We start from the raw sequence: 55,673 nt of genomic DNA, 5'->3' as shown, positions 1-55,673 counted from the left end.
CGCGCGTGGTCACTTCGCCTTCGGGCTTGTTGTAGATCAGCACGCGCGAGGGCTCCGTCAGCGCGCTGGCGACGAAACTACGGCCGTCCAGCTCGATCTTGTCGCCGCTGCGCACCGACATGCCGGTCTGCGCGACGGCGCCATTGACCTTGATCAGGCCATCGGCAATGCGCTGTTCCAGCGCGCGGCGCGACCCCAGGCCGGCCTGGGCCAGCACCTTGTGCAGGCGCTCTTCCAGCTTGGGCGCTTCGGGCGCGCTGTCGCGCTTGAGGGAGAGTTTGTTCAACGACAGCTTGCGGGGGGTGTCACTCATGTGTCTGGCTCCGGCCGACGCGTTGCGGGTCGGCCTCTGGGTCGGAATCGGCTTCGTCAACAGCCACGGTCGTCGTCGCGACGGCGTTGTCTTCGTCTTCGTTCACTGCATCCGCGCGCGTGCCCGGCGCGGTGTCGGGGGCGCCCTCACGGGCGTCGTCTGGGTCCAACGTGTTCTGGTCCTGCGCCGAGGCCTGCTCGGCGTGTTGCGGTGTTGCGTCGATCGGGTCTTCGGCATCGGCAGCGTTGTCTGCATCGCCGGCCTCGTGTGTTTCTTCATCCAATTCGGCATCGGTGCTGTCGCCCTCTGAGTCCGCGTCAGCCGCATCGGCATCCATCTCACCCAGCGCTGCATCCATCGCCACCGATGCCGGCACTGCGCCATCCAGCTGACCATCGCGGTCCAGCGGCAGCTGCGGTTCCAGCTCGGCGATGTCCTTCAACTCAGACAATGGCGGCAGCTCGTCCAATCGCTTGAGCCCGAAGTAGTCCAGAAACCCCTTGGTGGTACCGAACAGGGCCGGCTTGCCGGGCACGTCGCGGTGACCCACCACGCGGATCCATTCGCGTTCTTCCAGGGCCTGGATAATGTTGCTGCTGACCGCCACGCCGCGCACCTGCTCGATCTCGCCGCGGGTGATCGGTTGGCGGTAGGCGATCAGCGCCAGGGTTTCCAGCGTGGCGCGGGTGTACTTGGTGCGGCGCTCGGTCCACAGCCGGGCAACCCAGCCATGCACGTCGGCCTTGACCTGGAAGCGGAAGCCCGAGGCCACCTCGACCAGTTCCACCCCGCGGTCGGCGCAGCCCTCGCGCAACAGTTCCAGCGCGCGCTCGACGCTGCCGGGCGGCGCCGGCTCTTCTTCGGGAAACAAGCCCTGCAGCTGCGCCAGCGTCAGCGGCTGGCTGCTCGCCAACAGGGCGGCTTCGATAATGCGGGTGATCAGCGCTTGATCCATTCGGTGATCGGCTTCAGATAGGTTCGTTGGCGGCATCGCTGTCGTCGAATTCGCTGGAGAATTGCAACGGCGCATTGGTATTGCCCAACGCCAACGACTTCACGTAGATCGGCGCCAGCGGCGCTTCCTGCACGATGTCCAGCAACTGCTCCTTGGCCAATTCGAGCAGCGCCAGGAAGGTGACCAGCACGCCGAGCTTGCCTTCTTCGGCAGTGAACAGCGATTCGAAACGGTAAAACTTGCCATCGTCCAGACGGCTCAGCACATCGCCCATGCGCTGGCGCACACTCAGCGCCTCGCGCTTGATCGCATGGCCGGTGAACAGCTCGGCGCGCTTGAGCACGTCGTACAGCGCCATCAGCATTTCTTTCAGTTCCACCGGCGGCGGCAGCTTGACCGCTGCGCGCTCGGGCAGATGCGCCTGTACCGGCGCACTGTCGCGGCCCATGCGGGGCAGGGTGTCCAGATCTTCGGCGGCCTGTTTGAAGCGTTCGTATTCCTGCAACCGGCGTACCAACTCGGCACGCGGATCATTCTCTTCGCCTTCCTGGCTGGGCGGGCGCGGTAACAGCATGCGCGATTTGATCTCGGCCAGGATCGCGGCCATCACCAGATACTCGGCCGCCAGTTCGAAGCGCAGCTCCTGCATCACATTGATGTAGTCCACGTACTGCCGGGTGATCTCGGCGACGGGGATATCCAGAATGTCCAGATTCTGGCGGCGGATCAGATACAGCAGCAGATCCAGCGGACCTTCGAAGGCATCCAGGATGACTTCCAGCGCGTCCGGCGGAATATACAGATCCTGCGGGATCTGCAACACCGGTTGCCCATGCACCACCGCCAGCGGCATTTCCTGCTGCTGTGGCGGCGCGCTTGTGGCTGGCGGATTCGCGTCGTGCGCGAGTTCGGAATTCATCAGGTCGACATCGGGTGTTACGGTCGCTGGCCGCGGTCTGAGCCGCGCCTGCAGGGCTTTGCCTTGAGTAATTGCAATCTAATGTCGCACCTGTGCCGGCACGATCCCACAAATCCACATACGCCAATCCACATGAAAACAGGCGCCACGTGGCATGCGGCGACGGAACAGCGAGGAGGTCGTCTACACGGGCCGGTGGTAGGCAGCGAACCGGTCGTCGAGTGAGGCGTGGGGCCTGGGCCGACGGGCCGCTGTGTCCGGTTGCGTGTGCAGTGGTGCCAAGGGTAATGCGTGCGCGGGGGCGGTGTCCAGCGCTGACACGGCTAGAATCTCCGGCAGTGATCTTCAAGTCTTTGGCGAGGTGGCGTGTGTGGTACGTAATCGAAGGGTATGACCAGGCCGAGGCGCTGGCGGCGCGGCAGCAGGCGCGACCGGCGCATCTGGCACGTTTGCAGGCGCTTGCGGCGTCCGGCCGCTTGCTGGTGGCGGGCCCATGCCCGGCCATCGATGCCGAGGATCCGGGCCCGGCCGGTTTCAGCGGCAGCGTGGTCATTGCCGAATTCGAATCGCTGGAACAGGCGCGCGTCTGGGCCGATGCCGATCCGTATGTAGCGGCGGGCGTCTATGTGCGCACCGAGGTCCGCCCGTTCCGGCGGGTGCTGCCATGAGCCGGGTCGAGCGGATCCGCACCGCGTTGCAGACGGCCCTGGCGCCGAGCGAGCTGGAGGTGGTGGACGACAGCCATCGCCACGCCGGGCATGCCGGTGCGCGCGATGGGCGCGGGCATTTCAATGTGCGCGTGGTCAGTGCCGCGTTCGTTGGAAAGGCGCCGCTGGCGCGCCACCGGGCGGTGTACGCCGCAGTCGGCGAGATGATGCAGACCGATATCCATGCCTTGTCGATCGAGGCGTTTGCGCCGGGCGAGGCGGGGTAACCAGGTCAGCCTTCGTAGGAGCGCACCTGGGCGCGACAGGGGTTATCGGTGAGGCCCGTCGCGCCCAGGTGCGCTCCTACGGGGTCGACTGTCCCCTGACATGGCGGAACAAACTACCCCAACCGTGATCCACGTTGTGCTTCGCTGGTGGACACGACAGGGCGGGATTGTTGCGACGCAGCACAATCTTTCACCTATTCATCACCTGCAGCTATTTGATCTGTAAGCGTTTTCATTGATGTGAAGATGGGGGTTTACGCCCTCATATGAAAACGCTTACAGTCCGCGCCAGTTTCGGGAACTCGGTCGCGGAGGGCGACACGAATGGCCAATGGTGCGGTCACCATCAAAGATGTCGCTCGGGAAGCACAGGTCTCCGTCGCAACGGTGTCGCGTGCGCTCAATGGGCACGATAACGTCGCCGGGCCGGTGCGCCAGTTGGTGCAGGAAGTCGCCGCGCGGTTGCGCTACAGCCCGCATGCGGCGGCGCGCAGCCTCAGCAGCCGACGCACACAGACCTTGGGCGTGGTGCTGCCGGATCTGTACGGCGAATTCTTTTCCGAACTGATCCGCGGCATCGATGGTGCGGCGCGCGCCGCCGGCCAGCATTTGCTGGTGTCCAGCTATCACGGCGACCCGGAAGCGCAGGGCAGGGCGTTGCAGTCCATGCGCGGACGCGTGGACGGCTTGCTGGTGCTGTCTCCCTACGCCGAGCAGCCGGGTTTTCTCACCGACAACCTGCCGCAGGCGCTGCCGACGGTGTTGATCAATGCGCATCTGCCCGGTGCCGATTATCCGGTACTGAGCATCGACGACCATGCCGGCGCCATGGCGATGACCGAGCATCTACTGCGCGCCGGCCATCGGCGCATCGCCTTCATCGGCGGTCCGGCGCTTAATTTCGATGCGCGCGAACGCCTGCGCGGGTTCCGCGATGCGATCGCCGCGCATGGCGATCAAGCACAGGGTCTGGAATATCCGGGCGACTTCGACGAGGCCTCCGGTCACCGCGCCGGGTTGGCGATGCTGGCCGACGGCACGTTGCCGGATGCGGTGTTCGCCGCCAACGACATGACCGCGCTGGGGTGCCTGTACGCATTCGCGCAGGCCGATGTCTCGGTGCCCGGCGATGTGGCCCTGGCGGGCTTCGACGATATTCCGCTGGCCCGTTTCGTCCATCCGGCACTGACCACGATGCGGGTCAGCATCGCGCACCTGGGCGGGCAGGCGATGACCCGGCTGATGCGGCTGGTCGACCAGACCGGCGACGACGACGGCATCCGCCAGTTGCTGACGCCAGAGCTGGTGATCCGCGCCTCCTGCGGTGCCGGCGAGCCCGGCCTCTGACTCCATTCGCTGCTGATCCATTCGGCCCTGACCTTGTCTGGTTGTCTGGCCACTGACCTCTTCGCGGACGTTCTGTCCGCTCCCGCTGCCCCCGCAGCGGTCGTTCCTGCAAGACCGCAACGCCACAACAACACTCTGTACCGATCCCTGGAGGGACCAATGCACCACCACAACCCCCATTCCGCCAGTCCGGCGCGCAAGCTGCTCAGCTGCGCCCTGGCCAGTTGCCTGCTGCTGGGCGCCGCACCGGCCTTTGCGCAGAGTGCTGCCGCGACCATCCGCGGCCAGGTCACCGTCGACTCCGCACCTGCCACCCAGGCCCAGGTCACCGCCACCAACCTCGCCACCGGCCTGACTCGCACCGTACAGGTCAGCAATGGCGGCTATTCGCTCGGCGGCCTGCCGCCGGGTTCGTACCGCCTGGACGTCACCGCCAACGGCCAGACCACCTCGCAGAACGTCACCGTGCAGGTCGGCCAGACCGCCACGTTGAACCTGGGCGTCGGCGGCGAACCTTCCACGGCCGACGGTGGTAACGCCACCACGCTGGATGCGGTGCAGGTGAAGGCGCCGCCGGTCTTGGTGGAAACCCGCACCTCCGAGAACGCCACCTATATTTCCAACGTGCAGATCCAGAACCTGCCGCGTGCCACGCGCAACTTCCTGGAACTGGCCGACACCGTGCCGAACGTGCAGTTCACCCGCGATGCCAACGGCACCACCAAGGTCCGTTCGGGCGCCACCTCGGCCGAAGGCACCAACGTCTACATCGACGGCGTGAGCCAGAAGAACTACGTGCTGACCGGCGGCGTCAGTGGCCAGGATTCCAGCCGCGGCAATCCGTTCCCGCAGTCGGCGATCGGTGAGTACAAGGTCATCACTTCGAACTACAAGGCCGAGTTCGACCAGGTCAGCGGCGCGGCCATCGTGGCCTCGTCCAAGTCCGGTACCAACGATTTCCACGGCAGCTTCTTCTGGGACACCAGCAACGACGGCTGGCGCGAAGAGAGCCCGCTGGAAAAGCGCGCCGGCGTGCGCGACGACTTCGAAGAGACCCAGTACGGCGCCACATTCAGCGGCCCGATCCTCAAGGACAAGGCGCACTTCTTCATCGCCTATGAAGCCAAGGAATACACCACCCCGAATGTGGTGATCCCCGGTTCGATCTATTCCGACCGCGTCGATCAGCTGCCCACGCAGCTGCAGCCGCTGGTGGTCACGTCCAGCACGCCGTTCAAGGAAGACCTGTATTTCGCCAAGATCGACTGGACCATCGGCGAGAACAACCTGTTCGAACTGAGCGGCAAGTACCGCAAGGAAGACGAGCTCAACGACGTCGGCGGTACCTCGACCTACGGGCACGGCAGCATCAACGGCCAGGAAGAAAAGCGCGCCAATCTGCGCTGGCAGTACAGCGGTGCCAACTTCCTCAACGAAGCCAACCTCAGCTACGAGAGCGCGTTCTGGAACCAGGCGCCGATCAACAACGGCAACGGTTACATCCTGAGTTATGCCCCGGTGCGCGGCATCGAAGACGAAGTGCTCTCGGCAGGTGCCGGCAGCAGCTTCCAGCGCAAGGGTCAGAAGGGCTGGACCTTCCAGGACGACCTGACCTTGAACAGCCTGGAATGGCATGGCGCGCACACCGTCAAGATGGGCGTGAAGTTCAAGAGCATCGATCTGGATTCCACCCAGTTCAACCCGGCCAATCCGCAGTACTACTACAACATCCTCACCGACGTCGAAACGCCGTACCGGGTGCGCTTCGGTGCACCGCTGGTGGAAGGTGGCGGTTCGGTGGTGTCCAAGAACAAGCAATACGGCATTTATCTGCAGGACGACTGGGAGGTCAACGAGCACTGGACCTTGAACCTGGGCGTGCGCTACGACTACGAAGAAACCCCGGCATTCCTGGACTTCGTCACCCCGTCCGGCGTTGCCGGTGCGCTGCAGAACTGGCCCAACCTGCAAAACGCCAACTACAACATCAACGACTTCATCAGCACCGGCAACAACCGCAAGGCGTTCAAGAATGCCTGGCAGCCACGCCTGGGTGCCTCGTACGATCTGTTCGGCGATCAGGCGCATGTGATCTACGGCGGTGCCGGCCGTGCGTACGATCGCAACATCTTCGATTACCTGGCGTTGGAACAGCTCAACAACTCCTTCAATTCGTATAGCTACTACTTCACCAGCGCCAACAACCAGGCGTGTCTGGGTGACCCGTGCACCGCATGGAATCCATCCTTCAACACCCAGGAAGGCCTGGATGCGCTGGCGGCGACCAATGCCGGCGGTGGCGGCGGTCGCGAGGTCTATCTGATCGACAACAACATCAAGACCCCGTACTCGGACCAGTACAGCATCGGCATGCGCAACATGGTGCCGCTGTGGGGCCAGGACTGGTACACCGATGTGACCTTGAGCCGTATCGAAAGTCATGACGGCTTCGCGTTCGTGCGCGGCAACCGTCTGCCGGACGGCTCGTTCTTCCAGCCGGGCACTACCTCCGGCTCGCCGAACGATGGTCCCGATGGCTACAGCGCCATCGTGCTGGGCACCAATGGGGTGGAAACCCGCAACAACCAGCTCGCCTTGCAGGTCGAAAAGCCCTATGACGAGGAATCCGGCTGGGGCCTGACCGTGGCCTACACCTTTTCCGATGCCAAGGAAAACCGCCAGTTCGGCGAGCATTACGCACTGGATCGCGAACGCGTCGAAGACTACGGCTGGCGTGAGGCCGGCGGTATCGCCAAGAACCGTCTGGTGGTCACCGGCATCTACGAGCTGCCGTACGAAATCAAGCTGTCCGGCAAGCTGTCGCTGGCCAGCCAGACCGCGCGCTATGGCCAGAACTGCGTAGCCGGTAACGACCAGTGCTACATCGTCCAGTTCAAGCCGGACGGCACGCTGGGCTACAAGGAGTTCAGCATCGCGGCCAATAAAGAATGGGATACCGGTGGTGGTGTCAAATTCAACGTGCGTGCGGATATCCTCAACGTGTTCAATTGGGTGAACTACGCCAACTTCAACGGCGAAACCGGGACACTTGGAGACTTGAACACGGCTTACGGCACCCCGACCGGTGTGCTGGCGTCGCCGATGCGTACCTTCCGTCTGGCCTTTGGCCTGAACTGGTGAGGTGCTCGACCGCCCTGGCAATGTCAGGGCGGTCGAACTCGGCGCCTGGATAGGGTAGGTTGGCGTGCGAGATGTAATCGATTACACGAGTGGGGGGCGGATGAACAGGGGCAACACTTCGTATTGGTTGACGATTCCACTATTACTGGGCGCGCTGGTGCTGGCGTCCTGCAAACAGGCCGAGGAACCCAAGGTGGCCGAAAAGAAGGCACCGGTGAAAGTCATTCTGGTGGAAGCGCAGCTGCCACCCAAACCGGTCAAACCGCCGTTGCCGCCGCTGTTCTCGGACATCGAGCGTCGCACCTTCCAGTTTTTCTGGGACACCACCAACGAACTCAACGGACTGGCACCGGATCGGTTTCCGTCGCGCCCGTTCGCCAGTATCGCGTCGGTCGGGTTTGCGCTGACCGCGTATCCGATCGGGATCGAGAATGGGTGGATCAGCCGCAATCAGGCGATCGACCGCACCTTGACCACACTGAAATTCTTCCGCGATGCGCCAATGGGGCCGCAGCGGACCGGTAGGGCCGGTTACAAGGGCTTCTACTACCACTTTCTGGACATGCAGCAGGGCAACCGGTACGACAGCTGGGTCGAGCTGTCGAGCGTGGACACCGCGCTGCTGATGATGGGCGTGTTGTTCACCCAGTCGTATTACGACGGCGAGGACCCGCGCGAAAAAGAAATCCGCCAGATCGCCGACACGCTGTACAAGCGTGTGGACTGGCGCTGGCTGCAGCAGCGTGCACCGCTGATCTCGATGGGCTGGTTCCCCGAGAGCGGCTTCATCGACCACGACTGGATGGGCTACAACGAAGCGATGATGCTGTACATCCTCGCGCTCGGCTCGCCCACCCACGGCGTCGATGCTGAGGCGTGGACCAGCTGGACCCGCACCTACAACAACGACTGGGGCGTCTACCAGGGTCAGGAATATCTGTCCTTCGGCCCGCTGTTCGGTCATCAATACAGCCATGTCTGGATCGACTTCCGCGATATCCAGGACCAGTACATGCGCGAGCGCGGCATCGACTACTTCCTCAACAGCCGCCGCGCCACGCTGGCGCAGCGCGACTACGCCATCGACAATCCGATGAAGTGGAAGGACTACGGCGAGAACGTCTGGGGCCTGACCGCCGGCGACGGCCCGCAGAACACCAGCCAGGAATACCGTGGCGAGCAGCGTCAGTTCCGCCATTACTCCTCGCGCGGCGCCGGCCTGCGCGAGAACTTCGACGACGGCACCATCGTGCCATCGGCGGCGATCTCCTCGATCGTGTTCGCGCCCGAGGTGGTGATTCCGGCGGCCGAAGAAATGCACAAGCGCTACGGCGACTTCCTGTATTCCAGCTACGGCTTTCTGGATTCGTTCAACCCCAGCTTCAACTACGACATCCCGCTCAAGACCGGGCGCATGGTGCCGGACCGCGGCTGGGTGGCCAGCGACTACATTGCCATCGACCAGGGCCCGATCCTGGCGATGATCGCCAACTACCAGAACGAATTCGTCTGGACGGTGATGAAGAAGAACCCTTACATCCGCGCGGGTCTGGAACGGGCCGGCTTCACCGGTGGTTGGCTCACCCCCGAAGGCGAGCCGCAGCCGTTGCCCAAGAAGGACGAGCAGGCAGCCGCTGCACGCTCGCTGGGCATGGCCGAGTCGCGCGCCGCCGCCGCCCAGGCCCAGCAGGACCCATCGCAGCGGCAAAACTCCACGCAACGCCCCAAACCCGAGTAATCCGTGCGCCTTTTGAAATTGTTGATACTGGCTGCCGCCCTGTGTGCAGGTGCGGCGGGATGCAACCGCGCCGACCCGGCCAAGACCACCGTGCGCTTCTGGGCCATGGGCAAGGAGGCCGAGGTGGTCGCCGAGTTGGTGACCGAGTTCGAGAAGCAGAACCCGGACATCCGGGTGGATGTGCAGAACATTCCGATGACGGCGGCGCACGAAAAACTGCTCACCGCCTTCGCTGCGGATGGCTTGCCGGACGTGTGCCAGCTCGGCAACACCTGGCTGCCGGAGTTCGCCTTGCTCGACACGCTGGAACCGATGCAGCCGTACGTGGCGCGCTCCAGGATCGTCGACCCGCAGGATTACTTCCCGGGCGTGTGGGACACCAATCTGGTCGACGGCACCTTGTATGGGGTGCCGTGGTATGTGGACACCCGGCTGCTGTTCTATCGCAAGGATCTGCTGCGCGAAGCCGGCTACAGCGAAATGCCCAAGACCTGGGCCGGGATGGAACAGGTGATGGCGGCGATCAAGCGCAAAGTCGGCCCGGACCGCTACGCCATCCTGATGCCGCTCAACGAATTCGAGCAGCAGCTGTCGTTCGCGCTGCAGCAGGACGACCGCCTGCTGCGCGACCACGACAACTACGGCAACTTCCGTGGCGAAGGCTTCCGCAAGGCGCTGGGCTTCTACGACAACATGTATCAGAAAGGCTGGGCGCCAAAGGTCTCCGAGACCCAGGTCTCCAATGTCTGGTACGAATTCTTCAACGGCTACTACGCGTTCTATCTATCCGGCCCGTGGAACGTGCGCGAGTTCAAGCTGCGCCAGCCGCCGGGCATGGAAGGCAAGTGGGGCACCGCGCCGCTGCCGGGTCCGAACGGGTTGGGCGCGGGTATCGCCGGCGGCTCCAGCCTGGTGATCTTCAAGTCGTCCCAGCACAAGGACGCCAGCTGGAAGCTGATCGAATACTTGTCGCAGCCGCAGGTGCAGGCGCGCTTCCACGCCATCATCGGCGACCTGCCGCCGCGTCGCAGCACCTGGAAGTTGCCCTCGCTGGCCAACGACGAACTGGCGCATGCCTTCGGCGACCAGCTGGAGCGGGTCAAGGCCACACCCAAAGTGCTGGAGTGGGAGCGCATCGTGCAGGAAATGCGCCTGGTGACCGAGCGCGTGGTACGTGGCGGCCAATCGCACGAGGCCGCCGTGCAGGAACTGGATAAACGCGTGGACGACATTCTGGCCAAGCGCCGCTGGATCTTCGAGCAGGAAGGCGGGCATGTCGGTCCGGCAGGCGAGTCGGCCCAGCCTGCTGCTGCCCCGGTCGCAGCGCCCGTTGTGACGCCGGCCGCCGCGCCAGCTGCAGCAGCGGACAAGGAGGCAGCACGATGATGAAGCGTAATTCCGTCGCCGGCTGGGTGTTTGCCGCACCCTCGATCCTGGTGCTGGGCATGTTCTTCGGCGTGCCGGTGTTCGCCGCGCTGGTGCTCAGCGTCACCGACTTCGACCTGTACGCGCTGGCCGACAGCAGCCATCTGCGCTTCGTCGGCCTGGGCAATTACATCGAACTGCTGCAGACGCCGCTGTTCTGGAAATCGTTGTGGAACACCACGTATTTCGTGCTGCTGGGCGTGCCGATGTCGATCGGCGTGTCGCTGGGTGCGGCCTTGTTGCTCAACGCCAAGGCCTCGCGCTTCAAGGCGGTGTTCCGCACCGCATTGTTCGCCCCGGTGGTGACCACGCTGGTGGCTGTGGCAGTGATCTGGCGCTACCTGTTCCACATCAAGTACGGCCTGGTGAACTTCGGCCTGAGCCATCTGGGCATCGCCCCGATCGACTGGCTGGGCGACCCGCGCTGGGCGATGCCGACCATCATGCTGTTCGCGGTGTGGAAGAACTTCGGCTACAACATGGTGATCTTCCTGGCCGGCCTGCAGGCGATTCCGCAGGACCTGTATGAAGCCGCGCGCATCGATGGCGCCTCGCGCTGGAAGCAGTTCCTGCACATCACCTTGCCGATGCTCGGCCCGGTGCTGATGGTGGTCGGGGTGATCACCATCTCCGGCTATTTTCAGCTGTTCGCCGAGCCCTACGTGATGACCCGCGGCGACCCACTGCAAAGCACCGTGAGCGTGCTGTATTTCATGTTCGAAGAAGGCTTCAAGTGGTGGAACCTGGGCCGCGCGTCGGCGGTGGCATTCCTGCTGTTCCTGATCATCCTGGCGGTGACCACCGTGATGCTGCGCTTTGGCCGCAAGAGAGATTTGATATGAGTCGTGATGTCGGCCAATCGCGCTGGAATGCCGTGCTGATCAACGGCGGTTTGCTGGTGCTGGCCCTGGTCAGCCTGGCGCCGCTGCTGTGGATGCTGTCGGTGTCGTTCATGCCCACCGGCGAGGCCAGCCGCTTCCCGCCGCCGATGCTGCCTTCGGCGTTCACGCTGGCCAATTACCACGAGCTGTTCGCGCGCACCGGCATGGCGCGCAACTTCGCCAACAGCCTGATGGTGTCCGGGCTGATCACGCTTGGTTCGCTGCTGATCAACACCATGGCCGGTTATGCGTTTGCCAAGCTGCAGTTCGTCGGCCGCGAGCGCATCTTCAAGATCCTGATGGCCGCGCTGGTGATCCCGGCGCAGGTGGCGATGTTGCCGTTGTTCCTGTTGATGAAGCAGCTGCATCTGGTCAACAACATCGGCGGAGTGGTGGTGCCGGCGTTGGCGACGGTGTTCGGCATTTTTCTGGTGCGCCAATACGCGCGCAGCATTCCCGATGAGCTGATCGAAGCCGCGCGCATCGATGGCGCCAGCGAGATGCGGATCTTCTTCCAGATCGTGCTGCCGATGCTCAAGCCGGTGCTGGTCACCTTGACCATCTTCACCTTCATGGGCTCGTGGAACGACTTCATGTGGCCGCTGATCGTGCTGACCGACCAGGAGCAGTACACCTTGCCGGTGGCGTTGGCGGCGTTGTCGCGCGAGCACATCATGGACGTGGAACTGATGATGGCCGGCGCGGTGGTGACGGTGATTCCGGTGCTGCTATTGTTCATCGCGCTGCAGCGCTACTACATCCAAGGTCTTCTGCTGGGGAGTGTGAAGGGGTGAAGTTACTAATCCTGCGACTGTTTGCCATGACCGCTGTTGCCACTTCTGCGGGCGCGGCGCAGGCGCAGGAGCGCGTGCTCGACGGCTTCAACGACATCGGCGCCTGGCGCCTGGTGGTCTCCAATCAGGTCAGCGGTTCGCTGCGGCCGGTGGCCACCACATCCGGCGGGCATGCGCTGTGCCTGGACTACAACTTCAACGGCGTGTCCGGCTATGTCGGCATCCGTCGCAACCTGCCGATCGAGTATCCGGACAACTACCGCCTCGGCTTTGCGCTGCGCGGTGAATCGCCGTCCAACGATCTGCAGGTCAAGCTGATCGATGCCAGCGGCGACAACGTATGGTGGGTCAACCGGCCGGGCTTCAACTTTCCGAAGAACTGGACCACCTTCAGCTACCGCAAGCGCAACATCGAAAAGGCCTGGGGCCCTGGTGCGGACAAACAGCTGCGCAGCAGCGCGGATGTGGAATTCACCGTCTACAACAAGGTCGGTGGCAAGGGCTCGGTGTGCTTCGATCGGCTGACCCTCACACCGCTGCCGCCGGAAGACACCTCGCCGTTGAAGGCCGAGGCCATCACCGACACCGCGCCCGCTCTGGAACAACGCCTGGCCGACGGCAAGCCGGAGACCTTCTGGCTGAGCGGTGCGGTCAAGCAACAAACCGTGACGCTGGATCTGGGCAAGGTGCGCGAATTCGGCGGCGCGGTGGTGCAGTGGGTGCCCGGCCTGCAGGCCTCGCAATATGTGGTACGCGCCTCCAGCGACGGGCGTGGCTGGCGCGATCTGCGCACCGTCACCGCCGGTGCCGGCGGCACCGATTGGCTGGCACTGCCGGACACCGAGGCGCGCTATTTGCGTTTCGATCTCAAGGATGGCCCCAACTGGCGTTACGGCATCAAGGAAGTGCAGTTGCAGCCGTTGGCCTTCGCCGCAACGCCCAATGACTTCATCAAGTCGCTGGCCGCGCAGATGCCGCGTGGCAGCTATCCGCGTGGTTTCTCCGGCGAGCAGCCGTACTGGACAATCCTGGGCCTGGATGGCGGCACCGAGCAGGGCCTGATCGGCGAAGACGGCGCGGTAGAAGTGAGCAAGGGCGGTTTCAGCATCGAGCCGTTCGTGGTCACCGGCGGCAAGCTGCTGCATTGGTCCGACGTCAGCAGCGAGCAGAGCCTGCAGGACGATTACCTGCCGATTCCCAGCGTCGACTGGCACCACGACCTGATGAATCTGCGCGTCACCGCCTTCGTGCAGGGCACACCGGATCAGGCGCAGCTGGTCGCACGCTACCAACTGCACAACACCGGCAAGGAAGCGCGCGACTTCACCCTGGCATTGGCGGTGCGTCCGTTCCAGGTCAACCCGCCGGCGCAGTTCCTCAACACCCTGGGCGGCGTCAGCCGGATCGAGCAACTGGCCGTGGACGGCGCGCAGGTCAGCGTCAACGGCAAGCCGCGCGTATTCGCCGCGCAGCGTCCGGATGCCGGCTTTGCCAGCGCTTTCGACAGCGGCATGGACGTCAGCCATCTCACCGCTGCCACACCGCCGACGATCACCCAGGTGAAGGACGAGACCGGTCTGGCCTCGGGTGTGTTGTTGTATCGCTGGAAGCTGGAGCCTGGCCAACGGCGCGAAGTGGCGTTGGTGATTCCGCAAACCGGCACCGCGCAGTTGCCGGCCCGCTTCGATGCCGACAAGGCGCAACAGCAGGTTGCCCAGCAGTGGCGCAGCAAGCTCGATCGCGTACGCATCAGCGTGCCGGCCGAAGGCAAGCCGGTGGTCGATACCTTGCGCACCGCGCTGGCGCATATGTTGATCTCGCGTATCGGCCCGCGCCTGCAGCCGGGGACGCGTTCGTACTCGCGTAGCTGGATCCGCGATGGCGCAATGATTTCCGAAGGCCTGTTGCGGCTCGGTCGCGAAGACGTGGTGCGCGAGTACGTCGACTGGTTCGCGCCGTATCAGTTCGACAACGGCATGGTGCCATGCTGCGTGGACGACCGCGGCAGCGACCCGGTGCCGGAGAACGACAGCCATGGCGAGCTGATCTTCAACATCGCCGAGTACTACCGCTATACCGGCGACAAGGCGTTCCTGGAAAAGATGTGGCCGCACGTCACCGGTGCCTACGACTACATGGAAACGCTGCGCGCCAGCGAGCGCACCGAAGACAACTTCATGCGCAATCCGGCCTTCTACGGAATGATGCCGGTGTCGATCAGCCACGAAGGTTACTCGGCCAAGCCGGTGCATTCGTACTGGGACAACTTCTGGGCGCTGCGCGGCTACAAGGATGCGGTGATGCTGGCCGGCGCGCTCGACAAGCCCGACGAGGTCGCCCGCTTCAGCACCGCCCGTGACGAATTCAGCGGCGACCTGATCGCCTCGCTGGGTGCGGCGGTGCGCCAGCACAATCTCGATTTCCTGCCTGGCTCGGCCGAGCTCGGCGACTTCGATGCGACCTCGACCACCATCGCGCTGGCACCGGGTGGCGAGCAGCAACGCCTGCCGCAGGATCTGCTGACCAATACCTTCGAGCGCTACTGGAAGGAGTTCTCCGATCGCCGCGACAGCAAGCGCGAATGGAAGGACTACACGCCGTACGAATGGCGCAACGTGGCCGCGTTCGTGCGCCTGGGCTGGCGCGACCGCGCCTGGGACGCCACCGCGTTCTTCTTCAAGGACCGCGCGCCGCAACCGTGGAATCAATGGGCCGAAGTGGTCTCGCGCACGCCACGCACGCCGTTCTTCGTCGGCGATCTGCCGCATGCCTGGGTCGCCTCGGACTTCGTGCGCTCGGTACTGGACATGTTTGCCTACGGCCGCGAATCCGATGCCAGCCTGGTGATTGCGGCCGGCGCGCCCACGCGCTGGTTCGAAGGCAAGGGAATCGGGATTGCCGAACTGCGCACGCCATACGGGCGCCTCAACTACACCCTGCAACGCACCGACAAGCAACTGGTGCTGCAACTGCAGCCCGGCCTGATTTTGCCGCCGGGCGGGGTGGTGTTGCCGTGGCCGTACCAGGGCACACCGGGCAAGGCCAGCATCAACGGCGAATCGGCCGAATGGCAGAACGGTGAACTGCGCATCCAGCAACTGCCGGCCAATGTGCAGATCGATGTGCCCAGCGCGGTGCGGCGCGCCGAGCGCGCTACGCAATGAATGACGCACGCAGGCCTACCCGGGCAGCGCCGGCGCGGCGACGTGCCGGATGGCCGGTCGCGTTGGCTGCGCTGCTGTGCTCTGTTGCTGTCCATGCCACGCAGGCCACCCACGCCGTGCAGGCCGTGCAGGCCGTGCAACCCGCACAGTTGGACAAGACCGATCACATAGCACGCGCATCCCGGGCAGTGCAGTCTCCGGGCGCGGTACAGCGCGAAATGACCCTGGTCACGCTCAATCTGCATCACGACCGCGAAGACTGGCCCGCACGTCGCGCCTATATCGCCAAACAGCTCAAGCAACTGGCGCCGGATGTGATTGCGCTGCAGGAAGTGATCGAACGCCGTGGCAGCGTGGAAAACCAGGCTGCCTGGCTGGCACGCAAGCTCGGGTACGAGTACACCTTCGCCTCGGTCGATCCGGTCGGCGCGGCCAAGCGCTACGGCAATGCGTTGTTGAGCCGGCGCAACGTGCTGGCCATGCATCAGCGCCTGTTGCAGCCCTTGGACGATTACCGCGTCGCCGCGCATCTGCAGGTCGATGTCGACGGCCAGCCGGTCAACGTCTACGTCACCCATCTCAACGAACGCGCCGACGCACGCGGCACCGCCACGCGCACGCGTCAGGTGGCCGATCTGCTGGACTTCATTGCCTCTAACAGCGATCAAGCCCCCGTCGTGATTGCTGGCGATTTCAACACCGCCGCCGATGCCCTCGATCTGGAAGCGCTACGCAAAGGCTACGGCGACAGCTACGGCAGCGTGCATCGCAACAGCGACGCCACGGTCAGCACCTTGAACCTGCACGTGTTCGACAAGCCGGCGCGGATCGACCACGTGTTCTTCCAGCAGAACCGCCTGCTGGCCCGCGAAGCACGCATCCTGTTCGACGCGCCGTACGCAGAAGGTCGCTGGGCCTCGGACCACTACGGCGTGTGGGTGCGTTTGCAGCTCGCGCCAGGCGCACCTGCCGCCCCGTAACCTGGCGCGTGCTCCAGCTCTCGTAGGAGCGCCCCTGGGCGCGATGAGGCTTGACCGGTAAACCCCATCGCGCCCAAGGGCGCTCCTACGAAAGGCAACGGATGTTTCGCGGATTGCGGCGCAACGCATCGCCGCCGCAATCACCCATGCAGACGATTGAAGATCTGCACACCCGCCAACCACACACCGGCCATGCTGCCGACGTTGGTCAGCAGGAACGTCAGCACCACACGCGAGACGCGATTGCGGTACCAGCCGCGCAAGGTCTGCGCATCGTCGCGCAGCGTCAGGAAATCGCCATAGGCCGGCTTGCGCATATGCACCTCGACCAACGCGGCGAATGCACCGGTCGGTACGCTCAACCGGAACGGCTTGAACGGCGCGACCACCGCAGCGGTCAAAATGCTCAACGGATGACTGCCGGCCAGCAGACAACCCAACGCCGCCATACCGCCGGTGTACATCGCCCATTGCAACAACAAATCGGCGCCCATGCTCAGGCCGCCGCGCCAGAAACCGATCCCGATGCCAACGATGATGACCGCCAGCACGCCCAGCGTGATCCACGGAACGCGCTTGCGCTGCTGCACGTATTCCAGCGACTCGCGCAGCGGGCCGGGTGCATCGGTGTCCTGTTCCAGATGCCGCGCAAGACCGGCCAGATGTCCCGCGCCGACCACCGCCAGCACCTCGTGCTGACCGGCGTTGGCTTCCTCGCGCAGACGCGCAGCCATGTACTGATCGCGCTCGGCAATCACGGTCTCGTACAACTCCGGGCTTTCGCTGGCGAAATCGCCGAAGCTCGCCTCCAGCATGTCGCCTTGCTTGAGTTTTTCGATTTCCTCTTCGCCCACCTCATCGGCGGCGAACAGGCCGCTCAGCAGGCCGCCGGCCAGCTTCATCTTGCCGAAGAATCCCAGCCGCCCGGAGGCGCGCTTGAAGGTCAGGCCGACCTCGCGATCGATCAGATGCACCGGCAGGCCCTGCGCGCGCGCCAGGTTCACCGCTTCCTTCAATTCCGCACCCGGCTCGATGCCGAGCTGCTTGGCCAGGCGGCGCTGATAAGCCGCCAATGCCAGATTCGCTGCGAACAAGGCCACGCGGCCCTTGCGGATCACCTGCACCAGGTCCAGGCGGGCGAGGGCGTCCGGGTCGCTGAGCGCCTGCAGGCGCTGTGCATCCAGTTCCACCGCCACCGCGTCGTAGCGACCGCTGCCGATCGCCCGCTGCACCGCGGCCACGCTGGCCAGCGAGACATGCGCAGTGCCGAGCAAGGTATAGCGCACGCCGTCGCGTTCGACGATGCGGTGCGGCTGGCCGGACAGCGCATCGTCCAGAACGTGGGTGGTCTGCTCAGTCATGGGGTCATTCATCAGAAGGAGGGGCGGTGTCACCGGGGCCGAGCGGGCGTTGCATCTGCAAACCGTCCAACCAGCGGCCATGTTTGCGGCCGATTCCGGTGAACACTCCGACCGTGCGAAAACCAAAACGTTCATGCAGCCGTCGCGATGCCTGATTCTCGGCATCGCCGATCACCGCAATCATCTGTCGATAGCCGCGTTGTTCGCAGCGTGCGATCAGCTCGCCCAACAAGGCCTTGCCGATGCCACGTCCTTGCATGTCGCTGGCAAGGTAGATCGAATTCTCCACGGTCCAGCGATACCCCGCACGTGCGCGGTACGCGCCAGCATAGGCATAACCGACCACTGCAGCATCGCGTTCGGCGACCAGATACGGATACCCGGCATCCACGGTGGCGCGCACCCGCGTGCGCATCTCGTCGCTCGACGGCGCGCTGTATTCGTAGCTGTTGACCCCGGCGACCTGCTCCGCATAGATCGCGGTGATCGCCGGGATGTCCGCCTCGCAGACCTCGCGTACCTCGACAGGCATGCGGTCAGTCGATGTAACGCTTGAGCAGATCGCCATACGCATCGATGCGGCGATCGCGCAGGAACGGCCAGATGCGCCGCACATGCTCGCTGCGCTGCAGATCGACATCGCACACCAGCACCGTCGGATCCTGTCCAGCCTCGGCGATGAACTCGCCCTGCGGCCCCAGCACATGGCTGTTGCCCCAGAACTGGATGCCCGACGCGCCCATCGGCGAGGGCTCATGCCCCACGCGGTTGCACGACAGTACCGGCACACCGTTGGCCACTGCATGGCCACGATGGCTCAGGATCCACGCATCGCGCTGACGCTCCTGTTCGGGTCGCTCATCGTCCGGATCCCAGCCGATCGCGGTGGGGTAGAGCAGCAGCTCCGCACCGGCCAGCGCCATCAGGCGCGCAGCCTCGGGGTACCACTGATCCCAGCACACCAGCACGCCGAGACGACCCACCGAGGTATCGATCGGCGTGAAGCCCAGATCGCCCGGCGTGAAATAGAACTTCTCGTAGAAACCCGGGTCGTCGGGGATATGCATCTTGCGGTACTTGCCGAGCAGGCGGCCGTCCTTTTCGAACACCACCGCCGTGTTGTGATACAGCCCGGCAGCGCGGCGCTCGAACAACGAGGCCACCAGCACCACGCCATGTTGCTTGGCCAGCGCGCCGAGGCGCTCGGTGCTGGGGCCGGGAATCGGCTCGGCCAGATCGAATTCGTCCACCGACTCGTGCTGGCAGAAGTACGCGCCGTTATGCAGTTCCTGCAGCAGCACCAGCTTGGCGCCCTGCGCAGCAGCTTCGGCCACGCGCGACTCGATGATGGCCAGATTGGCCGCGGCGTCGCCGTGGTTGCGCTCCTGGATCAGCGCGACGGGAAGGAGATGACGGGTCATGGCAGCATCCAACTAGGTGGCGCACAGGGTAGCGCGCCATGGCGTAACACCGGCCTGCCGGCCGGAACAGGAATGAGACTCAGGCGGCCAACAGACCGGCGGGCAGTTGCATGGTCAGACAGTGCAGGCTGCCGTTCTGCCAGATCAGCGCCCGACACGGAACCGGCACGATTTCATGCTGCGGGAATGCTTCAGCCAGCACTGCCTGCGCAGTTGCATCGGCCTTGTCGCCATAGGCGGGCATCAGTACCGCACCGTTGACGATCAGGAAATTGGCATACGAGGCCGCAAGACGGCGGCCGTGGTCGAGAATCGGCTCGGCCCACGGCAACACGAACAGGCGATACGGCTGCCCATCGGCCTTGCGCAGTGCAGCCAGTTCGGCGCCCATCGCCTGCAGTTCGGTGTAATGCGAATCGGTGGCTACATCGCAGCCCTGGTAGACGATCGCATCCGGGCCGGCAAAGCGCGCCAGCGTATCGATATGCGCGTCGGTGTCGTCGCCTTCCAGATAGCCGTGATCCAGCCACAGCACACGCTCCTGCGACAGCCATGCGGCCATGTCGGTGCTCAACGATTCGCGCGTGCGCTGCGGGTGCCGCTCATGCAGGCACTTCCAGGTGGTCAGCAAGGTGCCCGCACCGTCGGTCTCGATCGCACCGCCTTCCAGCGCAAAGTCCACGGTTTGCACCTGCGATGGCACGAACACCTGCGCGGCATCCAGCGAGGTCACCAACTGATCGTCCAGGCTGGCCTCGAACTTGCCGCCCCAACCGGTGAAACGGAAATCCATCAGCCGGAAACCGCCATCCTGGCGCAACGTGATCGGGCCCGAATCACGCAGCCAGGTGTCATTGTAGGCGGCGATCACAAAGCGCACCCCTGCCATGTCCACCCGCGCCGAACGCAGCCGCGCTTCGGCATAAATCTGCAGGTCGTCATCGGCCACGCAGACGATCACCGGCTCGAAACGGGAAATCGCCGTCACCAGCGCGATATAGGTCTCTTCCACTTCGGCCAGACGCTCGGCCCAATCGGTGCCCGCATGCGGCCACGCGATCAATACGGCGGATTGAGGTTCCCACTCGGCAGGAAAGCGAACGCTATCGGTCATACCTGAAAATTACCTATCGATACCCAAGCGAGCCCAGGCTGTTAATTCAATCCCCGCACATGGATGTGCGGGCTCTTGCGAGGGACTCGCATCAAAGAGGTTTGGGCCCGATCTCGTTCGCATCGGCCTGATTGGCCACCACGTCGATCACCCGGCTCTTTTCGAAATACACGGTAAAAGCCGGATACACCCAGCGATGGATGGTCGGCCACTGACGCTTCTGACCACCGCGCGGATCCAACTTTTCCTGCGGCGCGCCGTAACGGCCTTCGACCTGGCTCATGCTGTCGCCACGCAAGGGCAGGGCGGCGGCGGGCTTTTGCTTTGCACGATCGACCAACAGTGTGTCGGCCGAGGCAACGGCACTGATCCCCATCAGCACGATTGCCAGCATGATCGGCGGCATCACAAACAAACGGTTGCGCATGTCATCTACTCCCCAGTGGACAAGACTTCGAATGGTGATTACAGCAAAAAACCAGGTCAGGCGTTGGTGCCAGTGCTGGGCCCGATGACGACGCGCAGGTTCCGGCACGCTGCGCCGGGACGTCCTCGACCGCCGCACCCAGGCGCATCACGGTGTCCCTCTAGACGATGCCGTGAAGTCTCCATCGGCCAGGAAACATCGGCCAAGAAAAAACCGCCCGAAGGCGGCTTTCTCGGGTCTTGCACGCGCGGCAAAGGCTTAGCGCTGACGCGCCTTGAAACGCGGGTTCGACTTGCAGATCACGAACACCTTGCCACGGCGGCGGACCACCTTGCAGTCGCGGTGACGGGTCTTCGCAGACTTCAGGGAGGACAGGACTTTCATGGCACACCTCGGCGTAAACGGTTGGATTCGATGGAAGAGTGCCCGCTATCGAGGGTGCACCCGGAATTAAGCCGGCAATTCTAACCGGCTTTTCGTCGTGCTTTCAAGTGGTTGCATCCGAATTGCTGCGAGCGGCGCTACACTGGCGCCTTATCACCTTCCGGAAACCTGAATGACCGACCTTTCGCCCGTCCTCACCATCGACGGCCCCTCCGGTGCCGGCAAAGGCACCGTGAGCCGGATCGTGGCCTCCCGGCTGGGCTGGCACTACCTCGATTCGGGCGCACTGTACCGCGCCGTTGGTGTTGCAGCGAGCTGGGCCGATCTGGACGTGTCCGACCCGGCGGCGCTGGTGCGTTGCACCTTCGACACCAAGGTCGAATTCGATGACGCAGGCGAGGCGGGGCTGCGGGTGCTGGTCAATGGCGTGGACGCCACCAGCGAGTTGCGCCTGGAAACGACTGGTGCGCTGGCCTCTGCGATTGCGGCCATTCCCGAGGTGCGCAGTGCCCTGAAAGAGCGCCAACGCGCATTCAGGCGAGCGCCCGGCCTGGTTGCCGATGGGCGCGATATGGGCACGGTGATCTTCCCCGATGCGGCATTCAAGGTCTTTCTGACCGCCAGTGCCGAGGAACGTGCGGGCCGTCGCCATAAACAGTTGATGGAAAAGGGTGTTTCGGTTATCTTTGACGACCTGCTGCGCGAGATCATGGCTCGCGATGCGCGTGATGCGCAGCGGGTGGTGGCGCCATTACGGCCGGCCGAAGACGCCGTGCTGATCGATACCAGCGGGATGGGAATCGAAGATGTCGTCCAGCGTGTGGTCGGGTTGTTAGCCGCTCGCACGTCGTCGTAAGCGTTCCGCAAGCGGGCACGTCCCGCCGACCGTAAGGCGTTCCAAGGCTCTGCCGCACATCCCGTGTGGCGGTTCTATGACTACTTAACCGACTCGCTGTCCGGAGTCGACCAACAGGCTGGGCGGCTCGTATCTGTCGCAATCCGACGATCAACGCCCGTGTGTTCAACTGAGTAAAATTCAAATGACAGAATCTTTTGCTGAACTGTTCGAAGCCAGTCAAGCCAATCTGGCGAAGCTGAAGCCGGGCTCGATCGTCACCGGTACCGTCGTGGAAGTGCGCGGCGACGTGGTGGTGATCAACGCTGGCTTGAAGTCCGAAGGCATCGTGCCGATCGAGCAGTTCCGTAATGACGCTGGCGAGATCGATGTCGGCGTAGGCGACCAGGTCAAGGTTGCCCTCGATTCCATCGAGAACGGCTTCGGTGAGACCGTGCTGTCGCGCGAGAAGGCCAAGCGCGCAATGGTGTGGGACGAGCTGGAAGAGGCGTTGGAAAAGAACGAAACCATCACCGGTCGCATCAGCGGCAAGGTCAAGGGTGGTTTCACCGTGGACATCAAGGATGTTCGCGCGTTCCTGCCTGGTTCGCTGGTGGATGTGCGCCCGGTGCGCGACCCGGCCTACCTGGAAGGCAAGGAACTCGAGTTCAAGCTGATCAAGCTGGACCGCAAGCGCAACAACGTGGTGGTTTCGCGTCGTGCAGTGGTCGAGAGCGAGCACTCGGAAGAGCGCGAGCAGCTGATGGACAAGCTGCAGGAAGGCGCGATCCTGAAGGGTGTCGTCAAGAACCTGACCGATTACGGCGCATTCGTGGACCTGGGCGGTATCGACGGCCTGCTGCACATCACCGACATGGCCTGGAAGCGCGTGCGCCATCCGTCCGAAGTCGTCAATGTCGGCGACGAGCTCGACGTGCGCGTGCTGAAGTTCGATCGCGAGCGTAATCGCGTCAGCCTCGGCCTGAAGCAGCTGGGCGAAGATCCGTGGGACAACATCGCCCGTCGTTATCCGGCCAACAGCCGCGTGTTCGGCAAGGTCTCCAACGTCACCGATTACGGCGCATTCGTCGAGATCGAGCCGGGCGTCGAAGGTCTGGTGCACGTCTCCGAGATGGATTGGACCAACAAGAACGTCAACCCGTCCAAGGTTGTGCAGGTTGGTGACGAAGTCGAAGTGATGGTGCTGGATGTCGACGAGGAGCGTCGCCGCATCTCGCTGGGCATGAAGCAGGTTGCCGCCAATCCGTGGGAAACCTTCGCTGCCACCCACAAGAAGAACGACAAGGTGTCCGGTCAGATCAAGTCGATCACCGACTTCGGCATCTTCATCGGTCTGGACGGCGGCATCGACGGTCTGGTGCACCTGTCCGACATCAGCTGGAACACCACCGGCGAAGATGTCGTGCGCAACTACAAGAAGGGCGACACGCTGGAAGCAGTTGTGCTGGCAGTGGACCCGGAACGTGAGCGCATCAGCCTGGGCGTCAAGCAGCTGGAGCAGGACCCGTTCGGCCAGTACATGGCGTCCAACCCGAAGGGTTCGAAGGTCGAAGGCGTGGTGCGTGAAGTGGACGCCAAGGGCGCCACCATCGACCTGGCCGATGGCATCGAAGGCTACGTCGCTGCACGCGACATCGCCAACGAGCGTGTGGACGACGCGACCCAGCACCTGAAGGTCGGCGACAAGATCGAAGCCAAGTTCGTGGGCATGGACCGTAAGGGCCGCACCCTGCAGCTGTCGATCAAGGCCAAGGACGATGCCGAAATGCGCGAAACGATGGAGGAATACCAGTCCTCTTCCGCAGCGTCGGGCGGCATGACTCAGCTGGGCGCGCTGCTGCGTGCACAGTTGAACAGCAACAAGTCCGAGTAAGCGCGTAGCGCTCGCAAGAGCGTGATGGATCGGCCCGGGCTTGCCCCGGGCCGATTCCGATGTGTCAGTCGAAAAAAGCAAGTCTTCCCATGACCAAGTCCGAATTGATTGAAATCCTGGCGCAACGCCAAGCGCATCTGAAGTCGGACGACGTGGATCTGGCAGTCAAATCGCTGCTGGAAATGATGGGGCAAGCGCTCTCCGATGGTGATCGGATCGAAATCCGCGGGTTCGGCAGTTTTTCGCTGCATTACCGTCCGCCACGTCTGGGGCGTAATCCCAAGACCGGCGAATCGGTTGCACTGCCGGGCAAGCATGTTCCGCACTTCAAGCCGGGCAAGGAATTACGTGAGCGTGTCAGCTCCGTGGTGCCCGTCGATCTGGCCGATACGGCAGATTGAAGATCGTTCTACCGCTGTGTTTATGTCGGCTCGGTTAAGCTAGGCCCCTTCCCGACGGAGTCTGTCCATGAAGGTGTTTCGCTTGCTGGTGATGTTGGCCTTCCTGCTGGCCGGTCTTATCATCGGTGCGGTCAATTCCCAGGATGTCACTCTCGATTTCCTGTTCTCAAGTGTGCACACGACCTCCGGGGTCGCGATCATCGTCGCGCTGCTGGTCGGTGTGTTGATCGGTGCCGGCATGGTGCTGGTCAGTGTGGTCATTCCCCTCTATTCCAGATTGCGCCAGGCCAACAAGGCTGTTGCGGTCAGTCGCGTCGACGCTGGGCCCGTTGCGCCTGCCGCAGTCCAGACGCGCCCCATCGATGGACTGTAAGTACGTATGGAATTTCTGACCGAGTGGATCTGGTTCTTCCTGTTTGTGCCGCTGGCAGCACTGGGCGGGTGGATCGTCGGCCGTCGTGGCGGTCAGCGCCACGGCGATACGCAGGTCAGTCGTCTTTCCAGTACCTATTTTCGCGGTCTGAACTATCTGCTCAACGAGCAGCCGGACAAGGCGATCGAGCTGTTTCTGCACATCGCCGAACTGGACAAGGAAACCTTCGAAACGCAGGTCGCGCTGGGGCATCTGTTCCGTCGTCGTGGTGAAGTCGATCGTGCGATTCGTTTGCATCAGGGGCTGGTGCAGCGCGCCGATCTGACCGATCAGCAGCGTGTGCAGGCCTTGCTGGCGCTGGGCGAGGACTACATGAAGTCCGGTCTGCTGGATCGTGCCGAAACAGTCTTCACCGAGTTGGCGCAGCTGGATCAACGCGCGCCACAGGCATTGCGGCACCTGATTGGCATCTATCAGGCCGAGCGCGATTGGGAAAAAGCGATCGACAACGCCACCCGCTACGAAGAAGTCACCGGCGAGCCGATGGGCAAGCTGATTTCCCAATTCGAGTGTGAGCTGGCCGATCGCTACCGCGGTTCGAGCAAGACCGACGAGGCGCTGCAGGCCGTCGCCCGTGCCTACCAGGCTGACGGCACGTCCGTGCGTGCGGGCATTCTGGAAGGCCGCATCGAAGCCGAGCGCGGTCATGACGAAGCGGCGGTACGCGCGTTCGAACGAGCGGCGCGGCATGATCCGGAATACCTGCCGGAAATCATTCCAGCGTTGATGGCCGCGTATCGCCGTGTCGGCGACATTGCTGGCGCGCGCAACTTCCTGTCGGAGATGACCGAGCACTATCGCGGCATCGCACCGGTATTGGCGCTGACCCAGTTGATGGAAGCGCAGGATGGGGTGGCGCCTGCGTTGGCGTACCTGGGCCGTCAGCTCAAGGATCGGCCCTCGGTACGCGGCGAGTCGGCGTTGATCGATCTCACCCTGGCCGAAGGCAGCGACCCGGTTGGCACGCTGCAGGATCTCAAGCACATCACCGACCAGTTGCTGGTACGTAACCCAAGCTACCGCTGCACGCGTTGCGGCTTCGGCGCCAAGACGCATCACTGGCAATGCCCGAGCTGCAAGGAATGGGGCACGGTCAAACCGCTGTTGAACTACGCGGTCGTCTAATGCCGCAGGTCTGGCTGTGGTGCCTGTCGCACTTGGTGGTCGCAGCGCTGGGAACCTGGCTGTTGCGCCGTTATGCCTTGCATCGCCGCCTGCTCGACCAGCCGGGCGAGCGCCGCAGCCATGTCGTCGCCACCCCGCGTGGCGGTGGCATGGCGATCGTGGCGGCAATCCTGCTGGGTTGCATCGCTGCCACGGTGTTCTGGCCGGCTGCTCGCCTGGTCATTGGCTGGTTCGCCGTCGGGCTGGTACTGGTGGCAGGCGTGGGTTGGTGGGACGACCATCGTCCGCTGTCGGCCAGGCTGCGTTTTGCGATCCATCTGACGGCATCGGCGTCGTTGGGAGTCTTGGTCAGTCACTCCACTGGCAATGTCTGGGATGGCGTGCTCAGCGCAGTTGCGTCTGTCGTGTTGATCAACGTCTGGAATTTCATGGACGGCATCAACGGTCTGGCTTCCAGCCAGGCGGCCTTGGCGGCGTTGGCATTTGCGTTTGTCCTGCCCGGCGCATGGGCATGGGCGGGTCTTGCAGTTGCGGCGTCCTGCCTGGGGTTCTTGCCGTTCAATTTTCCGCGCGCGCGCATTTTTCTGGGCGATGGCGGCAGTGGCGCGCTGGGATATGTGCTGGCCGCGTTGCTGGCACTCACGGTAGCGACGGGGCAGGTGAGCTGGTGGATGGGTTGGCTGCCATTGACCGCATTTCTCGTAGACGCAGGCTTCACGTTGCTGTCTCGCATGCTCGCCGGGCAACGTTGGTGGGAGCCGCATGCTCAGCACGTCTATCAACGACTTGCACGCCAGCGTGAGACGCACGTTCCGGTAACGGGTGTTTATTTCGCTTTCAGCATCGCTGCGTTCTGCTTGTATGTGTTAACTCGTCATGATCCGGTTTGGATGCAGGTAGTCGGTGGCCTGACCTGGGCTGCGGGTGCTACCGCGATCTGGCACTTTCTGCGCGATGGACTGCGCAATTCCTGAGTAATGGACTTTTATGATTTCCTGGCGTGACCGTTTGACCAAAGTGTTGCCGCAAGCGGCAGTCGTACTGCACGACCTGTTGATGGTGTGGGTGTGCTGGCAACTGCTGCATGCCGGCCGCTACTCCATGCTGCGCGACGCGCCCGACCTTCCACTGTGGGATTGGCGCACTGCGGTGGTGCTGGTCGCGCAGGGGCTGGTGTTCTGGAAGATGGGGTTGTATCGCGGCCTGTGGCGATTCGCCTCGGTGCCGGACCTGTGGAATATCTTCAAGTCCAGTTTCCTTGGTCTGGTCGCGATCGTGCTGGCGCTGTCTTACGATCGCCTGGACGGGGTGCCGCTGTCGGTGCTGGTGGTCTATCCGTTCGCGCTGTCGGCATTGCTGGGGACGCCGCGGCTGCTGTATCGCGCCTGGAAGGATTATCAGATCGCGCACTCCGGCGATGCCGCGCAGCGCGTGTTGATCCTGGGCGCCGGTCGCGCTGCCGAGGGGCTGGTGCGCGATCTTCGTCGTAGCGGCACGTTCGTACCGGTCGGGTATCTGGACGACGCCAGCAATCTGCATGGCGCCAAGATCCAGGGCCTCAACGTGCTGGGTAACCTGGATCAGGCCGCATCGATCGCCAAGGAGACAGCGGCCAAGCTGCTGGTGATCGCGATCCCGTCGCTGGATGCCTCGGGGATGCAGCGCGTGGTGGCGATCTGCGAAAGCACCGGCCTGCCGTTCCGCATGGTGCCCAAGCTGATCAATGTGCTGGAAGGGCGCTCTTTGCCTGGCGAATTGAAGGAGGTCGCGATCGAGGACCTGCTCAATCGCAAGCCGGTTACGCCCGATTGGCGCCTGATCCGCGATTGGCTGACCAACAAGACGGTGATGGTCACCGGCGCCGGCGGTTCGATCGGCTCGGAAGTCTGCCGCCAGTGCGCGCGGCATGGTGCGCGTCGGATTGTGCTGCTGGAAATCGATGAGTTGGCGTTGCTGACCATCGATTCGGATCTGCGCCGGCTGTTCCCCGATATCGAAGTGGTGCGTGTGCTCGGCGATTGCGGCGACCCGGCCGTGGTCGCTTATGCGCTGAACACTGCGACTCCGGATGCGGTGTTCCATGCCGCCGCCTACAAGCAGGTGCCGTTGCTGGAAGAGCAGTTGCGCGAAGCGGTGCGCAACAACGTGCTGGCAACCGAGAACGTGGCGCGCGCCTGTCAGCGTGCGCGTATCGAGACCTTCGTCTTCATCTCTACCGACAAGGCCGTCGAGCCGGTCAATGTGCTGGGTGCGAGCAAGCGCTATGCGGAGATGATCTGCCAGAGTCTTGACGCACGCGATGCGCCGACGCGCTTCATCACCGTGCGCTTCGGCAACGTGCTGGATTCGGCCGGCAGCGTGGTGCCGTTGTTCCGTGAGCAGATCCGTCAGGGCGGGCCGGTCACGGTGACGCACCCGGATGTGACGCGGTACTTCATGACCATTCCCGAAGCCTGCCAGTTGGTGGTGCAGGCCGCTGCCTCCGCTTCGCATGGTGCGATCTACACATTGGACATGGGCGAGCCGGTGCCGATCCGCTTGCTGGCCGAGCAGATGATTCGGCTTGCCGGCAAGCAGCCGGGCAAGGATGTGGCGATTCTCTATACCGGCTTGCGTCCGGGCGAGAAGCTGCATGAAACGCTGTTCTATTCGGACGAAGACTATCGCCCCACCGCGCATCCCAAGATTCTGGAAGCCGGTGTGCGCGAGTTCTCGCACGAGCAGGTGTTGCAGCTGGTGACGCGCTTGCGTGAGGCGGTTAACCGCTATGACATCAAGGCAATGGAGACTGTGTTGGGCAGTCTGATGCCGGATTTTGCGGCTGCTCGACGGAAAGTCGACACGCGATCTGATACGGTCGTTCCATTCCCCGCACGTGAGGTCAGAAGACTTTAATGAGCAAGCGTATTCGCAAGGCCGTATTCCCCGTCGCAGGTCTTGGGACCCGCTTTCTTCCGGCAACCAAGACGGTGCCGAAAGAAATGCTGCCAATCATCGACAAACCGTTGATCCAGTACGCCGTCGACGAGGCCATCCAGGCCGGTTGCGATACGCTGATCTTCGTGACCAATCGCTACAAGCACTCGATCGCCGACTACTTCGACAAGGCTTACGAGCTTGAGCAGAAGCTCGAGCGTGCCGGCAAGCTCGAACAGCTGGAGCTGGTGCGTCATGCATTGCCGGAAGGCGTGCGCGCCATTTTCGTGACGCAGGCCGAGGCACTGGGCCTGGGTCATGCGGTGCTGTGCGCCAAGGCCGTGGTCGGCGACGAGCCGTTCGCGGTGTTGTTGCCTGACGATCTCATCTGGAACCGCGGCGCTGGTGCGCTGACCCAGATGGCCGATGTGGCCGAGGCGTCCGGCGGCAGCGTCATTGCCGTTGAGGACGTGCCGCACGACAAGACCGCCAGTTACGGCATCGTGGCCACCGATGCATTCGATGGTCGCAAGGGGCGTATCAACGCCATCGTCGAAAAGCCCAAGCCGGAAGTTGCACCGAGCAATCTGGCGGTGGTCGGTCGTTACGTGCTCAGCCCGAAGATCTTCGAACTGCTCGAAGAAACCGGTGCAGGCGCAGGCGGCGAAATTCAGCTGACCGATGCGATTGCCGGGCTGCTGCAGCAGGAAACAGTCGATGCGTATCGCTTCGAAGGCCGTCGTTTCGATTGCGGCGCGCACATCGGCCTGATCGAGGCCACGGTGCATTTCGCGCTCGAGCACGAGAAGCATGGTGGGCCGGCCAAGGAAATCCTGCGTGCTGCGCTGGCCGAGGCCGACGCGCGCGGCTGATTGCCCGGTCATTGCCTGCCTCCGCGAACGACGCCATCTGGCGTCGTTCGTCATTTGGGTTGTCGCAGATCCAGATCAACGTGCTGATCGAGATCGATGTGGAAGCGCTGGCTGATCGACTGATGCGCACGCAGGTGCAGGGCAGCGCCAAGCCTGTGCCGCTAGAATCCTTGGGATGAGCCAAGCAGCCGAATCCAGTGACCTGATCAATGTCGTCGTCCTGCTCGGCGCTGCCGTCGTTGCGATCCCGTTATTCCGTCGTCTCGGCCTGGGCTCGGTGCTGGGTTACCTGGCCGCGGGATTGGCGATTGGTCCGTTCGGCCTGGGGCTGTTCGATGAGCCGCAGGCGATCCTGCATGTGGCCGAGTTGGGCGTGGTGATGTTCCTGTTCGTGATCGGGCTGGAAATGCGGCCGCCCCACCTGTGGAGTCTACGCAAGGAGATCTTCGGTCTTGGGACCGCGCAGATTGCGGTCTGCACGCTGGTACTGACCGGCATCGGCATGTTGCTCGGCTTTGCGCCGCCGGTGGCGTTTGTCGCCGCGTCCGGCTTCGTGCTGACCTCCACGGCGGTGGTGATGCAATTGCTGGCCGAGCGTGGCGATGTCGCCTTGCCGCCGGGTCAAAAGATCGTGGCGATTCTGCTGTTCGAAGATCTGTTGATCGTGCCGCTGCTGGCGATCGTGGCCTGGATGGGGTCCAACGGCGATCCGCAGACGGCGTCGCAGCGTTGGCAGGACATCGGCATCGGTCTGGCCTGCATCGTCGGGTTATTGGTGGCAGGGCGCTGGCTGCTCAATCCCTTGTTCCGGATCCTGGCTGCGTCCAAGGCACGCGAGGTGATGACGGCGGCTGCCTTGCTGGTGGTACTGGGCGCGGCGCTGTTGATGCAGGTGGGTGGGTTGTCGATGGCGATGGGGGCGTTTCTGGCCGGTGTGCTGCTGTCCGAATCCACCTTCCGCCATCAGATCGAAGCGGACATCGAGCCGTTTCGCGGGATTCTGCTGGGGCTGTTCTTCCTCGGCGTCGGCATGAGCCTGGACCTGCACGTGGTTGCGGCGGATTGGCGGCTGATCGTTGCCGGCGTGCTGGCCTTGATGGTGGGCAAGGGCGTGTGCATCTACGCGGTGGCGCGGCTGATGCGCAGCGACCATCGCCAGGCGCTGGACCGTGGCGTGCTGATGGCGCAGGGCGGCGAGTTCGCGTTCGTGCTGTTCGCTGCGGCATCGGCTTCCGGGGTCATCGATGCACAGGTCAACGCCAGCCTGACCGCGATCGTGGTGGTGTCGATGGCGCTGACGCCGTTGTTCGTGCTGCTGCAGCGTCGGCTGACGCCAGCCGCCAAGCCGTCGCTGGAGGGAGTGGAAGCAGTCAATGGCCAGACCGGCAGCGTGCTGATCATCGGGTTTGGGCGCTTCGGTCAAGTCGCCAGCCAGTCGCTGCTGGCGCGCGATGTGGACGTGACCATCATCGACAACGACATCGAGATGATCCAGAGCGCAGAACAGTTCGGTTTCAAGATCTACTACGGCGACGGCACCCGGCTGGATGTATTGCATGCGTCCGGTGCGCACAGCGCACGCGCGATTGCGGTGTGCGTCGACAGCCGCGAGGCGGCCAATCGCATCGTGGAGCTGGCAACGCGCGAGTTCCCGCACGCCCGATTGTTGGTGCGCTCATATGATCGTGAGCATGCGTTGCAGTTGGTCGCTGCCGGCGTGGATTACCAGATCCGCGAGACCTTCGAGTCGGCGGTGGCGTTCGGTCAGGCGGCCCTGGTCGAGCTGGGCGTGGACGAGGACGAGGCCGTCACCATCGCGCGCGCGATCCGGCGTCGCGATGCCGAGCGTTTCGAATTGGAGATTGCGGCCGGCAACACGCGTGCCGGTGCTGTTTCAGGGCTGATGTACGGCAATATCACGCCGACCGTGCCCAAGCCCACGCCATTTACCCCGCCGCGGCGCGAGAGCCGCACGCTGAATCCCGATGCGGTGCCGAAGGCCAATCAGGTAGAAGAAGCGACCGGCGACTAAGTCGGGTGTGGCTGGTGAGCGCCGAAGCAGGTTCGGCGCTGCGGTGCGGTTTCCTTGGCTGGTCGAGAAAACACGTCGGGTAACGAACGGCCGGCGAAGACGCCAGCCGCAGGTCGCAAGCCGATCGACTCAGCCGTGCGTACGTTGAGCGGCAGCAAAGGCTTCCAACTGCTCGGGCGTGGCGTCTTTCTGGTGCTGCTGTTTCCAGTCGGCAAACGGCATGCCGTACACCGCTTCGCGCGCCTGGTCCTTGCTCATCGGTAGGCCGTGCGCTTCGGCGGCCTCGCGGTACCAGTCGCCCAGGCAATTGCGGCAGAAGCCGGCCAGGATCATCAGATCGATGTTCTGCACATCGAGCCGGTCCTGGTTGAGATGCTGCAACAGGCGGCGAAATGCGGCCGCTTCGATGGATGTGGTGATGGAATCGGGCGTCGAGGTGGTGTCGGTCATGACGGAATCGGGGACAATAGACGGCCTTCGACTCTACACCTGACGCCCCATGACCGTTTCCGCGCCAGCTGCCTCTGCTCCGGCCCGCCTCCTCGATGGCCGCCGCATTGCCGAGGACCTGCTCGACGGATTGAAGCTGCGGGTGGATGCGCGCGTGGCGGCCGGCAAGGCGCGCCCCGGGTTGGCCGTGGTGCTGGTCGGCGGCGACCCGGCCTCGTCGGTGTATGTGCGCAACAAGCGGCGCGCGGCGGAGAAGGTCGGTATCTCGGCCTTCGATTACGACTTGCCGCAAGGCACCAGCGAGGCCGAGCTGGCGACATTGATCGACCGGCTCAACGCCGATCCCAAGATCCACGGCATCCTGATCCAGTTGCCGCTGCCGGGCATCCCCGATGCCAATCGCCTGATCCAGCGCATCGACCCAAGCAAGGACGTGGATGGTTTCCATCCGCAGAATGCGGGGCATCTGGCGTTGCGCGAATTCGGCCTGCGCCCGTGCACGCCGCGCGGCATCGTGACCTTGCTCGCGCATACCGACCAACCGGTGCGCGGGCGCAATGCGACCATCGTGGGCGTGAGCAATCACGTGGGCCGGCCGATGGGTCTGGAACTGCTGATCGCCGGTTGCACGGTCACCAGCTGCCACAAGTTCACCCCGCCCGAGGTGCTGGAAGCCAGCGTGCGCAATGCCGACATCCTGGTGGTGGCGGTGGGCCGCCCCGGTTTGATTCCGGGCGAGTGGGTGAAGCCGGGCGCGGTGGTGATCGATGTGGGCATCAATCGCCTGGAAGACGGGCGTCTGGTCGGCGATGTCGGTTTCGACGCCGCCGTGCAGCGCGCGGCCTGGATCACGCCGGTGCCGGGTGGGGTAGGGCCGATGACGGTCGCCACGTTGATGCAGAACACGCTGGAAGCGGCCGACGCAGCCGGCTGAGGCATGCGCGTAACGCAGCATTGCGGCTGCGTTGTGTCTTCGTGAAGGCTTTCAGGGTAAAATGCCGCGCTTCCCCAAACTCGGGTCCGCCGATGCTCCGCATCCAGGCTGAAGCTCTCACCTACGACGACGTCTCCCTCGTCCCCGCTCATTCGATCGTCCTGCCCAAGGATGTCAGCCTGGAAACCCGGCTGACCCGCGATCTGCGCCTGAAACTGCCGATTCTCTCGGCCGCGATGGACACAGTGACCGAACACCGCCTGGCGGTGGCCATGGCCCAGTTGGGCGGCATCGGCATCATCCACAAGAACCTGACCCCGGCGCAGCAGGCCGGCGAAGTGGCCCGGGTCAAGAAGTTCGAATCCGGCGTGATCACCGAGCCGTTCACGGTCAGCCCCGACACCACGATCGGTGAAGTGATTGCACTGACCCGCGCGCGCAACATCTCCGGCGTGCCGGTGGTGGATGGCAGCGAACTGGTCGGCATCGTCACCAGCCGCGACATGCGCTTCGAGAAGAAGCTCGACGATCCGGTCCGCCACATCATGACCAAGAAGGATCGCCTGATCACCGTGCGCGAAGGCGCCAGCGACGAGGAAGTGCTGGAGCTGCTGCATCGCAACCGCATCGAAAAGATCCTGGTGGTCAACGACAGCTTCGAGCTGCGCGGCTTGATCACGGTCAAGGACATCCAGAAAAAGACCGACAACCCCAACGCTGCCAAAGACGCTGCCAAGCGCTTGCTGGTGGGTGCGGCGGTGGGCGTGGGCGGCGATACCGAACAGCGCATCGAACTGCTCGCCGCAGCGGGCGTGGACGTGGTGATCGTGGATACCGCGCACGGCCATTCGCAGGGCGTGATCGATCGCGTGGCGTGGGTCAAGAAGACCTATCCGCAGCTGCAGGTGATCGGCGGCAACATCGTCACCGGCGATGCCGCGCTGGCGTTGATGGATGCCGGCGCCGATGCGGTCAAGGTCGGCGTGGGTCCGGGCTCGATCTGCACCACGCGCGTGGTCGCCGGTGTCGGCGTGCCGCAGATCACCGCGGTCGACATGGTGGCCGAAGCGCTGCAGGACCGCATTCCGCTGATCGCCGATGGCGGCATCCGCTATTCCGGCGACATCGGCAAGGCGCTGGTCGCCGGTGCGTCCACGGTGATGGTCGGCGGCTTGCTGGCCGGTACCGAGGAGGCACCGGGCGAGGTCGAGTTGTTCCAGGGCCGCAGTTACAAGAGCTACCGCGGCATGGGCAGCCTGGGCGCGATGGAGAAGGGGTCCAAGGACCGCTATTTCCAGGATTCCAGCGACGCCGACAAGCTGGTGCCGGAAGGCATCGAAGGGCGTGTGCCGTATCGCGGCTCGGTCGGCGGCATCATTCATCAGCTGATCGGCGGCCTGCGCGCGACCATGGGCTATGTCGGCTGCGCCACTGTCGAAGAGATGCGCACCAAGCCGAAGTTCGTCAAGATCACCGGCGCCGGTCAACGCGAAAGCCATGTCCATGACGTGCAGATCACGAAAGAGCCGCCGAACTATCGCGCTGGGTAAGCCAGCGCGCGGGAGTGGGGATTCGGCATTCGGGATTCGCAAGAGCCTACCGCTTCCTCATCCGGCAGCGGTTGTGGCTAGCGTTTTTGCGAATCTCCAATCCCAACTCCCCAATCCCGGCCCTCGATGACCAACATCCATACCGACAAGATCCTCATCCTCGATTTCGGCGCGCAGTACACCCAGCTGATTGCGCGGCGTATCCGCGAAATCGGCGTGTACTGCGAGATCTGGGCCTGGGATCACGATCCGTCCGAGATTGCCGGATTCGGTGCCAAGGGCATCATTCTGTCTGGTGGGCCGGAATCGACCACCTTGCCGGGTGCGCCGGTGGCGCCACAGGAAGTGTTCGACAGCGGCTTGCCGGTGTTCGGTATCTGCTACGGCATGCAGACCCTGGCTGCGCAGCTGGGTGGTGCGACAGAAGCTGCAGATCAGCGCGAATTCGGCCATGCCGAAGTGGATGTGGTGGCGGCGGATGCGCTGTTCGCTGGCTTGACCGATCACGCCGGCGCGGCGCGTTTGAATGTGTGGATGAGCCACGGCGACCACGTGTCGCAGGTGCCGCCGGGCTTCACGATTACTGCCGTGACCGACCGCATACCGGTGGCGGCGATGTCCAACGAGGACAAGCGTTGGTACGGCGTGCAGTTCCACCCGGAAGTCACCCATACGCTGCAGGGCCAGACCTTGTTGCGTCGCTTCGTGGTCGATGTCTGCGGCTGTCAGACGCTGTGGACGGCGGCCAACATCATCGACGACCAGATTGCGCGCGTGCGCGCGCAGGTGGGCGATGACGAAGTCATCTTGGGTTTGTCTGGCGGCGTCGATTCGTCGGTGGTCGCGGCGCTGTTGCACAAGGCGATCGGCGACAAGCTGACCTGCGTGTTCGTCGATACCGGCCTGCTGCGTTGGCAGGAAGGCGACCAGGTGATGGCGATGTTCGCCGAGCACATGGGCGTCAAGGTGATCCGCGTCAACGCGGCCGATCGCTATTTCGCCAAGCTCGAAGGCGTGAGCGACCCGGAAGCCAAGCGCAAGATCATCGGCAACCTGTTCGTGGATATCTTCGACGAAGAATCCAACAAGCTGGCCAATGCCAAGTGGCTGGCGCAGGGCACGATCTATCCGGACGTGATCGAGTCGGCCGGCAGCAAGACCGGCAAGGCGCACGTGATCAAGAGTCACCACAACGTGGGTGGCTTGCCCGAGCACATGAAATTGGGTTTGGTCGAGCCGTTGCGCGAATTGTTCAAGGACGAAGTGCGTCGTCTCGGCGTCGAACTCGGCCTGCCGCGCACGATGGTGTATCGCCATCCGTTCCCAGGCCCGGGCCTGGGCGTGCGCATCCTGGGCGAAGTGAAGCGCGAGTACGCCGAACTGCTGGCCAAGGCCGATGCGATCTTCATCGACGAACTGCGCAAGGCCGATCTGTACGACAAGACCAGCCAGGCGTTCGCGGTGTTCCTGCCGGTGAAGTCGGTGGGCGTGGTTGGCGACGCACGCGCCTACGAATGGGTGATCGCACTGCGCGCGGTGGAAACCATCGACTTCATGACCGCGCACTGGGCACACCTGCCGTACGACTTCCTCGGCACGGTCAGCAATCGCATCATCAACGAACTGCGCGGCGTCTCGCGCGTGGTCTACGACATCTCCGGCAAACCGCCTGCGACGATCGAGTGGGAATGATCCGGCGTCTGGCACCTGCTGGCATCTAGTAGCACGAAAACATATCTAAGTCCTCGTCATTGCAGGATTTTTTGTGATTTCGTTCGGCGCCATCTGGCAATGAATAGCATCGCCAAGCGCCGTTTTTTCATGGCATGATAGATGGCATTGAGTGCTTCTATGGCATGAGAAATTGCCGATACCATGTAACCACCTTGCGGATGTTCATGGTATCGAAATCGCGTAACACGATGATTTTTATTGTTATTTTACGCAAGGATTGGCCGGTTTCTGGATCATGGTATTTGAGTTGAATCAGGCCGAGAACCATGTTGACCGATACCAAGCTCCGCAACCTCAAGTCGAAGGACAAGCTCTACAAGGTGAATGATCGCGACGGCCTCTATGTAGCCGTCACGGCCGCCGGTGCGATTTCGTTCCGCTACAACTACTCGATCCACGGTAGGCAGGAGACCATCACCTTCGGCCGCTACGGTGTCGGCGGCATCACCCTGGCAGAAGCCCGCGAGCGGTTGGGCGAGGCCAAGAAGATGATCGCGGCCGGGAAGTCACCGGCCAAGGAAAAGGCGCGGGACAAGGTCCGCGTCAAGGACGCGGAGACGTTCGGGGCCTGGGCGGAAAAGTGGCTACGGGGCTACCAGATGGCCGATTCCACCCGCGACATGCGCCGCTCAGTTTACGAACGCGAGCTAAAGCCGAAATTCAGCAATCAGAAGCTTGTGGAGATCACCCACGAGGACTTGCGCGCACTGACCGATACCATCGTGGAGCGCGGAGCACCGGCGACCGCTGTGCATGCTCGCGAGGTGGTGTTGCAGGTCTTTCGCTGGGCCATTGAGCGCGGCCAGAAGGTCGAGAATCCGGCAGAGCTGGTGCGGCCGACCACTATCGCCAAGTTCGAGCCGCGCGACCGTGCGCTGACGCCCGACGAGATCGGCCTGATGTACCAGTACATGGAGCGCATCGGCACAACGCCATCTATCCGAGCAGCCGCCAAATTGCTGCTGCTGACGATGGTGCGCAAGAGCGAGCTGACCAACGCGACATGGAGCGAGATCAGCTTCAGTGATGCGCTTTGGACCATCCCAAAGGAGCGCATGAAGCGACGCAATCCGCACCTGGTGTTCCTGTCAAGGCAGGCGCTGGACATCTTCATTGCCCTCAAGACCTTTGCTGGCGGATCGGACTACGTGTTGCCGTCGCGATACGACTCGGACTTGCCCATGAGTAGCGCCACGCTTAACCAAGTACTGACGCTGACGTATCGGCTGGCGCAGAAGGAAGAGAAGTCACTCGCCAAGTTCGGGCCACATGACTTGCGGCGTACTGCAAGCACGCTGCTACATGAGGCCAGCTATAACACGGACTGGATTGAGAAATGCCTGGCGCACGAACAGCGAGGCGTCAGGGCTGTCTACAACAAGGCCGAGTACCGCGAGCAGCGGACGGCGATGTTGCAGGACTGGGCGGACATGATTGACGAATGGACACTGAAGCGGTCGAAGGCTTAAGCAGAGGATGAGAGTTCGCTCACCTGCCCGAACGTCGAGACTTTGCCCACCCCCGGAGAGGGGCGCAAGCGCCCCTCTCCCAACGGCGCTGCGCCAACCATCGCGCGGCCTGATCAAGTCCCTGGCGCAGTTGCCTGCGGCTCCCTCTCCCCAAAAGCAGGTCAGCAGGGAGTGATATGGCAAGCGCTGGGATGACAAGGCCCTGGCCAGGCCGAGGGTGTCGATCAGCGCACAGTGGTAGAACGGTCATCGTGCGCTACGCGCACAACAGCGCGGCCGCCGTCACTTCACCCGGTGGATCAATCCGCTACGGCAGATCACATAGGCCCGGTCGCATGGAAACACCGTGAGCTTGCGAATCGACTTTGTGCGTGGTGCCCGGTTGTCCAGCTCGATGGCCACGGTCCATCTGCCGTTGCTCACCACCAGGTCAATCACGCCCTGACGATTTCTTTCCAGCTGCATGGGCACCTCCCACGCGACATGCCATGTCCGCCGCTGCAAGCGACGTGACCACTGAAGCTGGAAGCGGTGGGCTGGCTGGGGCATCTCGGCAATTATCAGGCCGTTGCCGCCCCGAGCCGCGTCACTGCCGGCGCACATTACCGAACCCAAGCGCGGACGCCGCGCCAAGAGGCGCGCGGGCGGCTATGCGCGTTGCGTCGAAGTGTGAAAACTGCGACGAAATAATCACTTGACCAGTAAGAATAATATTCTTCTTCTTCTTCTTCTTACTGACCAAGCTGGTTGGGAGGCCTAACGCCTGGAAGCGGAGGCCTTGACCACGCAAATGGCTGATGTGTATGAGGCGCACGCACTTGAGCTAACCTCTGCCCAGGCAGGCATTGCCGAGTGTCGGCAGGGAATCGTTCCGAGAACAGCCATTTTTCGGGCAAGTCATTGAATTCAAATGCAATAGCAAGTCTTGTGGTGCCCTTGCACGCATCTCGGCCGTCCTGCCGACCCTCGTCCTGATCCTGCGCGATGGGGACGTTCCGTACTGGCTAACGGGAGCGGGCTGCCTGATTTCGTCCAGTCGAGTTGGCTGCATCGCCCTAAATGTGGTTTGTCGGAGTGTCTATGTAACTATGTGCACTCATGCTATCGAAAATGGATTTTTATGCCCGAAGAAATCTACAACATTTTTCTTTTTTTTGACCCAAACGGGCGATGTGAGCGCGTAGGTTATGTTGCGCACTCCCATGATGGAGAAGATGAGCAAGGAATTGAGCTTCTCCGAAAGAAAGCGAAAGGGGATCTGCAAAACGCGACAAAGGTCAAGCTCGCGAAACCATTCACGCTCCAGGAGTACAACACCAGATCGAGGCTGGGTAGTGTAGTCGCTCTATATGCCGAGGCGCTCTTGAACGCTGGCGGGTTAGAGACATCCTTGACTGTGGTTACGCCCGTAGAGAAGGGGAGAGTTAGGTTTGACTACAGTGCCAAGCACTGGGAATTTGACGTCGACGAAGCGGCCGAAGCGGCCGGCGAGCAGGGGGAAATGGTAGATTGGTTGCTTAAATATAGCCGTAAAGGAGGTATTCAATTCTCCGAACTCATCCATGACGACTATTTTCATGCGATTAAAATTACCTATAATGCGCGGCTATATGTCTCTTCGATGAAGCTCATGCTCAGCTGCATCGATAGCTTGGCTTACATAGAATACGGTGACTTGCGTGGTTTGCCTATATTCGTGCGTTGGCTGAATGATTTTGCGGATCTTGCTCCATTGGGTATAACAGCTGAGGAGCTCTGGGAGCTCCGAAATGGTCTGCTGCATATGAGCAACATTAACTCATCTGCGGTCAAGCAGAACAAAGTGCGGCGAATTTCCTTCCATGTTGGGCAAGCGAAGGCGAAGCTGCCAGACACGGGCAGCGTTTTTTTCTTCGAGTTTCGGGGCCTCATCGACGTGTTTGCGCTAGCGCAAGCACGTTGGTTCCAAAGTTATGCGGATGATACAAGTAAGTTCGAGAAATTTGTGGAACGTTATGATGAAACAGTGTCAGATGGGCGCTTGGCAGAAGCCCATATAGGGAGTGGACCTTGATATGAAATTTAAGGATCGAAATCTGAGGGAGATCGCTGAAATGGTGATCGGCGATGCCGATCATTTCCCTTATCGTTCTAGCATGTTCATAACACGGTTCTTTGAGGAGTGCGATCTTGAATTTGCCCACGACGGCTCTACCCGCTGGTTTTGGACAGCTCAAAGGCTAGCAGAGCTTCTTGCTGAGCCTTCACCTGCGGCGCATGCATTACCTGAACGTTTCGTGCATGTATTGCGGGTGCTTATGCATAAGGCTGATGCAGAAGATGGTGATCCCGAGAGGTCCAAAGCAGTGGAAGCGCTGAATAAACCCCTAAGTAGGGAAGGGTTTGAGGCGTTTTATGGAGAAGATACCCTTCTCTATGTCAGGCACATCGGCACGAGAACTATTTCAACAGCGGCAAATCCGCATCGTCCTTTCACTCCGGTGGAGCTCCAACGGCGCGAGACGCTCACGAAGTTTCTCAACACATGCTCCGAAGATGATCTGATCGAGGACGTGCTGTTACCGCTGTTCCGACAACTGGGGTTCCATCGAATCACTGCTGCTGGGCACAAAGATAAATCTCTTGAGTATGGAAAGGATGTCTGGATGCGATACGTCCTACCTACTCAGCACGTACTGTATTTCGGCATACAGGCCAAGAAGGGTAAGCTAGATGCCTCGGGTGTCACTCAAAAGTCGAATACAAACATCTCTGAAATTTACAACCAAGCACTGATGATGCTTGGTCACGAGATCTTTGATCCTGAAACAAGTAGGCGAGTCTTAGTTGACCACGCCTTTATCGTGGCCGGGGGGGAGATCACCAAGCAGGCGCGTAATTGGCTAGGAGGAAAACTTGATGCGACTAAGCGAAGTCAAGTGATGTTCTTTGATCGTGATGACATTCTCAATCTCTACATCGTCAATAATATACCCCTACCGAAAGAAGCGGTCCGGGTTTTGGCTAAAGACGACGACACTCTGCCTTTTTAATGGTGTCTTATTGCTTAATGAGAAAATTTTACTCTAGAATAGCATGCATTGACCCTGATGCATCCCTGCAGTAAGGGCGCCAGTAAAGTAATGTGGATTCGCGGTGCAGAACTTTTTTGAAAATTTCTTCAAGGGATAGAGCGTGGGATTTCATAATAATGTGCAAGATGCAATCAAAAAAATACCGTACAAGGGCTCGGAAGTATGTTTTGAATGCTGCGGGCCATTAAAAGGGCCGGTTGTCTCCTATGACGGCTATTTGGGAGAAGGAAAAGGGCTAACGCTCTTGCTCCACCGAAAGTGCGCAATGATGATCGCGAGCCGCCTCGTACTTGATACGTGGCCTAAGCGTCATGCTGTGCCACGAATGGAGATAAAAGAAGAGACCTGATGGAGTGGCGTAGGTTGCCAGTCAGTCTTGTGCAGCGGGCAAGCACAGCCGAAGCCCGCGCTGGCGTGCTGCGCACGGAGCTGGATCACGCCCGCCAAGAAGCGCGACACGCGCGTATCGAAGCGGCCCAGGCCCGTGAGGACGCCGCCACCATGCGAGGGCGCTTGGCGGCCTTCGGGTCGGTGGCCGCCTCGCCCAAAGCTGCCCCGGCCAAACCACGCGTTAAGGGCGCTAGCTGATATGCATGCAAGTAGTCATGACGCCATGCATGCTCGACGCTAACGCAGCTTGCATGCATGGCCTCTGGTTTCATTGACACTTGAGGGGCGCTGCGTTTTAGCCGCTAAAAAGTGGCGGCTGCGACCGACGAGGTGAAGCCGGGGCGCATGGCCTGAGTGCCCGATGCCTTGCGCGCCTCGATCCAGTCTTCGACTTCGGCCAAGTCCCAGGCGACGTTCCGGCTGGTGAGTGCGATCCGGCGCGGGAACTCCCCGCGCTGCTCCATGTTGAAAATCGTGCGTTCAGACAGAGGAATCATCGCCAGCAGCTTTTTGCGGTTGATGAGCGTCTTACTTATCGTTGAGTGCATCCCCCGGCCTCTTTCGATCACTTGTGAGCATGTGCCTGATGGTGCCTGTGGACGCAGATTGATTCGTCCTATTAGTTGGTCAATTCGGTTGACGCCACGAGCGTGATTTTGATCTCAGGTGGAATATCGCAGGGATCGACGCCAGCGCCTTCGATACTGCTTGGCGTTCGATGCCCAGCTTCCGCGCAATCTCCGACTGATTGAGTCCAGACCACTGAAGCATCAGCATCTGCTTCTTGCGGTCCGATAGCTTCGAGTCCACCATCAGCCGCGCTTGATTGCGCAACTCCGCCTTGTCCGCCGGTTGTAAGGTCTGGTCCGCGACGTAGTGGAAGAAGTAGCTGTCAACTAATTGATCGCCCGATTTCACCTGGGCAGTGGCCGGCTTCGCGCATTGTTGGCTGAGTCTCGCCAGTTCGAGGTCGAATTGCGCTAAGGATCGCCTTGCTTGTCTGTAGACAGGGTTCCATGCGCCGCTCGGCAATTTAGGCCGATGATCCAGGCAATACAGGCTGCTGAGTCGAAGCTTTTCTTCTGGATCGTCCGCTTTCGGATCATCGCTCCCGCCGGCGAATGAGGTCAGCTCGGCGAGTGATCCGCAGAACCGGCAGAACCCCTGAAGGCGCTCGCCATTCAGTCGTGTGTCGCGCACCTTTGATTTCGTCGGCCGTTTGCAGGCGCAGTCCCATACAAGCCCGATCAACGATTCGAGTGTCGCTACAAACCGCCGATCTCTTGAGGTCTGCTTGTCCCCCGTCTTAATGAACTGGCGCAGCAACTGCCGCTGCATGCGAACCATCGCATCAAGTCCCACCAGTCGAATGATTCCGCTGAAACTCACCCCTGTTCCTGCTCCGGGGATATGGCCCAAGTAGCGTTTCGGCAGCGTCGCCGTGTACGCAGCCACGGCGGGGTCAATGAGTTCCTGTATCAGCCCAACGATGGGGTAGCGACGCGAGGAGGCGGAATACGGCCGCCAGCGATCCTCGAACTGCTCGATGGCTTCCGAGACAGTGGGATCGCAGCCTTCCCAGGTGACAATGGTTGTATCGTTCTTCATGTCAACCATTTTGGACAACTAATAAGATGTAGGCAATCCCCATAACACCTAACCTTCGTAGCAATTCGGTTGATAACGGAGGTTTACGCAATGACGATAGAAGACACGCTGCTGCAACGCTTCGGCCCGCTGCTGAGCATGGCGCAGCTCGCCTCTGTCCTGGATCGATCACCGGATGGACTGCGGGTCAGTTTGCGTACGGCGAGCGAATGGGCGGGGCGAATCAACAAGGCTCGCTTCAAGATCGGTCGGCGCGTCTACTTCCGAACCTCGCAGATCGCCGAGGTGTTGAGCGACGAGTCCCTATACGGAACGGGGAACTGAGTCGTGGCGATTGACGTCCTGGCGGCGTTCGAGTGCGAACCGCCGGTGCTGGACTTCATATGGCCGGGCTTCCTGGCGGGAACCGTGGGCGCGCTCGTTGCTCCAGGAGCCACCGGTAAGAGCTTCTGGGCGCTGGAAGCGGCCATGAGCATCGCATGCAGCGTTGCCGGCGGCGACCTCGTGGGCCTGGCTCCCGCACACTCCGGGCGCGTGGTTTATCTGGCTGGGGAAGACCCGCCGTCCGCGCTTGTGCGGCGCATTCACGCCATCGGCCAGCACCTCGAACACGCAGCACGCCAAGCCATCGCAGAGAACCTTGCGCTTGAGCCAATCATGGGTAAGCGCTTGAACGTCATGGACGAGGCTCACTTGCGCCGCGTCATTGAGTACAGCGCCGGGGCCAGGCTGATCGTGCTGGACACCCTGAGCCGCATCCACGCCCTCGATGAGAACAGCAATGGCAGCATGGCCCACCTCGTGGCCGTGTTCGAGCAGGTCGCGGCTACCACGGGCGCATCCGTGCTCTACCTGCACTACGTCAGCAAGGGAAGTGCCCGCGAAGGCCAAACCGACCAGCAGCAGGCCGCGCGTGGCGCTTCCGCGCTGATCGACAACGCCAGGTGGTGCGGTTATGTCGCGCGCATGACTGAGGACGAGGCGAAGCGCCTTAGCGACCGCGCCCATGACCGGCAGCCCATCGGCAATGAGCGCCGCAGCTACTTCGTGCGTTTCGGCGTTAACAAGCAGAACTACGACGCTACGACGCTTGATCGCTGGTACATGCGGCACGCAGGCGGCGTTCTGGTGCCAGTGGAGCTGCATGAAGCCAGCAAGAATGAAGAAAAGGGACGTGATGGCCGGAGGCGAAGCGATGGCTTTTGACCTTACACATGCCCGGCACGATCCGATGCATTGCCTGGTCCCCGGTTTGTTCCGCAGTCTCAAGCGCGGCGAACGGAAGAGGCTCAAGCTCGATGTGACGTATCACTACGCCGAGAATGAACAAGCGCGGTTTGTCGGCTTCGAGCCTCTTGGTGCTGATGACATGCGACTACGAAAAGCCAACCAACTGGACACTCATCGGCGACGGAACTGGACACCGCCGCCAAATGAATTGGATGCGAGCGCCAGAAGCGCTGGACAGCGCCGCCAATCTTCACTTCCCGGACTTGGCCACCTTCGTCTTTCGCATGGATTCACCCTTGAGCGCTAGTTTGTGGCTTCTGTGAATCAGTCGATCCATGATGGCATCAGCCAAAGCAGGGTCATGGATAAACGCATGCCAGTCCTGCACTGGCATCTGGCCAGCCACAATCGTGGCGCCAGAGCCGACACGGTCATCGAGTAATTCCAGTAGATCTGCACGTCCGCGGCTGCTCAGCGGCGTCAGGCCGAAATCATCCAAGATTAGTAGTCCGGTCCTGGCGAGTTGATTGCGAAGCTTGGCCAGTGAGCCGTCCGCATGCCCGACCTCCATGTCTTCCAACAGGCGGCCTACGCGCCGGTAGCCTACGGTGATCCCTTGGCGTGCGGCTTGTACGGCCAGGGCACATGCCAACCAGGTCTTTCCAGTACCTGTTTGTCCAGTGACCAAAACGTTTTGGCGGTGCTCAATCCAGCCACAGGTCAGCAAATCCGCGATCACTGATCGATCCAACCCGCGCCCAACACGATAGTCAATAGCCTCCGGTTCGGCGTAGACCTTGAGCTTGGCATTGCGAATCAGGCGCGTGAAGCGCTTGCTGTCGCGCTGACTCACCTCGGCGTCAACCAGATGGCCAAGGCGCTGATCGAAGCCGAGTGCTCCGTAGCTGGATTGGGCGAGTTGATGTTCGACGCCAGCCACCATGCCGGTCAATTTGAGCGTTCGTAGCTGATCAATCGTATGTTCCAAAGACATAATGTTCTCCCTGAATTATGAGTAGTAGTTAGCACCGCGCACGTTTTCGTGCGCCTGTGGAGCGTCATCGTTGCTTGCACTGTCATCGCAAGATGCGCTGCGATCCAGATGGCGCACCAGGATCGACTTCACCGAGCTGACACTGTTTGCTTGGATGCGTACGGCCCGGTCACAGGCCGCCTGCAGCCTTTCGATCCCGTGTTCACGCGCAAGGCGTCGCAGCCCTCGACAGGCTTGCAGGGTCAGTGCCGGTCGGCGATGGGTCGCGCTATGTCGTTGCACGAACTTATGCAGGGCGCCTCCTTGCTGACGCGCCCATGTCATCAGTACGTCCGGCGTGTCTTGTGCGTAAGCGCGATGAGCCGGGGGCTGGTGCTCCGGTGACGTGCTACATCCACCCACTTCGCCGCTGCGCGGATGCATGGCCACCCGCTTGTCGCGGTGGAAGACTGCTACGGCCTCCCGGGTGACCTTCAAGTTCACCTTTGCGCCAACCAATGTGTGAGGAACCGAGTAAAAGTGGCCCTGCCAAGGGACGTGGTAATCCTGTCCCACAGGGACCTTAAGCTTCCACTCTGCGTACTCGTAGGGCATCTGCGGACAGGGACGCAGCGCGGGGCCGTCCAGTTCCTCGAACAGTTGCTGACGGCTTTTTCCGCCGGACCCACGCATCGGACGAAGGTTCATGCGGTCCACTAGCTCGGCAATGGCGCGATTCAGTTCCTCCAGCGAGAAGAACACCCGATTGCGCAGCCGCGCCAGGATCCAACGCTGGGCCAGTTGCACCCCAATCTCCACCGGCGCCTTGTCCTTAGGTTTGCGCGGACGTGCCGGCAGCACCATGGTGTCGTAGTGCGCAGCAAACTCGGCGTAGGTCATGTTCAGCAGTGCCCCGTCCTGCCCGGAAACGGAGGTCACCGCCGCCTTGAGGTTATCCGGCACCAGATAGGTGGGCACGCCCGCAAAGAACTCCAGCGCCTTTGCATTGCAAGCGATCCAGTCAACCGATTTCTGGCTTGCGACGGCATAGACGAAGGTCTTGCGGCTGGCACCCATGACCGCCACGAAGAGCTCCACCGGGGTTGTTGCGCCGCTCATCTGATCAGTGATCGAAGGGCGCACTCCGGAGAAGTCCAGAAACAGCTGTTGTCCCGGTACACGCACCTGACGCATGACCAGTCCTCGCTTACGCGCATAGCGGCGGTAGCGGCGTCGGAACTCGGTCTCTGACATCGCCCCGGCTTCCAAGCCAAGGGCATATTCCTCATGCAATAGCGTGATCGTCATGCCGCGCCGCTGCAGCTCGGCGTGCACATACGACCAATCCGGTTCAACGAGCAACTTCTTCGCACTACTTTTGCCCGGATTCAATCGGCGCGCCAGCGCGACTTCGTCCATGCTCTCGATGTCATCCCACGATTGTGAGAGGGCTCGCAGGCGTTTGCGATAGCGGCCGACCGTGGTCGGCGAGCGATTCAACTTTTGACCAACCTGCCGATCGGTCAGGTCAGTGCGCAGCAGGCACCGGCACAGGTCTTTCAACGGATTCATGGCACTCCTTGCACCGCCTTCGTTCCAGGCACCAGCATCCGGGCCAGAACAGCGGCAACAGTCCCCCGCGCCAGCGCGTAAGAGCTGACAAACAGGGATTGACGAAGGGAGGGCGGATGCCGAGAATGCAGCGAACAGGTTCTAGCTACACCCTCAAAGCCCCCAAGCGTTGACGCGCTTGGGGGCTTTTGCATTTCCCACGTGTGGAATGGCGGTGGGAGTCGTCAGGTCATGCTGACCCCCTGTCTTCCATGTTCGCAGTCATGGCGTGTTTCCGTTTGGGTGCGATGCCCGGATGGCTTGGTCGCGCAAGCCTGCCAGCCAGTGCGCAATGTCTTTGGCAAGCGCGTATTTGCCGCGGCGATTAGGGATGGGGAACACCGGCACCGGCAGCGAGTCACGGGACAGAGCCTGCCGGAACGCATCCAGCGAGGTGTAGCCCAGTGCTTGGCGCAGATCATCCTGGCCGATCACCGGGCCGTAGTGGTGCAACAGATCCTGCTCCAGGACTTTGGCCAACGCGCCGATGTGTTCGTCACGCTCTGTCATGCCGCTAGCGTAACGATTGCACCGATAGTCGCCCAGAAGGAAACTGAGGGCTTCCGCGTTACTCTAAATTGCACCGCAATGAGTCGATAAGCCATTGATACAGATCAAGGACTACAAACTTGGCCGGGTAAAAGCGGTAGTTCGCTTAGCCGAATCGAACGCAAACCGTTCCGCTGAGAAGGCCTTGAACGTGCTGAAGGTTGGCTTATGGTTCGAGGGGCTGCGGGCGCGTATGGGCCGTCCGACGGCCTATCGCCTGGGTCAGGTTTTGCAGCCCGGCACCTACCTCAAGGGCGAGCACCATCACAATTTGTGGGCCAAGTACGCCCTGGGTAAGCACGTCCCCGGCGCCGAGACTCTCCGCATCACAGAAGCAGCCATGGCAGGCTCCAGTGAAATCCTCATGGCAGCAGCTTGGGACGCGCTGGACATCTCCCGCCCTGTTGGGGCAAATGCCGACATACTGCTAAAGCGGTTGGGGCCCGGGATCCAGATGGCGATCTTCGATCAGCAGGCGTTGGAGCGTGGACGCTATGTGCGGCGTAAAGCAACGCGCCAAGTGACTCGGCGCCTGGAGGGACAAGCGGGCCTGGATAGCCTAGCCGCGCTCGTCGTATTGCTTCGAGAAGCGCATGAAGCAGGAAATCAAGGGCTGGCTTTTGAACTCGGGCGTTCGCTGCACGCTAGCCTGTTCCTGGCCACGATTGAGGGTCCGCTGTGGGAGATCGCAGAGGAGCTGTTCGCCTACTTCATCTGCTTCATTTTTCCGTTGGCAGAAGACAAGGAGCTTGCGTTTGATCTGCATCCAAGGATCATGCAGAGGCAGGCTTTCTGCTTCTCCCGCGTCGTACTGCAGCTAGAGGACGCTGGATGGGATGGCTATCTCCCGGGCGGGCATACTCGGCAGCTGCGTCGGTTGCTGACGATTGATTTTGGTTTCGATCTGTTCTTTGGGCTCGGACCACGCTTTCGGCTGACTCAGCCGGTCGAACAATCCAGCGAGAACGCCAGGCGATGGGTCGCAGAGCAAGACATTGCATGGGAGTGGGGACTGAGGACGCTTCACGCCGGCAGGCGCGAGCGCCTGATGCCGGATGAGGTGAGAGATCGAATTGCCGCTTCGGGCGCCTGAACTTCCTTCGCTTTGACATGAACCCTCCTCACGGCCTCAATCGGCCTTCTCGTAAGCGCCCGTGGAATCGGATGTTGAACCCCTCTGCTCCAAGACTTCGCACCGAAGCGCTCGATCACATCGAGATGTAATACAAGCCGATCGAGGGTCGGCAGGGATCCGTATAAAAAAAGCAAAAAGTAAGCTAAATTTCTGTCAGAAAAGGATTATTTCAAGAATTGCTGCCGGCCCTCGGGAACAGCTGCGGCCACCGCACTCCGTTGGCGAACAGGAAAAGACCATCGCAGCAGTGCAACGCCAGGAGGCTTATGCTCAGCCTGTTGGGGAATGTATGGGTCATCCTCCGCGTCAATGCCTTCGTCGTCCCAGCCAGGACTTCGGTGAGGCGAAACGAGTCGGAGCGCTCCCCCGGGCAAACTTGCTTCTACAGTCACTGCAGGAGATCGACATGGGACTATGCAATTCAAAGCCGAGCGTGGCAGGGTCACCTGCGCGTTATGCAACCCCACCACAGAGCAGGCCACGCCATCTGAGTCGCCGTCGCCATCGCGCAGGGATTCGCCTTCTTCTTCGACCAGTGCACTGCGCGAGGCTTTACCTTCCCCACCGCGTCGCTCCGCTTCTCTCGAACCGCAGGGCTCACCCAGTTGGCAAGGGGCAGGATGGTCCGGCCATGAAGGTTTTAGCGGTTGGTCAGAATACCTGGGCAACTTGCATGACTCAGCCCATGAGTGGCAGGGCGTATCGACCGGCGAGTATCCGATCGCTCCTGCCGATATGTGGTCTCAGCCCGCCTGGAACCCTTATGCCAGCTTTGACACTGGCGCAGCTTCTTCGCACCATCAGGCACTCCAAAAACGGGCGCAAGAGTGAGTGCACCTCACCACCACTACCTTGCAACACGATGGTAAGGACCCGCGACTCGAGCAGGCTATCAAGGATCTTTTCCTGATATTCGTGGATTCCCAACGTTCCGGCAGACCATGGAGACCGTCCAGAAGGAAGGCAAGGTAGGGATTCGCGTTGATCCCGAAGTGTCCACAGCGTATTTCGATAGGCAACAGCGGGTAGTGGTGCTGGGAGAGATGATGGCGCGCGACCCCACCATTGCAATGGGCGTTCTTGCCTTTGAATTGAGCAATGCTTCGCTGGACCGCGCATTCGAAGAATGCGAGCGCAATGCAGCCATCGCCCAGCTTTCCCCCCGCGAATTCGCGGAAAGCTTTGAAAAGGTTGAATACAACTCAACTCGCAACGTTCAGGCTTATTATATGGAAGCGCGCGAAACGCTACGTCGGGTTGGTCTCGACAACCCCAACGCATGGCATTGCATGGTTACAGCCCAGGGGCATATCGAGCCTAGTACCCGGTCGGAGGACGATGCAGTGGCAAATTCATTGGCTACTGGTCATTTTGGTCGGTATGAGCAAGAGTACGCGAAACGAAATATGTGATTTATTGCATCCTCAATGCCCCCTAGAGGCGGTGCGCCGGACCCTGGACGCATCGTTCGCAAACAATCCCGACCTGAAGGGGAAGCTCGCGCTGGCGACCGTAGCCTTCGCCGCCCCCGGGTCAAACATCGCCCTGATGCGCAACAACGGGCTTGGCCCTACCTGACTTCATCGCTGATGCGGCCGTCTCGTCGACGTTCCTTCTCCGTGAAGCGCTGAGCCCGCACGTCACGCACGCGGGGATGAACGACAGCGTGAGCGACACGGTCGGCGGTATGACGATCGGCCTGCCCTTCTCCGTAGCCGCTGAGATGAGCGGCTACATGGACGACCCAGGGCCAACCCATCGGGCTTCATAGCCGGGACCGTCGGCTACACGGCGGCCTACCTGCTCTTCGGCCGGGTGGCCGGCGACGTCCTGTCCAAGGGCCTCATGGCTACGAGCGGAGCGCTCGGCTGGGGCCAACAGCAGGCGATCCGACTCGGCCGGAGCGCGATGGCCTTGGGTTTCGAACTGGTCGCCGGGCACCGCTCGCCGGCTGCAGCGGATGTGCACGACGTAGCCGGGGTCGAGATGGCGGTTGTGCCGCAGGAGCCGCTGTTCTTCAGCCCCTCACAGCGGGCGTCCGCCGAACGCACCCTGGTCGGCACGCTTGAGCAGATCGGCAACGAGTGGGAAGGCGAATCGGAGGGGACGGCGGGTAGGGACGACCCCTGGGTCGACGCACCGGCGGAGCTGCCCATGCAGCCGGCGCCTCAGTCGGAATAAGCAGCCCTGCACGCGTATGGGGTCGGGCAAGATTCCTGAGCGGGAGGGTCGGTAGGGATTCGTGTAGGAAACCTTTACTGACAGCGAGTTAGCTCACTTTTGGCTGTTTTGTACACGAATCCCTGCCAAGTCTCTGTAGAGGCTCGAGAATTCCGCGCGTCAATGCTTCGTCCTCCCAGCTATGACTTCGGTGAGCCAGCGCGAATCGGAGAGCTTCTCGCCAAACTTGCTCCGACAGTCACTGTAGGAGATCAACATGGGTCTATGCGTTTCAAAGCAGAGCGTGGCAGGCTCACCTGAGCATTATGCAGCCCACGGCACAGAGCAGGCCACGCTCTCTACGCCTTCATCTCCCGAGGCGCCCATGTCACCCGGCCTGTATGGCTTGGCGTCACTCGGGTCTCCCAGAGCGAGCTCGAGCCGTCGTCCATTAAGTCCACTGGTGGAGTTGAACACCAGCGATCTGGTAAAGCAAAAAAAGCGACTTTGGCAGCGGATCCAACACGATGGGTCGCAGTTCCGAACCACACATGAAGAGCGGAAGCAGTTCAAGACTGCGCTCATAACTCTTTGGGGCGAACAATCCCGCCCACAGAGGCAGCAGCAGTGGAATGGGATGATGCAAAGAATGGCACAGATGAAGAGGAACCACCCAGAACTAGAACACATGGCAACCGAGGATCTCGTGGCGCTGCAGGCATGGACGACAGACGATTATGAGGTAGTACAGGATGTTCTGGAGAAAGAAGCGACGCCCACTGCTCATGGCCTTGCATTTGCAAAATGCATCATTTCCGCCCTGCACTCGCTTCCCGAAGAATATTCATATCAAGGGACTGTCTTCACCGGCGAAGATCAGTTGCCGGAGTGGGTGTCGGAGCGATACCAAGAAGGAAGCATCACCACGGACCACCGATTTTTCGCGACCTCAGAAACCAAGAATGCATCCTGGAAAGGAATGGCAGTCGAGTGGGAAAGCAATTCAACAACTGGAAAACGCATCTCCATGTTTTCAGAGCGCCCGAATGAGCAGGAAGTTCTCTTCCCTCCTGGCACCCGCTTTGAGGTAACACGAATTGAAGAGAACGAGACTCATCCCCGCCTGAAGATTTATCAAAGCCAGATCGCGTAGGCATTCTGAATCGACCTGGAGAAGGATTCACCAGAAGTACGGATGTGGGCGGTGTGGATGGTGTTCGAGCGAACTGAACTTCGCAGCAACAGGCTGCTGAAGAATCATCTGCCACGCGAAACGGCAAACGGACGGCTCGACAAGGGGTTCTCAGCTCACAGGCCAAGCGCGCTGCTGACAGGCAACGCGCTTGCCTGTCAGTTGCGGTTACTTTTTGCCAGTTGTAGCGCTGCGCCATGACAGCAGCCGTACGTCCCTGGCGCAGGCAACGCGCACTAAGCGCGGCGATGGCCACCGCCGTACAGATCTATGACCAGGTGACCAACGGCTGTCGGCGATCGCTCATAGGCTCCGTGAGAATCCCTCGCTAGCAGTACGTGGCCGCGCAGTCCTCCCACAGGCGGCGCTGGGCGCTCTATAAGCGCTGCCTCTGACCAGCAGCAGGCCAGCCGGTGCTATGCGAGTTGCATCCTCCTTGCCTGGCTGCGCTGACTTTGCAAGTCACAACCGTCCAGCCTAAATGACGTCGCCGTCCAGTTTGGCTGATAGCTTCGTCCAGTTTATTTAGTGTCAGCGTCCACTTGCTTGGCTGTATGTAATGCGACTGCTACAAGGTCTTGTGGCTCTTGGAGGGCCAAAGGGCATCATCCTGACGCCAGATCCAACAGCAGAGTTGCCGAGGCAACTGCGTCTATTCCTTGAGCCGAAGTTCGAAGCGGTAGGGCAGGATGCGCTTGTCGTGCGAGAGAGCATGACAAGCCTGCTAGCCGAAATCGGCTTGACCGATGGCGGCGACAATATCAGGGCGATCAAGGCGTGTTTGCTGCGTATGGCAAACGTGACGGTAGTAGTCACCAATGGGATTAGGCAAAGGTCTTTTCACTTGATGAGCTACGCCTTCGACGAAGAGGACGGACGGCTATTCGTCGCGTTGAATCCCCAGATTGCAGAGGCGATTCTTGGGCGGCGCCCGTATACCCGCATCGAGATGGCCGAGGTGCGGGCGCTACAAACCGACCCGGCCCGCCTTATTCACCAGCGGCTATGCGGCTGGATCGATCCTGGCAAAGCCGGGCGCGTGGAACTCGATACGCTTGCTGGCTACGTCTGGCCGGACCAGGCGAACGCCGAGGCTATGAAGAAGCGCCGCCAGAAAGCGCGCAAAGCTCTGGCCGAGCTTGCTACCGTGGGCTGGAAGGTGAGCGAGTATGCAGCAGGGAAGTGGGAAATTGGCAGGCCGAAGCCCGTAGTAACGTTCCCCAAGCTCCGTAGCAATGTTCCCCTTTATCCGTAGCAACGTTCCCCGCCTCAAACCTGAAAACACAGCAACGGCGCGGGCTTGCGGCTAGTTCGCAAGTTCCATCCATGATCTTCCAGGATCATCTACTAGGCGCGGTACTTGCCGCCGCCCTCTAGGGCGACGCCAGGCCCTTGCCATGGTCGGCCTTCAGCCGTTGAGTTGTACGCCTGGAGGGGTGGCTCGGCCGGACCATTTTTAGCGGCTAAAAACTAAGCGCCCCTCAAGTGTCAATGAATCGGTGTTGTATGTTGTAGCGCGCTACAACATACAACAAGCGCCATTCGCGGCCTGGCCGCGAACGTTAGACCCGTCTTTGGCGGTGTTTCAGGATCGTCATCCCAGGCAAGGCTTGCGTCTAACGCCGCTTTCGACGATGGCGGCCGAACGGTTCATTGACACTTGAGGGGCCACCTCGCTGCCGATTATCTACGGACCAACTCCCTTCTTGGCGTTCAACTTGTCGGTGATGCTGAATGGCTGCCGTCGCTGTCTTGGGGCACGCTAGTGGCACCAGCTTCATGTCAACCATTTCGGCCAATTATTGGAATGTTGCGCAGGCCGACACTCCGTAAGCTTCGCAGTAGTTCAGTTGATAACGGAGGTTTACGGACATGGCGACGACAAACAGCAGCTACCCTGCCGACTTGGCCGCACGGCTCGCTCTTGAGCAGCAGACCTCGCAGATAAAGCGCCGGGACTACCAGGCCGCTTTCATGGCGGCGCGCTCAGACGTTAAGAAAGCGATGGAGGCCGGCTACACGCTCAAGATCATCTGGGAGCACATGCGCGATATTGGGCGCATCCCTTTTCGATATGAGACGTTCCTGAAATACGTTCGCCAGCACATCACCAATGCGCCGCCTGGGTCCATGAGTCACGGCAGCGCGAAGTAAGGAAAGCCCCGTGTTCAATCGCTGCAAGTGCGTGGCTGAAACACTGCTATCGGTTGTTGGATCGCTGCAAACGCGCGGAAATGGGGCGTTTTTGTCGATCCTCGCGCCGCTGGTGCGCTGTTGCGAAACAACGGTGCGCTTACAGCGCGAAATTCGATGAGTCATACGAGGCAAAAACAAGGCCGTAAGGCGGGCAGGATAGGTGAAGTAGGCCCACCCGCACGCGGGTGTTCCTACTTCACTGTCCCTTATTCGCACCTGCGGTGCTCAACGGAAATCCTGCTCTGCGAGGCCGAGCCGGCTACCGCCGAAGACTTGGAACGCAGGAGAGATAGGCCGCAGCCGCCCTTGCTTTAATGACATCATTTGCGTAATATTGAAGTCAATGAAGTCACACATGAGGTTCTGACTATGGCAATCCTGACAGTGCGGAATGTGCCCGACGAGGTACATCGCGCTCTGCGCTTACGGGCCGCCGAGCATGGCCGCAGTACAGAGGCGGAGGTCCGCGAGATTCTGGAGAGTGCAGTTAAGTCACAAAAGCGCATCCGCATGGGCGACGCGTTGGCGGAGCTTGGCCGCCGCGTAAGGCTAACAAACGATGATTTCGCAGTATTGGACCAGGTGCGCGACAAGGTGCCGGCAGAACCGATGAGGTTTGAATGATTGTCTTGGATACGAATGTCGTCTCCGAGGCGATGAAATCCGAACCCGACCCGGCCGTGCGAGCTTGGTTGAATGAGCAGGTAGCGGAAACCCTCTACCTGTCCAGCGTGACGCTTGCCGAACTGCTGTTCGGCATCGGCGCGCTGCCGAACGGGAAACGTAAAAAAGGCCTGGGCGAAGCCCTGGACGGATTGCTCGAACTGTTCAGCGAGCGGGTGCTGATGTTCGACACCGAAGCAGCTCGCAATTATGCCGAGCTGGCGGTGAAGGCCCGCATAGCCGGGAAGGGTTTTCCAACACCCGACGGATATATTGGGGCTATTGCGGCCTCCAAGGGATTTATCGTAGCAACACGCGACACCAGCCCTTTTGAAGCGGCCGGGCTTACCGTTATCAATCCTTGGAACCATCGGTAAATTCAATCGCTACTTGACACCGTGATCTGATCAAAAAGGCCGGGCTTCGGTGTCGCCCAGGTCAATTACCGGTAGCTCCGTGGCGCAGCTACGTGATGAACCCTTGAACAAGCGCTCTTGCTCAGGGGGGCAGCCATTCATCGCGAGGTAATGACCATGAAGCAGCACGTTTTAGCGGCTAAAATCGCTTTCTCCCTAGCCCTCACTGTTGGCGTCGCCTCAATTCCCGCGCATGCCGGCATCCCGGTCATTGACGGAACCAACCTGTCGCAAACGACCGTGACCGCGATTCAACAGGTCGCGCAGGTCCAGAAGCAAATCGAGCAATACGCAACGCAGTTGCAGCAGCACGAAAACATGCTGCAAAACACGGTCGCGCCCGCCGCCTACATTTGGGATCAGGCTCAGTCCACCATCAACGGATTGATGCAGTCCATCGACACCCTGAATAACCTCACCAATCAGGCCGGCAGTCTGGACGCTTACCTAGGGAAGGTCTGAACAACGCGGCCTGAGAGCGCGGAATGTCGCATCGTTCTGGAGAGTCGCGTTTGGATCTCTCCGGATTTTTG

53 protein-coding genes and 2 pseudogenes (1 of these 55 running past the window's edge) are annotated in these 55,673 nt (G+C 61.6%); 39 read left to right on the top strand and 16 right to left on the bottom strand.

Annotated features, from left to right (window positions below; all coding sequences use genetic code 11):
- The 3 genes in view from XcyCFBP4188_RS02905 to XcyCFBP4188_RS02895 are tightly spaced (at most 13 nt apart) and all read right to left on the bottom strand, a layout consistent with a single transcriptional unit that may run on beyond the window.
- Positions 1–313, bottom strand: the 5' end (the start) of a protein-coding gene (locus XcyCFBP4188_RS02905; RefSeq protein ID WP_046932449.1) for a pseudouridine synthase. It extends 1,328 nt beyond the left edge of the window; 313 of the gene's 1,641 nt are visible here — the first part of the coding sequence; its start codon is at positions 311–313; its stop codon lies beyond the left edge, outside the window.
- Positions 306–1,268, bottom strand: a complete 963-nt coding sequence (scpB, locus tag XcyCFBP4188_RS02900; RefSeq protein WP_006451824.1) for an SMC-Scp complex subunit ScpB — start codon at positions 1,266–1,268, stop codon at positions 306–308. The genes XcyCFBP4188_RS02905 and scpB overlap by 8 nt, the downstream gene beginning before the upstream one ends.
- Positions 1,269–1,281: 13 nt before the next feature.
- Entirely contained in the window at positions 1,282–2,187 is a 906-nt protein-coding gene (locus XcyCFBP4188_RS02895; protein WP_023904160.1) for a segregation and condensation protein A, read from the bottom strand.
- A gap of 368 nt (positions 2,188–2,555) precedes the next feature.
- On the opposite strand from XcyCFBP4188_RS02895, the gene XcyCFBP4188_RS02890 reads away from it, so the two are divergent.
- The 10 genes from XcyCFBP4188_RS02890 (at position 2,556) to XcyCFBP4188_RS02845 (ending at position 16,591) form a co-directional block, all read left to right on the top strand.
- Positions 2,556–2,855: a YciI family protein gene (locus tag XcyCFBP4188_RS02890; protein WP_023904159.1), complete on the top strand. Its 300-nt coding sequence runs from the start codon at positions 2,556–2,558 to the stop codon at positions 2,853–2,855.
- Positions 2,852–3,121: a BolA family protein gene (locus tag XcyCFBP4188_RS02885; protein WP_006451821.1), complete on the top strand. Its 270-nt coding sequence runs from the start codon at positions 2,852–2,854 to the stop codon at positions 3,119–3,121. The genes XcyCFBP4188_RS02890 and XcyCFBP4188_RS02885 overlap by 4 nt, the downstream gene beginning before the upstream one ends.
- 324 nt (positions 3,122–3,445) lie before the next feature.
- Positions 3,446–4,468, top strand: coding sequence for a LacI family DNA-binding transcriptional regulator (locus XcyCFBP4188_RS02880; RefSeq protein WP_006451820.1), 1,023 nt, complete (start codon positions 3,446–3,448; stop codon positions 4,466–4,468).
- Between the two features lie 159 nt (positions 4,469–4,627).
- The gene (locus tag XcyCFBP4188_RS02875) at positions 4,628–7,609 is read left to right on the top strand and encodes a TonB-dependent receptor (protein ID WP_006451819.1); all 2,982 of its coding nucleotides are present in this window, start codon (positions 4,628–4,630) and stop codon (positions 7,607–7,609) included.
- Positions 7,610–7,709: 100 nt separating this feature from the next.
- A complete protein-coding gene (locus XcyCFBP4188_RS02870) occupies positions 7,710–9,347 on the top strand; it encodes a glucoamylase family protein (RefSeq protein WP_006451818.1) in 1,638 nt (545 codons plus the stop codon).
- A gap of 3 nt (positions 9,348–9,350) precedes the next feature.
- A complete protein-coding gene (locus XcyCFBP4188_RS02865; protein ID WP_006451817.1) occupies positions 9,351–10,733 on the top strand; it encodes a sugar ABC transporter substrate-binding protein in 1,383 nt (460 codons plus the stop codon).
- A complete protein-coding gene (locus tag XcyCFBP4188_RS02860) occupies positions 10,730–11,614 on the top strand; it encodes a carbohydrate ABC transporter permease (RefSeq protein WP_006451816.1) in 885 nt (294 codons plus the stop codon). The genes XcyCFBP4188_RS02865 and XcyCFBP4188_RS02860 overlap by 4 nt, the downstream gene beginning before the upstream one ends.
- On the top strand, positions 11,611–12,447 hold the full coding sequence (locus tag XcyCFBP4188_RS02855; RefSeq protein ID WP_006451815.1) for a carbohydrate ABC transporter permease: 837 nt from the start codon (positions 11,611–11,613) through the stop codon (positions 12,445–12,447). The genes XcyCFBP4188_RS02860 and XcyCFBP4188_RS02855 overlap by 4 nt, the downstream gene beginning before the upstream one ends.
- Before the next feature lie 26 nt (positions 12,448–12,473).
- The gene (locus tag XcyCFBP4188_RS02850; RefSeq protein WP_167393493.1) at positions 12,474–15,611 is read left to right on the top strand and encodes a discoidin domain-containing protein; all 3,138 of its coding nucleotides are present in this window, start codon (positions 12,474–12,476) and stop codon (positions 15,609–15,611) included.
- Between the two features lie 62 nt (positions 15,612–15,673).
- On the top strand, positions 15,674–16,591 hold the full coding sequence (locus tag XcyCFBP4188_RS02845) for an endonuclease/exonuclease/phosphatase family protein (protein ID WP_006451813.1): 918 nt from the start codon (positions 15,674–15,676) through the stop codon (positions 16,589–16,591).
- A gap of 140 nt (positions 16,592–16,731) precedes the next feature.
- On the opposite strand, the gene XcyCFBP4188_RS02840 is transcribed toward XcyCFBP4188_RS02845, so the two are convergent.
- From XcyCFBP4188_RS02840 to ykgO, 6 genes are all read right to left on the bottom strand, one after another.
- Positions 16,732–17,964 carry a TraB/GumN family protein gene (locus tag XcyCFBP4188_RS02840; RefSeq protein ID WP_006451812.1) on the bottom strand — a complete coding sequence of 411 codons (1,233 nt, stop codon included), beginning with the start codon at positions 17,962–17,964 and terminating at the stop codon, positions 16,732–16,734.
- Positions 17,957–18,484 (bottom strand): GNAT family N-acetyltransferase, encoded by a 528-nt coding sequence (locus XcyCFBP4188_RS02835; RefSeq protein WP_006451811.1) that lies wholly within the window; start codon positions 18,482–18,484, stop codon positions 17,957–17,959. The genes XcyCFBP4188_RS02840 and XcyCFBP4188_RS02835 overlap by 8 nt, the downstream gene beginning before the upstream one ends.
- 4 nt (positions 18,485–18,488) lie before the next feature.
- The gene (locus XcyCFBP4188_RS02830; RefSeq protein WP_006451810.1) at positions 18,489–19,373 is read right to left on the bottom strand and encodes a carbon-nitrogen hydrolase; all 885 of its coding nucleotides are present in this window, start codon (positions 19,371–19,373) and stop codon (positions 18,489–18,491) included.
- A gap of 79 nt (positions 19,374–19,452) precedes the next feature.
- On the bottom strand, positions 19,453–20,487 hold the full coding sequence (locus XcyCFBP4188_RS02825; RefSeq protein WP_006451809.1) for an agmatine deiminase family protein: 1,035 nt from the start codon (positions 20,485–20,487) through the stop codon (positions 19,453–19,455).
- 91 nt (positions 20,488–20,578) lie between these two features.
- Positions 20,579–20,914: a hypothetical protein gene (locus XcyCFBP4188_RS02820; protein ID WP_006451808.1), complete on the bottom strand. Its 336-nt coding sequence runs from the start codon at positions 20,912–20,914 to the stop codon at positions 20,579–20,581.
- A 258-nt stretch (positions 20,915–21,172) separates the two neighbouring features.
- Positions 21,173–21,298 (bottom strand): type B 50S ribosomal protein L36, encoded by a 126-nt coding sequence (ykgO, locus tag XcyCFBP4188_RS02815; protein ID WP_005913193.1) that lies wholly within the window; start codon positions 21,296–21,298, stop codon positions 21,173–21,175.
- 172 nt (positions 21,299–21,470) lie between these two features.
- Between ykgO and cmk the strand changes: the two genes are divergently transcribed.
- The 10 genes from cmk to XcyCFBP4188_RS02770 all read left to right on the top strand — a co-directional run bounded on the left by cmk (position 21,471) and on the right by XcyCFBP4188_RS02770 (position 31,806).
- A complete protein-coding gene (gene cmk / locus XcyCFBP4188_RS02810; protein ID WP_006451807.1) occupies positions 21,471–22,154 on the top strand; it encodes a (d)CMP kinase in 684 nt (227 codons plus the stop codon).
- Between the two features lie 184 nt (positions 22,155–22,338).
- The gene (rpsA, locus tag XcyCFBP4188_RS02805) at positions 22,339–24,027 is read left to right on the top strand and encodes a 30S ribosomal protein S1 (protein WP_023904145.1); all 1,689 of its coding nucleotides are present in this window, start codon (positions 22,339–22,341) and stop codon (positions 24,025–24,027) included.
- Between the two features lie 89 nt (positions 24,028–24,116).
- A complete protein-coding gene (locus XcyCFBP4188_RS02800) occupies positions 24,117–24,428 on the top strand; it encodes an integration host factor subunit beta (RefSeq protein ID WP_006451179.1) in 312 nt (103 codons plus the stop codon).
- 67 nt (positions 24,429–24,495) lie between these two features.
- A complete protein-coding gene (locus tag XcyCFBP4188_RS02795) occupies positions 24,496–24,801 on the top strand; it encodes a lipopolysaccharide assembly protein LapA domain-containing protein (protein ID WP_006451180.1) in 306 nt (101 codons plus the stop codon).
- 6 nt (positions 24,802–24,807) lie between these two features.
- The gene (lapB, locus tag XcyCFBP4188_RS02790) at positions 24,808–25,986 is read left to right on the top strand and encodes a lipopolysaccharide assembly protein LapB (protein WP_006451181.1); all 1,179 of its coding nucleotides are present in this window, start codon (positions 24,808–24,810) and stop codon (positions 25,984–25,986) included.
- Entirely contained in the window at positions 25,986–26,960 is a 975-nt protein-coding gene (locus XcyCFBP4188_RS02785; protein WP_104591599.1) for an MraY family glycosyltransferase, read from the top strand. The genes lapB and XcyCFBP4188_RS02785 overlap by 1 nt, the downstream gene beginning before the upstream one ends.
- Before the next feature lie 13 nt (positions 26,961–26,973).
- Positions 26,974–28,881, top strand: a complete 1,908-nt coding sequence (locus XcyCFBP4188_RS02780) for a polysaccharide biosynthesis protein (protein ID WP_006451183.1) — start codon at positions 26,974–26,976, stop codon at positions 28,879–28,881.
- A complete protein-coding gene (gene galU, locus XcyCFBP4188_RS02775) occupies positions 28,881–29,774 on the top strand; it encodes a UTP--glucose-1-phosphate uridylyltransferase GalU (RefSeq protein ID WP_006451184.1) in 894 nt (297 codons plus the stop codon). Before XcyCFBP4188_RS02780 ends, galU begins: the two co-directional genes overlap by 1 nt.
- An 11-nt stretch (positions 29,775–29,785) precedes the next feature.
- On the top strand, positions 29,786–29,953 hold the full coding sequence (locus tag XcyCFBP4188_RS22845) for a hypothetical protein (RefSeq protein WP_155767027.1): 168 nt from the start codon (positions 29,786–29,788) through the stop codon (positions 29,951–29,953).
- Positions 29,950–31,806, top strand: coding sequence for a monovalent cation:proton antiporter-2 (CPA2) family protein (locus tag XcyCFBP4188_RS02770; protein ID WP_104591598.1), 1,857 nt, complete (start codon positions 29,950–29,952; stop codon positions 31,804–31,806). The genes XcyCFBP4188_RS22845 and XcyCFBP4188_RS02770 overlap by 4 nt, the downstream gene beginning before the upstream one ends.
- Positions 31,807–31,935: 129 nt before the next feature.
- Here the strand turns inward: XcyCFBP4188_RS02770 and XcyCFBP4188_RS02765 are convergent, their stop codons facing one another.
- Positions 31,936–32,256 carry a DUF1244 domain-containing protein gene (locus XcyCFBP4188_RS02765; protein WP_074057416.1) on the bottom strand — a complete coding sequence of 107 codons (321 nt, stop codon included), beginning with the start codon at positions 32,254–32,256 and terminating at the stop codon, positions 31,936–31,938.
- A gap of 49 nt (positions 32,257–32,305) precedes the next feature.
- Here XcyCFBP4188_RS02765 and folD point away from each other — a divergent pair, with 49 nt between their 5' ends.
- The 4 genes from folD to XcyCFBP4188_RS02740 all read left to right on the top strand — a co-directional run bounded on the left by folD (position 32,306) and on the right by XcyCFBP4188_RS02740 (position 37,943).
- The gene (gene folD / locus XcyCFBP4188_RS02760) at positions 32,306–33,190 is read left to right on the top strand and encodes a bifunctional methylenetetrahydrofolate dehydrogenase/methenyltetrahydrofolate cyclohydrolase FolD (protein WP_104591597.1); all 885 of its coding nucleotides are present in this window, start codon (positions 32,306–32,308) and stop codon (positions 33,188–33,190) included.
- 92 nt (positions 33,191–33,282) lie between these two features.
- Complete coding sequence (gene guaB, locus XcyCFBP4188_RS02755; protein ID WP_104591596.1) at positions 33,283–34,740, top strand: IMP dehydrogenase; 1,458 nt, start codon at positions 33,283–33,285, stop codon at positions 34,738–34,740.
- A gap of 126 nt (positions 34,741–34,866) precedes the next feature.
- Positions 34,867–36,432, top strand: coding sequence for a glutamine-hydrolyzing GMP synthase (gene guaA, locus XcyCFBP4188_RS02750; RefSeq protein WP_006451190.1), 1,566 nt, complete (start codon positions 34,867–34,869; stop codon positions 36,430–36,432).
- A gap of 308 nt (positions 36,433–36,740) precedes the next feature.
- Entirely contained in the window at positions 36,741–37,943 is a 1,203-nt protein-coding gene (locus XcyCFBP4188_RS02740; RefSeq protein WP_104591595.1) for a tyrosine-type recombinase/integrase, read from the top strand.
- A 282-nt stretch (positions 37,944–38,225) separates the two neighbouring features.
- Here the strand turns inward: XcyCFBP4188_RS02740 and XcyCFBP4188_RS02735 are convergent, their stop codons facing one another.
- Positions 38,226–38,408 carry a hypothetical protein gene (locus tag XcyCFBP4188_RS02735; RefSeq protein ID WP_104591645.1) on the bottom strand — a complete coding sequence of 61 codons (183 nt, stop codon included), beginning with the start codon at positions 38,406–38,408 and terminating at the stop codon, positions 38,226–38,228.
- A 655-nt stretch (positions 38,409–39,063) separates the two neighbouring features.
- On the opposite strand from XcyCFBP4188_RS02735, the gene XcyCFBP4188_RS02725 reads away from it, so the two are divergent.
- From XcyCFBP4188_RS02725 to XcyCFBP4188_RS23320, 3 genes and pseudogenes are all read left to right on the top strand, one after another.
- Entirely contained in the window at positions 39,064–39,996 is a 933-nt protein-coding gene (locus tag XcyCFBP4188_RS02725; protein ID WP_104591594.1) for a hypothetical protein, read from the top strand.
- Between the two features lies 1 nt (position 39,997).
- On the top strand, positions 39,998–40,975 hold the full coding sequence (locus XcyCFBP4188_RS02720; protein WP_104591593.1) for a hypothetical protein: 978 nt from the start codon (positions 39,998–40,000) through the stop codon (positions 40,973–40,975).
- 411 nt (positions 40,976–41,386) lie between these two features.
- Positions 41,387–41,605: pseudogene (locus XcyCFBP4188_RS23320) on the top strand (DNA-binding protein); the annotation flags it as partial.
- Between the two features lie 104 nt (positions 41,606–41,709).
- On the opposite strand, the gene XcyCFBP4188_RS02710 reads toward XcyCFBP4188_RS23320, so the two are convergent.
- Both XcyCFBP4188_RS02710 and XcyCFBP4188_RS02705 read right to left on the bottom strand, forming a co-directional pair.
- Positions 41,710–41,955: a helix-turn-helix transcriptional regulator gene (locus tag XcyCFBP4188_RS02710; RefSeq protein ID WP_104591592.1), complete on the bottom strand. Its 246-nt coding sequence runs from the start codon at positions 41,953–41,955 to the stop codon at positions 41,710–41,712.
- A gap of 79 nt (positions 41,956–42,034) precedes the next feature.
- Positions 42,035–43,024 (bottom strand): sigma-70 family RNA polymerase sigma factor, encoded by a 990-nt coding sequence (locus XcyCFBP4188_RS02705; protein WP_104591591.1) that lies wholly within the window; start codon positions 43,022–43,024, stop codon positions 42,035–42,037.
- 81 nt (positions 43,025–43,105) lie between these two features.
- Here XcyCFBP4188_RS02705 and XcyCFBP4188_RS02700 point away from each other — a divergent pair, with 81 nt between their 5' ends.
- The 3 genes from XcyCFBP4188_RS02700 to repC (XcyCFBP4188_RS23735) are packed head-to-tail and all read left to right on the top strand — an operon-like array spanning position 43,106 to position 44,552.
- Positions 43,106–43,339: an SPRY domain-containing protein gene (locus XcyCFBP4188_RS02700; RefSeq protein ID WP_003472509.1), complete on the top strand. Its 234-nt coding sequence runs from the start codon at positions 43,106–43,108 to the stop codon at positions 43,337–43,339.
- A 3-nt stretch (positions 43,340–43,342) separates the two neighbouring features.
- Positions 43,343–44,221, top strand: coding sequence for a helicase RepA family protein (locus XcyCFBP4188_RS02695; protein WP_104591590.1), 879 nt, complete (start codon positions 43,343–43,345; stop codon positions 44,219–44,221).
- Positions 44,160–44,552: a replication protein C, IncQ-type gene (gene repC, locus XcyCFBP4188_RS23735; RefSeq protein ID WP_428977227.1), complete on the top strand. Its 393-nt coding sequence runs from the start codon at positions 44,160–44,162 to the stop codon at positions 44,550–44,552. The genes XcyCFBP4188_RS02695 and repC (XcyCFBP4188_RS23735) overlap by 62 nt, the downstream gene beginning before the upstream one ends.
- Here repC (XcyCFBP4188_RS23735) and istB read toward each other — a convergent pair.
- The 3 genes from istB to XcyCFBP4188_RS02675 form a co-directional block, all read right to left on the bottom strand.
- Positions 44,496–45,239 (bottom strand): IS21-like element helper ATPase IstB, encoded by a 744-nt coding sequence (gene istB, locus XcyCFBP4188_RS02685; RefSeq protein WP_104591589.1) that lies wholly within the window; start codon positions 45,237–45,239, stop codon positions 44,496–44,498. The genes repC (XcyCFBP4188_RS23735) and istB overlap by 57 nt on opposite strands.
- 15 nt (positions 45,240–45,254) lie before the next feature.
- A complete protein-coding gene (gene istA / locus XcyCFBP4188_RS02680) occupies positions 45,255–46,790 on the bottom strand; it encodes an IS21 family transposase (protein ID WP_104591588.1) in 1,536 nt (511 codons plus the stop codon).
- A gap of 261 nt (positions 46,791–47,051) precedes the next feature.
- A complete protein-coding gene (locus tag XcyCFBP4188_RS02675) occupies positions 47,052–47,339 on the bottom strand; it encodes a hypothetical protein (protein ID WP_046932707.1) in 288 nt (95 codons plus the stop codon).
- A gap of 94 nt (positions 47,340–47,433) precedes the next feature.
- Between XcyCFBP4188_RS02675 and XcyCFBP4188_RS02670 the strand changes: the two genes are divergently transcribed.
- The 9 genes and pseudogenes from XcyCFBP4188_RS02670 to XcyCFBP4188_RS02625 all read left to right on the top strand — a co-directional run bounded on the left by XcyCFBP4188_RS02670 (position 47,434) and on the right by XcyCFBP4188_RS02625 (position 55,602).
- A complete protein-coding gene (locus tag XcyCFBP4188_RS02670; RefSeq protein WP_104591587.1) occupies positions 47,434–48,471 on the top strand; it encodes a hypothetical protein in 1,038 nt (345 codons plus the stop codon).
- Between the two features lie 983 nt (positions 48,472–49,454).
- Positions 49,455–49,925, top strand: a complete 471-nt coding sequence (locus XcyCFBP4188_RS02660) for a hypothetical protein (RefSeq protein WP_104591585.1) — start codon at positions 49,455–49,457, stop codon at positions 49,923–49,925.
- 10 nt (positions 49,926–49,935) lie between these two features.
- Positions 49,936–50,694, top strand: a pseudogene (locus tag XcyCFBP4188_RS02655) (type III secretion system effector XopAA); the annotation flags it as partial.
- 256 nt (positions 50,695–50,950) lie between these two features.
- Positions 50,951–51,826, top strand: coding sequence for a type III secretion system effector XopAI (xopAI, locus tag XcyCFBP4188_RS02650; RefSeq protein ID WP_104591584.1), 876 nt, complete (start codon positions 50,951–50,953; stop codon positions 51,824–51,826).
- A gap of 598 nt (positions 51,827–52,424) precedes the next feature.
- Positions 52,425–53,120: a replication protein C, IncQ-type gene (repC, locus tag XcyCFBP4188_RS02645; protein ID WP_104591583.1), complete on the top strand. Its 696-nt coding sequence runs from the start codon at positions 52,425–52,427 to the stop codon at positions 53,118–53,120.
- A 617-nt stretch (positions 53,121–53,737) separates the two neighbouring features.
- Positions 53,738–54,019 carry a TraK family protein gene (locus tag XcyCFBP4188_RS02640; RefSeq protein ID WP_058361065.1) on the top strand — a complete coding sequence of 94 codons (282 nt, stop codon included), beginning with the start codon at positions 53,738–53,740 and terminating at the stop codon, positions 54,017–54,019.
- Between the two features lie 411 nt (positions 54,020–54,430).
- Complete coding sequence (locus XcyCFBP4188_RS02635; RefSeq protein WP_104591582.1) at positions 54,431–54,685, top strand: FitA-like ribbon-helix-helix domain-containing protein; 255 nt, start codon at positions 54,431–54,433, stop codon at positions 54,683–54,685.
- Positions 54,682–55,101 (top strand): type II toxin-antitoxin system VapC family toxin, encoded by a 420-nt coding sequence (locus XcyCFBP4188_RS02630; RefSeq protein ID WP_104591581.1) that lies wholly within the window; start codon positions 54,682–54,684, stop codon positions 55,099–55,101. The genes XcyCFBP4188_RS02635 and XcyCFBP4188_RS02630 overlap by 4 nt, the downstream gene beginning before the upstream one ends.
- 156 nt (positions 55,102–55,257) lie before the next feature.
- Positions 55,258–55,602, top strand: a complete 345-nt coding sequence (locus XcyCFBP4188_RS02625) for a TrbJ/VirB5 family protein (RefSeq protein WP_428977226.1) — start codon at positions 55,258–55,260, stop codon at positions 55,600–55,602.
- Positions 55,603–55,673 lie beyond the last annotated feature (71 nt).

It is taken from the genome of Xanthomonas hortorum pv. cynarae, from assembly GCF_002939985.1.
GTDB lineage: Bacteria > Pseudomonadota > Gammaproteobacteria > Xanthomonadales > Xanthomonadaceae > Xanthomonas > Xanthomonas hortorum_D.
This window is presented reverse-complemented; position numbering and strand designations above follow the sequence as displayed.

What these genes read in the sequence shown, in the direction of transcription:
- scpB (WP_006451824.1), bottom strand. Translation starts at nt 1,268, where the DNA reads ATGGATCAAGCGCTGATCACCCGCATTATCGAAGCCGCCCTGTTGGCG.
- XcyCFBP4188_RS02895 (WP_023904160.1), bottom strand. Translation starts at nt 2,187, where the DNA reads ATGAATTCCGAACTCGCGCACGACGCGAATCCGCCAGCCACAAGCGCG.
- XcyCFBP4188_RS02885 (WP_006451821.1), top strand. Translation starts at nt 2,852, where the DNA reads ATGAGCCGGGTCGAGCGGATCCGCACCGCGTTGCAGACGGCCCTGGCG.
- XcyCFBP4188_RS02880 (WP_006451820.1), top strand. Translation starts at nt 3,446, where the DNA reads ATGGCCAATGGTGCGGTCACCATCAAAGATGTCGCTCGGGAAGCACAG.
- XcyCFBP4188_RS02875 (WP_006451819.1), top strand. Translation starts at nt 4,628, where the DNA reads ATGCACCACCACAACCCCCATTCCGCCAGTCCGGCGCGCAAGCTGCTC.
- XcyCFBP4188_RS02870 (WP_006451818.1), top strand. Translation starts at nt 7,710, where the DNA reads ATGAACAGGGGCAACACTTCGTATTGGTTGACGATTCCACTATTACTG.
- XcyCFBP4188_RS02860 (WP_006451816.1), top strand. Translation starts at nt 10,730, where the DNA reads ATGATGAAGCGTAATTCCGTCGCCGGCTGGGTGTTTGCCGCACCCTCG.
- XcyCFBP4188_RS02855 (WP_006451815.1), top strand. Translation starts at nt 11,611, where the DNA reads ATGAGTCGTGATGTCGGCCAATCGCGCTGGAATGCCGTGCTGATCAAC.
- XcyCFBP4188_RS02850 (WP_167393493.1), top strand. Translation starts at nt 12,474, where the DNA reads ATGACCGCTGTTGCCACTTCTGCGGGCGCGGCGCAGGCGCAGGAGCGC.
- XcyCFBP4188_RS02840 (WP_006451812.1), bottom strand. Translation starts at nt 17,964, where the DNA reads ATGAATGACCCCATGACTGAGCAGACCACCCACGTTCTGGACGATGCG.
- XcyCFBP4188_RS02835 (WP_006451811.1), bottom strand. Translation starts at nt 18,484, where the DNA reads ATGCCTGTCGAGGTACGCGAGGTCTGCGAGGCGGACATCCCGGCGATC.
- XcyCFBP4188_RS02830 (WP_006451810.1), bottom strand. Translation starts at nt 19,373, where the DNA reads ATGACCCGTCATCTCCTTCCCGTCGCGCTGATCCAGGAGCGCAACCAC.
- XcyCFBP4188_RS02825 (WP_006451809.1), bottom strand. Translation starts at nt 20,487, where the DNA reads ATGACCGATAGCGTTCGCTTTCCTGCCGAGTGGGAACCTCAATCCGCC.
- XcyCFBP4188_RS02820 (WP_006451808.1), bottom strand. Translation starts at nt 20,914, where the DNA reads ATGCGCAACCGTTTGTTTGTGATGCCGCCGATCATGCTGGCAATCGTG.
- ykgO (WP_005913193.1), bottom strand. Translation starts at nt 21,298, where the DNA reads ATGAAAGTCCTGTCCTCCCTGAAGTCTGCGAAGACCCGTCACCGCGAC.
- cmk (WP_006451807.1), top strand. Translation starts at nt 21,471, where the DNA reads ATGACCGACCTTTCGCCCGTCCTCACCATCGACGGCCCCTCCGGTGCC.
- rpsA (WP_023904145.1), top strand. Translation starts at nt 22,339, where the DNA reads ATGACAGAATCTTTTGCTGAACTGTTCGAAGCCAGTCAAGCCAATCTG.
- XcyCFBP4188_RS02800 (WP_006451179.1), top strand. Translation starts at nt 24,117, where the DNA reads ATGACCAAGTCCGAATTGATTGAAATCCTGGCGCAACGCCAAGCGCAT.
- XcyCFBP4188_RS02795 (WP_006451180.1), top strand. Translation starts at nt 24,496, where the DNA reads ATGAAGGTGTTTCGCTTGCTGGTGATGTTGGCCTTCCTGCTGGCCGGT.
- lapB (WP_006451181.1), top strand. Translation starts at nt 24,808, where the DNA reads ATGGAATTTCTGACCGAGTGGATCTGGTTCTTCCTGTTTGTGCCGCTG.
- XcyCFBP4188_RS02785 (WP_104591599.1), top strand. Translation starts at nt 25,986, where the DNA reads ATGCCGCAGGTCTGGCTGTGGTGCCTGTCGCACTTGGTGGTCGCAGCG.
- XcyCFBP4188_RS02780 (WP_006451183.1), top strand. Translation starts at nt 26,974, where the DNA reads ATGATTTCCTGGCGTGACCGTTTGACCAAAGTGTTGCCGCAAGCGGCA.
- galU (WP_006451184.1), top strand. Translation starts at nt 28,881, where the DNA reads ATGAGCAAGCGTATTCGCAAGGCCGTATTCCCCGTCGCAGGTCTTGGG.
- XcyCFBP4188_RS02770 (WP_104591598.1), top strand. Translation starts at nt 29,950, where the DNA reads ATGAGCCAAGCAGCCGAATCCAGTGACCTGATCAATGTCGTCGTCCTG.
- XcyCFBP4188_RS02765 (WP_074057416.1), bottom strand. Translation starts at nt 32,256, where the DNA reads ATGACCGACACCACCTCGACGCCCGATTCCATCACCACATCCATCGAA.
- folD (WP_104591597.1), top strand. Translation starts at nt 32,306, where the DNA reads ATGACCGTTTCCGCGCCAGCTGCCTCTGCTCCGGCCCGCCTCCTCGAT.
- guaB (WP_104591596.1), top strand. Translation starts at nt 33,283, where the DNA reads ATGCTCCGCATCCAGGCTGAAGCTCTCACCTACGACGACGTCTCCCTC.
- guaA (WP_006451190.1), top strand. Translation starts at nt 34,867, where the DNA reads ATGACCAACATCCATACCGACAAGATCCTCATCCTCGATTTCGGCGCG.
- XcyCFBP4188_RS02740 (WP_104591595.1), top strand. Translation starts at nt 36,741, where the DNA reads ATGTTGACCGATACCAAGCTCCGCAACCTCAAGTCGAAGGACAAGCTC.
- XcyCFBP4188_RS02735 (WP_104591645.1), bottom strand. Translation starts at nt 38,408, where the DNA reads ATGCAGCTGGAAAGAAATCGTCAGGGCGTGATTGACCTGGTGGTGAGC.
- XcyCFBP4188_RS02725 (WP_104591594.1), top strand. Translation starts at nt 39,064, where the DNA reads ATGCCCGAAGAAATCTACAACATTTTTCTTTTTTTTGACCCAAACGGG.
- XcyCFBP4188_RS02720 (WP_104591593.1), top strand. Translation starts at nt 39,998, where the DNA reads ATGAAATTTAAGGATCGAAATCTGAGGGAGATCGCTGAAATGGTGATC.
- XcyCFBP4188_RS02710 (WP_104591592.1), bottom strand. Translation starts at nt 41,955, where the DNA reads ATGCACTCAACGATAAGTAAGACGCTCATCAACCGCAAAAAGCTGCTG.
- XcyCFBP4188_RS02705 (WP_104591591.1), bottom strand. Translation starts at nt 43,024, where the DNA reads ATGGTTGACATGAAGAACGATACAACCATTGTCACCTGGGAAGGCTGC.
- XcyCFBP4188_RS02700 (WP_003472509.1), top strand. Translation starts at nt 43,106, where the DNA reads ATGACGATAGAAGACACGCTGCTGCAACGCTTCGGCCCGCTGCTGAGC.
- repC (WP_428977227.1), top strand. Translation starts at nt 44,160, where the DNA reads ATGAAGCCAGCAAGAATGAAGAAAAGGGACGTGATGGCCGGAGGCGAA.
- istB (WP_104591589.1), bottom strand. Translation starts at nt 45,239, where the DNA reads ATGTCTTTGGAACATACGATTGATCAGCTACGAACGCTCAAATTGACC.
- istA (WP_104591588.1), bottom strand. Translation starts at nt 46,790, where the DNA reads ATGAATCCGTTGAAAGACCTGTGCCGGTGCCTGCTGCGCACTGACCTG.
- XcyCFBP4188_RS02675 (WP_046932707.1), bottom strand. Translation starts at nt 47,339, where the DNA reads ATGACAGAGCGTGACGAACACATCGGCGCGTTGGCCAAAGTCCTGGAG.
- XcyCFBP4188_RS02660 (WP_104591585.1), top strand. Translation starts at nt 49,455, where the DNA reads ATGGAGACCGTCCAGAAGGAAGGCAAGGTAGGGATTCGCGTTGATCCC.
- xopAI (WP_104591584.1), top strand. Translation starts at nt 50,951, where the DNA reads ATGGGTCTATGCGTTTCAAAGCAGAGCGTGGCAGGCTCACCTGAGCAT.
- repC (WP_104591583.1), top strand. Translation starts at nt 52,425, where the DNA reads ATGCGACTGCTACAAGGTCTTGTGGCTCTTGGAGGGCCAAAGGGCATC.
- XcyCFBP4188_RS02640 (WP_058361065.1), top strand. Translation starts at nt 53,738, where the DNA reads ATGGCGACGACAAACAGCAGCTACCCTGCCGACTTGGCCGCACGGCTC.
- XcyCFBP4188_RS02635 (WP_104591582.1), top strand. Translation starts at nt 54,431, where the DNA reads ATGGCAATCCTGACAGTGCGGAATGTGCCCGACGAGGTACATCGCGCT.
- XcyCFBP4188_RS02630 (WP_104591581.1), top strand. Translation starts at nt 54,682, where the DNA reads ATGATTGTCTTGGATACGAATGTCGTCTCCGAGGCGATGAAATCCGAA.
- XcyCFBP4188_RS02625 (WP_428977226.1), top strand. Translation starts at nt 55,258, where the DNA reads ATGAAGCAGCACGTTTTAGCGGCTAAAATCGCTTTCTCCCTAGCCCTC.